The 55,164-nt window shown below is 63.2% G+C and carries 56 protein-coding genes (1 of these 56 only partly in view); 23 read left to right on the forward strand and 33 right to left on the reverse strand.

Translation table 11 applies throughout. From position 1 onward, the window contains the following. The 9 genes from tuf to DJFAAGMI_RS16550 all read right to left on the reverse strand — a co-directional run. On the reverse strand, positions 1–1,436 hold a 1,436-nt coding region (gene tuf / locus DJFAAGMI_RS16505; RefSeq protein ID WP_249334466.1), incomplete at its 3' end, for an elongation factor Tu. A gap of 180 nt (positions 1,437–1,616) precedes the next feature. Continuing rightward, positions 1,617–3,725 carry an elongation factor G gene (fusA, locus tag DJFAAGMI_RS16515; RefSeq protein WP_211457965.1) on the reverse strand — a complete coding sequence of 703 codons (2,109 nt, stop codon included), beginning with the start codon at positions 3,723–3,725 and terminating at the stop codon, positions 1,617–1,619. Between the two features lie 145 nt (positions 3,726–3,870). Then, a complete protein-coding gene (rpsG, locus tag DJFAAGMI_RS16520; protein WP_003059438.1) occupies positions 3,871–4,344 on the reverse strand; it encodes a 30S ribosomal protein S7 in 474 nt (157 codons plus the stop codon). 168 nt (positions 4,345–4,512) lie between these two features. Continuing rightward, a complete protein-coding gene (rpsL, locus tag DJFAAGMI_RS16525; RefSeq protein WP_003059441.1) occupies positions 4,513–4,890 on the reverse strand; it encodes a 30S ribosomal protein S12 in 378 nt (125 codons plus the stop codon). A 235-nt stretch (positions 4,891–5,125) separates the two neighbouring features. After that, complete coding sequence (locus DJFAAGMI_RS16530; protein ID WP_003059442.1) at positions 5,126–6,298, reverse strand: D-alanyl-D-alanine carboxypeptidase family protein; 1,173 nt, start codon at positions 6,296–6,298, stop codon at positions 5,126–5,128. Between the two features lie 151 nt (positions 6,299–6,449). Then, complete coding sequence (locus DJFAAGMI_RS16535; RefSeq protein ID WP_211457966.1) at positions 6,450–7,088, reverse strand: alpha/beta hydrolase; 639 nt, start codon at positions 7,086–7,088, stop codon at positions 6,450–6,452. A gap of 150 nt (positions 7,089–7,238) precedes the next feature. Further along, positions 7,239–7,595: a (2Fe-2S) ferredoxin domain-containing protein gene (locus DJFAAGMI_RS16540; RefSeq protein ID WP_211457967.1), complete on the reverse strand. Its 357-nt coding sequence runs from the start codon at positions 7,593–7,595 to the stop codon at positions 7,239–7,241. Positions 7,596–7,606: 11 nt separating this feature from the next. Then, on the reverse strand, positions 7,607–8,704 hold the full coding sequence (locus DJFAAGMI_RS16545) for a VanZ family protein (protein WP_211458373.1): 1,098 nt from the start codon (positions 8,702–8,704) through the stop codon (positions 7,607–7,609). Positions 8,705–8,761: 57 nt separating this feature from the next. Further along, on the reverse strand, positions 8,762–9,178 hold the full coding sequence (locus DJFAAGMI_RS16550; RefSeq protein ID WP_211457968.1) for a CopD family protein: 417 nt from the start codon (positions 9,176–9,178) through the stop codon (positions 8,762–8,764). A 132-nt stretch (positions 9,179–9,310) separates the two neighbouring features. On the opposite strand from DJFAAGMI_RS16550, the gene hemB reads away from it, so the two are divergent. Further along, positions 9,311–10,321: a porphobilinogen synthase gene (gene hemB / locus DJFAAGMI_RS16555; protein WP_211457969.1), complete on the forward strand. Its 1,011-nt coding sequence runs from the start codon at positions 9,311–9,313 to the stop codon at positions 10,319–10,321. A 132-nt stretch (positions 10,322–10,453) separates the two neighbouring features. Beyond that, positions 10,454–11,647: a magnesium transporter CorA family protein gene (locus tag DJFAAGMI_RS16560; protein WP_211457970.1), complete on the forward strand. Its 1,194-nt coding sequence runs from the start codon at positions 10,454–10,456 to the stop codon at positions 11,645–11,647. Positions 11,648–11,804: 157 nt separating this feature from the next. On the opposite strand, the gene DJFAAGMI_RS16565 is transcribed toward DJFAAGMI_RS16560, so the two are convergent. Next, complete coding sequence (locus DJFAAGMI_RS16565; RefSeq protein WP_211457971.1) at positions 11,805–12,497, reverse strand: dienelactone hydrolase family protein; 693 nt, start codon at positions 12,495–12,497, stop codon at positions 11,805–11,807. Positions 12,498–12,679: 182 nt separating this feature from the next. Here DJFAAGMI_RS16565 and DJFAAGMI_RS16570 point away from each other — a divergent pair, with 182 nt between their 5' ends. After that, positions 12,680–13,327, forward strand: coding sequence for a MarC family protein (locus tag DJFAAGMI_RS16570; protein ID WP_003059455.1), 648 nt, complete (start codon positions 12,680–12,682; stop codon positions 13,325–13,327). A gap of 109 nt (positions 13,328–13,436) precedes the next feature. On the opposite strand, the gene DJFAAGMI_RS16575 is transcribed toward DJFAAGMI_RS16570, so the two are convergent. The 5 genes from DJFAAGMI_RS16575 to DJFAAGMI_RS16595 all read right to left on the reverse strand — a co-directional run bounded on the left by DJFAAGMI_RS16575 (position 13,437) and on the right by DJFAAGMI_RS16595 (position 17,958). Next, positions 13,437–13,934, reverse strand: coding sequence for a hemerythrin domain-containing protein (locus tag DJFAAGMI_RS16575; RefSeq protein WP_211457972.1), 498 nt, complete (start codon positions 13,932–13,934; stop codon positions 13,437–13,439). 172 nt (positions 13,935–14,106) lie between these two features. Further along, positions 14,107–14,790, reverse strand: a complete 684-nt coding sequence (locus tag DJFAAGMI_RS16580) for an ABC-type transport auxiliary lipoprotein family protein (RefSeq protein ID WP_211457973.1) — start codon at positions 14,788–14,790, stop codon at positions 14,107–14,109. Between the two features lie 106 nt (positions 14,791–14,896). Continuing rightward, complete coding sequence (locus DJFAAGMI_RS16585) at positions 14,897–15,844, reverse strand: MlaD family protein (RefSeq protein WP_003059461.1); 948 nt, start codon at positions 15,842–15,844, stop codon at positions 14,897–14,899. After that, positions 15,844–16,704: an ABC transporter ATP-binding protein gene (locus tag DJFAAGMI_RS16590; protein ID WP_407714868.1), complete on the reverse strand. Its 861-nt coding sequence runs from the start codon at positions 16,702–16,704 to the stop codon at positions 15,844–15,846. The genes DJFAAGMI_RS16585 and DJFAAGMI_RS16590 overlap by 1 nt, the downstream gene beginning before the upstream one ends. Before the next feature lie 126 nt (positions 16,705–16,830). Next, complete coding sequence (locus DJFAAGMI_RS16595; protein ID WP_211457975.1) at positions 16,831–17,958, reverse strand: MlaE family ABC transporter permease; 1,128 nt, start codon at positions 17,956–17,958, stop codon at positions 16,831–16,833. Between the two features lie 102 nt (positions 17,959–18,060). Here DJFAAGMI_RS16595 and DJFAAGMI_RS16600 point away from each other — a divergent pair, with 102 nt between their 5' ends. The 3 genes from DJFAAGMI_RS16600 to DJFAAGMI_RS16610 all read left to right on the forward strand — a co-directional run bounded on the left by DJFAAGMI_RS16600 (position 18,061) and on the right by DJFAAGMI_RS16610 (position 21,273). Continuing rightward, a complete protein-coding gene (locus tag DJFAAGMI_RS16600) occupies positions 18,061–18,264 on the forward strand; it encodes a hypothetical protein (RefSeq protein WP_211457976.1) in 204 nt (67 codons plus the stop codon). Positions 18,265–18,271: 7 nt separating this feature from the next. Beyond that, a complete protein-coding gene (locus DJFAAGMI_RS16605; RefSeq protein WP_211457977.1) occupies positions 18,272–19,939 on the forward strand; it encodes a GMC family oxidoreductase in 1,668 nt (555 codons plus the stop codon). Positions 19,940–20,514: 575 nt separating this feature from the next. Further along, positions 20,515–21,273, forward strand: a complete 759-nt coding sequence (locus DJFAAGMI_RS16610) for a sulfite exporter TauE/SafE family protein (RefSeq protein WP_043007422.1) — start codon at positions 20,515–20,517, stop codon at positions 21,271–21,273. Between the two features lie 36 nt (positions 21,274–21,309). On the opposite strand, the gene mrdA is transcribed toward DJFAAGMI_RS16610, so the two are convergent. From mrdA to DJFAAGMI_RS16630, 4 genes are all read right to left on the reverse strand, one after another. Next, entirely contained in the window at positions 21,310–23,262 is a 1,953-nt protein-coding gene (gene mrdA, locus DJFAAGMI_RS16615) for a penicillin-binding protein 2 (RefSeq protein ID WP_211457978.1), read from the reverse strand. A gap of 159 nt (positions 23,263–23,421) precedes the next feature. Then, complete coding sequence (gene mreD, locus DJFAAGMI_RS16620) at positions 23,422–23,940, reverse strand: rod shape-determining protein MreD (protein WP_043007418.1); 519 nt, start codon at positions 23,938–23,940, stop codon at positions 23,422–23,424. Then, positions 23,937–24,962 carry a rod shape-determining protein MreC gene (mreC, locus tag DJFAAGMI_RS16625; RefSeq protein ID WP_211457979.1) on the reverse strand — a complete coding sequence of 342 codons (1,026 nt, stop codon included), beginning with the start codon at positions 24,960–24,962 and terminating at the stop codon, positions 23,937–23,939. Before mreC ends, mreD begins: the two co-directional genes overlap by 4 nt. Before the next feature lie 165 nt (positions 24,963–25,127). Beyond that, a complete protein-coding gene (locus DJFAAGMI_RS16630; RefSeq protein ID WP_003059473.1) occupies positions 25,128–26,171 on the reverse strand; it encodes a rod shape-determining protein in 1,044 nt (347 codons plus the stop codon). Between the two features lie 212 nt (positions 26,172–26,383). Here DJFAAGMI_RS16630 and gatC point away from each other — a divergent pair, with 212 nt between their 5' ends. The 4 genes from gatC (at position 26,384) to DJFAAGMI_RS16650 (ending at position 31,383) form a co-directional block, all read left to right on the forward strand. After that, positions 26,384–26,683, forward strand: coding sequence for an Asp-tRNA(Asn)/Glu-tRNA(Gln) amidotransferase subunit GatC (gene gatC / locus DJFAAGMI_RS16635; protein ID WP_003070403.1), 300 nt, complete (start codon positions 26,384–26,386; stop codon positions 26,681–26,683). A gap of 21 nt (positions 26,684–26,704) precedes the next feature. Continuing rightward, on the forward strand, positions 26,705–28,195 hold the full coding sequence (gene gatA / locus DJFAAGMI_RS16640; protein WP_211457980.1) for an Asp-tRNA(Asn)/Glu-tRNA(Gln) amidotransferase subunit GatA: 1,491 nt from the start codon (positions 26,705–26,707) through the stop codon (positions 28,193–28,195). Positions 28,196–28,309: 114 nt separating this feature from the next. After that, positions 28,310–29,767 carry an Asp-tRNA(Asn)/Glu-tRNA(Gln) amidotransferase subunit GatB gene (gatB, locus tag DJFAAGMI_RS16645; protein WP_211457981.1) on the forward strand — a complete coding sequence of 486 codons (1,458 nt, stop codon included), beginning with the start codon at positions 28,310–28,312 and terminating at the stop codon, positions 29,765–29,767. Positions 29,768–30,570: 803 nt separating this feature from the next. After that, positions 30,571–31,383 (forward strand): alpha/beta hydrolase, encoded by an 813-nt coding sequence (locus tag DJFAAGMI_RS16650; protein ID WP_211457982.1) that lies wholly within the window; start codon positions 30,571–30,573, stop codon positions 31,381–31,383. Between the two features lie 66 nt (positions 31,384–31,449). On the opposite strand, the gene DJFAAGMI_RS16655 is transcribed toward DJFAAGMI_RS16650, so the two are convergent. From DJFAAGMI_RS16655 to serA, 4 genes are all read right to left on the reverse strand, one after another. Continuing rightward, on the reverse strand, positions 31,450–31,788 hold the full coding sequence (locus DJFAAGMI_RS16655) for a YegP family protein (RefSeq protein ID WP_043005642.1): 339 nt from the start codon (positions 31,786–31,788) through the stop codon (positions 31,450–31,452). Between the two features lie 123 nt (positions 31,789–31,911). After that, positions 31,912–32,733 carry a hypothetical protein gene (locus tag DJFAAGMI_RS16660; RefSeq protein ID WP_211457983.1) on the reverse strand — a complete coding sequence of 274 codons (822 nt, stop codon included), beginning with the start codon at positions 32,731–32,733 and terminating at the stop codon, positions 31,912–31,914. Then, on the reverse strand, positions 32,730–34,730 hold the full coding sequence (locus DJFAAGMI_RS16665) for an OPT family oligopeptide transporter (RefSeq protein WP_211457984.1): 2,001 nt from the start codon (positions 34,728–34,730) through the stop codon (positions 32,730–32,732). Before DJFAAGMI_RS16665 ends, DJFAAGMI_RS16660 begins: the two co-directional genes overlap by 4 nt. A gap of 163 nt (positions 34,731–34,893) precedes the next feature. Beyond that, a complete protein-coding gene (gene serA / locus DJFAAGMI_RS16670) occupies positions 34,894–36,123 on the reverse strand; it encodes a phosphoglycerate dehydrogenase (protein ID WP_003074609.1) in 1,230 nt (409 codons plus the stop codon). Positions 36,124–36,357: 234 nt separating this feature from the next. Between serA and DJFAAGMI_RS16675 the strand changes: the two genes are divergently transcribed. The 5 genes from DJFAAGMI_RS16675 to DJFAAGMI_RS16695 all read left to right on the forward strand — a co-directional run bounded on the left by DJFAAGMI_RS16675 (position 36,358) and on the right by DJFAAGMI_RS16695 (position 40,056). Next, positions 36,358–37,395, forward strand: a complete 1,038-nt coding sequence (locus DJFAAGMI_RS16675) for a hypothetical protein (RefSeq protein ID WP_211457985.1) — start codon at positions 36,358–36,360, stop codon at positions 37,393–37,395. A 93-nt stretch (positions 37,396–37,488) separates the two neighbouring features. Next, positions 37,489–38,052, forward strand: a complete 564-nt coding sequence (locus DJFAAGMI_RS16680; RefSeq protein WP_249334469.1) for a nitroreductase family protein — start codon at positions 37,489–37,491, stop codon at positions 38,050–38,052. A 134-nt stretch (positions 38,053–38,186) separates the two neighbouring features. Beyond that, the gene (locus tag DJFAAGMI_RS16685) at positions 38,187–39,308 is read left to right on the forward strand and encodes an HPP family protein (protein ID WP_249334471.1); all 1,122 of its coding nucleotides are present in this window, start codon (positions 38,187–38,189) and stop codon (positions 39,306–39,308) included. Positions 39,309–39,397: 89 nt separating this feature from the next. Beyond that, entirely contained in the window at positions 39,398–39,616 is a 219-nt protein-coding gene (locus DJFAAGMI_RS16690) for a hypothetical protein (RefSeq protein ID WP_043005637.1), read from the forward strand. Between the two features lie 86 nt (positions 39,617–39,702). Then, positions 39,703–40,056, forward strand: a complete 354-nt coding sequence (locus DJFAAGMI_RS16695; RefSeq protein ID WP_211457986.1) for a hypothetical protein — start codon at positions 39,703–39,705, stop codon at positions 40,054–40,056. A 15-nt stretch (positions 40,057–40,071) separates the two neighbouring features. On the opposite strand, the gene DJFAAGMI_RS16700 is transcribed toward DJFAAGMI_RS16695, so the two are convergent. Together DJFAAGMI_RS16700 and pyrE are read right to left on the reverse strand one after the other, a co-directional pair. Continuing rightward, positions 40,072–40,737, reverse strand: a complete 666-nt coding sequence (locus DJFAAGMI_RS16700; RefSeq protein ID WP_211457987.1) for a DUF4124 domain-containing protein — start codon at positions 40,735–40,737, stop codon at positions 40,072–40,074. An 8-nt stretch (positions 40,738–40,745) separates the two neighbouring features. Continuing rightward, entirely contained in the window at positions 40,746–41,447 is a 702-nt protein-coding gene (gene pyrE, locus DJFAAGMI_RS16705) for an orotate phosphoribosyltransferase (protein WP_211457988.1), read from the reverse strand. Positions 41,448–41,457: 10 nt separating this feature from the next. On the opposite strand from pyrE, the gene DJFAAGMI_RS16710 reads away from it, so the two are divergent. Together DJFAAGMI_RS16710 and azu are read left to right on the forward strand one after the other, a co-directional pair. Then, a complete protein-coding gene (locus DJFAAGMI_RS16710; RefSeq protein ID WP_043005632.1) occupies positions 41,458–42,261 on the forward strand; it encodes an exodeoxyribonuclease III in 804 nt (267 codons plus the stop codon). Positions 42,262–42,453: 192 nt separating this feature from the next. After that, positions 42,454–42,909, forward strand: coding sequence for an azurin (azu, locus tag DJFAAGMI_RS16715; protein WP_211457989.1), 456 nt, complete (start codon positions 42,454–42,456; stop codon positions 42,907–42,909). Between the two features lie 166 nt (positions 42,910–43,075). On the opposite strand, the gene DJFAAGMI_RS16720 is transcribed toward azu, so the two are convergent. Continuing rightward, complete coding sequence (locus tag DJFAAGMI_RS16720; protein ID WP_211457990.1) at positions 43,076–43,531, reverse strand: Lrp/AsnC family transcriptional regulator; 456 nt, start codon at positions 43,529–43,531, stop codon at positions 43,076–43,078. Positions 43,532–43,636: 105 nt separating this feature from the next. Between DJFAAGMI_RS16720 and DJFAAGMI_RS16725 the strand changes: the two genes are divergently transcribed. Then, complete coding sequence (locus DJFAAGMI_RS16725; RefSeq protein ID WP_211457991.1) at positions 43,637–44,263, forward strand: LysE family translocator; 627 nt, start codon at positions 43,637–43,639, stop codon at positions 44,261–44,263. A gap of 114 nt (positions 44,264–44,377) precedes the next feature. Here DJFAAGMI_RS16725 and pntB read toward each other — a convergent pair whose 3' ends face one another. Both pntB and DJFAAGMI_RS16735 read right to left on the reverse strand, forming a co-directional pair. After that, positions 44,378–45,793 (reverse strand): Re/Si-specific NAD(P)(+) transhydrogenase subunit beta, encoded by a 1,416-nt coding sequence (gene pntB, locus DJFAAGMI_RS16730; protein WP_211457992.1) that lies wholly within the window; start codon positions 45,791–45,793, stop codon positions 44,378–44,380. 27 nt (positions 45,794–45,820) lie between these two features. After that, the gene (locus DJFAAGMI_RS16735; protein WP_249334486.1) at positions 45,821–47,470 is read right to left on the reverse strand and encodes a Re/Si-specific NAD(P)(+) transhydrogenase subunit alpha; all 1,650 of its coding nucleotides are present in this window, start codon (positions 47,468–47,470) and stop codon (positions 45,821–45,823) included. 342 nt (positions 47,471–47,812) lie between these two features. Between DJFAAGMI_RS16735 and DJFAAGMI_RS16740 the strand changes: the two genes are divergently transcribed. From DJFAAGMI_RS16740 to DJFAAGMI_RS16750, 3 genes are all read left to right on the forward strand, one after another. Next, complete coding sequence (locus DJFAAGMI_RS16740) at positions 47,813–48,451, forward strand: MBL fold metallo-hydrolase (protein ID WP_087085397.1); 639 nt, start codon at positions 47,813–47,815, stop codon at positions 48,449–48,451. Positions 48,452–48,543: 92 nt separating this feature from the next. Beyond that, entirely contained in the window at positions 48,544–49,026 is a 483-nt protein-coding gene (locus DJFAAGMI_RS16745; RefSeq protein ID WP_240154448.1) for a hypothetical protein, read from the forward strand. A gap of 124 nt (positions 49,027–49,150) precedes the next feature. Then, positions 49,151–50,236 carry a hypothetical protein gene (locus DJFAAGMI_RS16750; protein WP_211457993.1) on the forward strand — a complete coding sequence of 362 codons (1,086 nt, stop codon included), beginning with the start codon at positions 49,151–49,153 and terminating at the stop codon, positions 50,234–50,236. Positions 50,237–50,251: 15 nt separating this feature from the next. On the opposite strand, the gene DJFAAGMI_RS16755 is transcribed toward DJFAAGMI_RS16750, so the two are convergent. Beyond that, entirely contained in the window at positions 50,252–50,914 is a 663-nt protein-coding gene (locus DJFAAGMI_RS16755; protein WP_211457994.1) for a pseudouridine synthase, read from the reverse strand. 49 nt (positions 50,915–50,963) lie between these two features. Continuing rightward, on the reverse strand, positions 50,964–51,878 hold the full coding sequence (locus DJFAAGMI_RS16760; protein WP_211457995.1) for a LysR family transcriptional regulator: 915 nt from the start codon (positions 51,876–51,878) through the stop codon (positions 50,964–50,966). A 77-nt stretch (positions 51,879–51,955) separates the two neighbouring features. Here DJFAAGMI_RS16760 and DJFAAGMI_RS16765 point away from each other — a divergent pair, with 77 nt between their 5' ends. Continuing rightward, entirely contained in the window at positions 51,956–52,423 is a 468-nt protein-coding gene (locus tag DJFAAGMI_RS16765; RefSeq protein ID WP_211457996.1) for a CidA/LrgA family protein, read from the forward strand. A 3-nt stretch (positions 52,424–52,426) separates the two neighbouring features. Next, positions 52,427–53,122 (forward strand): LrgB family protein, encoded by a 696-nt coding sequence (locus DJFAAGMI_RS16770; protein WP_059441595.1) that lies wholly within the window; start codon positions 52,427–52,429, stop codon positions 53,120–53,122. A gap of 36 nt (positions 53,123–53,158) precedes the next feature. Here the strand turns inward: DJFAAGMI_RS16770 and DJFAAGMI_RS16775 are convergent, their stop codons facing one another. The 3 genes from DJFAAGMI_RS16775 to DJFAAGMI_RS16785 all read right to left on the reverse strand — a co-directional run. Then, a complete protein-coding gene (locus DJFAAGMI_RS16775; protein ID WP_211457997.1) occupies positions 53,159–54,187 on the reverse strand; it encodes a cyclase family protein in 1,029 nt (342 codons plus the stop codon). Positions 54,188–54,247: 60 nt separating this feature from the next. Further along, positions 54,248–54,958 carry a DsbA family oxidoreductase gene (locus DJFAAGMI_RS16780; RefSeq protein WP_211457998.1) on the reverse strand — a complete coding sequence of 237 codons (711 nt, stop codon included), beginning with the start codon at positions 54,956–54,958 and terminating at the stop codon, positions 54,248–54,250. A 92-nt stretch (positions 54,959–55,050) separates the two neighbouring features. Beyond that, positions 55,051–55,164, reverse strand: the end of a protein-coding gene (locus DJFAAGMI_RS16785; RefSeq protein WP_211457999.1) for a LysR family transcriptional regulator. 768 nt of this gene lie beyond the right edge of the window; the window shows 114 of its 882 coding nt (coding positions 769–882); its start codon lies off the right edge, out of view — the gene reads right to left on this strand; its stop codon occupies positions 55,051–55,053.

The following is a 55,164-nucleotide window of genomic DNA, read 5'->3' on the forward strand; positions in this document are numbered from 1 at the left end:
ATAGCGAAACGCAGACCTTCTTCCATGGCGATGGGGGCGATCAGCTTCACGGTGATCGACACGTTGTCGCCAGGCATCACCATTTCCTTGCCTTCGGGCAGTTCGATGGAGCCGGTCACGTCAGTTGTACGGAAGTAGAACTGGGGACGGTAGTTGTTGAAGAAGGGAGTGTGGCGACCGCCTTCGTCCTTCGACAGCACGTAAACTTCAGCAGTGAAGTTGGTGTGGGGCTTGATGGAGCCGGGCTTGCACAGCACTTGGCCGCGTTCCACGTCTTCACGCTTGGTGCCGCGCAGCAGCAGACCCACGTTGTCGCCAGCTTGACCTTGGTCCAGCAGCTTGCGGAACATTTCCACGCCAGTGACGGTGGTCTTGACGGTGTCCTTGATACCGACGATTTCGATTTCTTCGCCGACCTTGACAATACCGCGCTCGATACGGCCAGTCACCACGGTACCGCGACCGGAGATGGAGAACACGTCTTCCACGGGCATCACGAAGGCGCCGTCAACAGCACGCTCGGGAGTGGGGATGTAGGTGTCCAGAGCTTCAGCCAGACGCAGGATAGCGGGTTCACCCTTGTCGGATTGGTCGCCTTCCAGAGCCAGCTTGGCAGAGCCGCGGATGATGGGGGTATCGTCGCCGGGGAAGTCGTACTTGGACAGCAGCTCGCGCACTTCCATTTCGACCAGTTCCAGCAGTTCTTCGTCGTCCACCATGTCGGCCTTGTTCAGGAACACGATGATGTAGGGAACGCCCACCTGACGCGACAGCAGGATGTGCTCGCGAGTCTGGGGCATGGGGCCGTCAGCAGCGGAGCAAACCAGGATAGCGCCGTCCATCTGAGCGGCACCAGTGATCATGTTCTTCACATAGTCAGCGTGGCCGGGGCAGTCCACGTGAGCGTAGTGGCGGTTGGCAGTTTCGTATTCAACGTGNTCGCCGGGGAAGTCGTACTTGGACAGCAGCTCGCGCACTTCCATTTCGACCAGTTCCAGCAGTTCTTCGTCGTCCACCATGTCGGCCTTGTTCAGGAACACGATGATGTAGGGAACGCCCACCTGACGCGACAGCAGGATGTGCTCGCGAGTCTGGGGCATGGGGCCGTCAGCAGCGGAGCAAACCAGGATAGCGCCGTCCATCTGAGCGGCACCAGTGATCATGTTCTTCACATAGTCAGCGTGGCCGGGGCAGTCCACGTGAGCGTAGTGGCGGTTGGCAGTTTCGTATTCAACGTGGGAAGTGTTGATCGTGATGCCACGAGCCTTTTCTTCGGGAGCGTTGTCGATCTGCGAGTAGTCCTTGGCTTCACCGCCGAAGTGCTTGGACAGCACGGTAGCGATAGCAGCAGTCAGGGTGGTCTTGCCGTGGTCAACGTGACCGATGGTGCCCACGTTCACGTGGGGCTTGGTACGTTCGAACTTTTCTTTTGCCATGATTTCTCCGAAAGAGCAAAAACCTGTGTGATGTTTAAGGTCTGCACCTCATTGCTGATTCGCCCCGCACAGGAAACAGGACGGCATGGGATCGCAGACCGGCAAAAATCGCGGCAATCCTCAAGGGACTGCCGCGATTGGAAGCCTTAGATTATGACGGATTCGTCAAACCTGCGTCAATTACTTGGCGCGGGCAGCAACGATGGCTTCGGCCACGTTACGAGGAGCTTCAGCGTAGTGCTTGAATTCCATGGTGTAGCTGGCGCGACCTTGAGTCATGGAACGCAGCGAAGTGGCGTAGCCGAACATTTCGGACAGAGGCACTTCAGCCTTGATGGCCTTGCCGCCACCAACCATGTCATCCATGCCCTGCACCATGCCGCGGCGGGAAGACAGGTCACCCATCACGGTACCGGCGTAGTCTTCAGGTGTTTCCACTTCCACAGCCATCATGGGTTCCAGGATGACGGGGTTGGCCTTGCGAGCAGCTTCCTTGAAACCGAAGATAGCGGCCATCTTGAACGCCATTTCGTTCGAGTCCACATCGTGGTACGAACCGAAAGTCAGGCGCACCTTGACGTCCACCACAGGGTAGCCAGCCAGAACACCGGAAGTCAGCGCTTCGATCACGCCCTTTTCCACCGCAGGGATGTATTCGCGAGGAACCACACCGCCCTTGATTTCGTCGACGAACTCGAAGCCCTTGCCGGCTTCCTGGGGTTCCAGAGTCAGAACCACGTGGCCATACTGACCCTTACCGCCGGATTGACGAACGAACTTGCCGTCCACGTCCTTGACAGTGCTGCGAATGGTTTCGCGGTAGGCAACCTGGGGCTTGCCCACGTTGGCTTCCACGTTGAATTCGCGCTTCATACGGTCAACGATGATTTCCAGGTGCAGCTCGCCCATACCGGCGATGATGGTCTGACCGGATTCTTCGTCGGTACGTACGCGGAAGGAAGGATCTTCTGCAGCCAGACGCGACAGAGCGATACCCATCTTTTCCTGGTCGGTCTTGGACTTTGGTTCCACAGCCTGTGCAATCACGGGCTCGGGGAACACCATGCGCTCCAGCACGATAGGTGCAGCGATGTCGCACAGGGTTTCACCGGTGGTCACATCCTTCAGACCCACGCAGGCAGCGATGTCGCCAGCACGGATTTCTTCGACTTCCACACGGTCGTTGGCCATCATCTGCACGATACGGCCGATACGTTCCTTCTTGCCCTTGACGGCATTCAGAACGGTCTCGCCCTTGGTCAGAACGCCGGAGTACACGCGCACGAAGGTCAGCTGGCCCACGAAGGGGTCGGTCATCAGCTTGAAGGCCAGAGCCGAGAACTTCTCGGCGTCGTCGGCCTTGCGGCTCAGCTTCTTCTCTTCGTCATCGGGGTCGGTACCGGTAACGTCAGGGATGTCCACAGGAGCGGGCAGATAGTCGATCACGGCGTCCAGCATGCGCTGCACACCCTTGTTCTTGAACGCGGTGCCGCACAGCATGGGCTGAATTTCGGTGGCCAGGGTACGAGTACGCACGCCGAGCTTCACTTCTTCTTCAGTCAGAGTACCTTCTTCCAGGTACTTGTTCATCAGCTCTTCCGAAGCTTCGGCAGCGGCCTCCACCAGGTTTTCACGCCACTTGTTGGCAGTCTCCACCAGCTCGGCGGGGATGTCCTGGTATTCGAACTTCATGCCCTGGGAAGCTTCGTCCCAGATGATGGCCTTCATCTTGACCAGATCGACCACACCCTTGAAGTTGTCTTCGGCACCGATTGGGATCACCACGGGCACGGGGTTGGCCTTCAGGCGCAGCTTCATCTGGTCGTAGACCTTGAAGAAGTTGGCACCGGTACGGTCCATCTTGTTCACAAAGGCCAGACGAGGCACCTTGTACTTGTTAGCCTGACGCCACACGGTTTCGGACTGGGGCTGCACGCCACCCACAGCGCAATACACCATGCAAGCACCGTCCAGCACGCGCATGGAACGCTCCACTTCAATCGTGAAGTCCACGTGACCGGGGGTGTCGATGATGTTGAAGCGGTGCTCGGGATAGGACAGGTCCATACCCTTCCAGAAGCAGGTCACTGCAGCGGAAGTGATGGTGATACCACGCTCTTGCTCTTGCTCCATCCAGTCGGTGGTGGCAGCGCCGTCGTGCACTTCGCCCAGCTTGTGGGTCACACCGGTATAGAACAGGATACGTTCTGTAGTAGTTGTCTTACCTGCGTCAATGTGAGCGGAAATACCGATGTTGCGATAGCGCTCAATGGGGGTCTTGCGAGCCATGATGGATCCTTGCTTGATCGTATGGGAGTACTGCCGGCCCCGCATTGTGCGCAGGAGGCAGCAGCTCTATATGGGGGCGCTCAGAATCGACACAAGGCCGCAGCAAGTTTTTGCATGCGGCCCTGTATCTCGAGCGAGATTCCGATTAGAAGCGGAAGTGGCTGAAGGCCTTGTTGGCTTCGGCCATACGGTGCACTTCGTCACGACGCTTCATAGCGCCGCCACGGCCTTCCGTAGCTTCCAGCAGCTCGTTGGCCAGGCGTTGAGCCATGGACTTCTCGCCACGCTTGCGGGAGGCTTCCTTGATCCAGCGCATGGCCAGAGCCAGACGACGGACGGGACGCACTTCCACGGGCACCTGGTAGTTGGCACCGCCAACACGGCGGGACTTCACTTCGACCATGGGCTTGACGTTGTTGATGGCAACAACGAAAGCTTCCAGAGGGTCCTTGCCAGGATGCTTCTTCTCGATCAGGTCCAGAGCGCCATAAATGATGCGCTCAGCAACCGCCTTCTTGCCGCCTTCCATGATCACGTTCATGAATTTGGACAGCTCTACATTGCCGAACTTGGGATCCGGCAGGATTTCACGTTTGGGGACTTCGCGACGACGTGGCATTTTTTACCTCTATCTTTGCTTCAGTTGGCATCTTTTCAGATACCGCGAGAGCTATTCAAAACTCTCACTTACTCGACCCGCACAAAACATTCGTGCTCAGGGCCACTACGTTTGACCGCGCCAGTCAGGCGAATCAAACACCGTTTGTTTTCAAAAAACCAGGGCTGATTACTTAGCCTTAGGCTTCTTGGCACCGTACTTGGAGCGAGCTTGCTTACGGTCCTTGACGCCTTGCAGGTCCAGGGAACCGCGCACGATGTGGTAACGCACACCGGGCAAGTCCTTCACACGGCCGCCACGCACCAGCACAACGCTGTGCTCTTGCAGGTTGTGGCCTTCACCGCCGATGTACGAAATCACTTCGAAACCGTTGGTCAGACGAACCTTGGCCACCTTACGCAGAGCCGAGTTAGGCTTCTTGGGAGTGGTGGTGTACACACGGGTGCACACGCCACGGCGTTGGGGGCAGTTTTCCATAGCAGGGCTCTTGGATTTAACAACTTCTACCGTGCGGCCCTGACGCACGAGTTGGTTAATGGTTGGCATTAATTAAACGTCCCTAAACGTGAATTTGCTTCGTGAAAGCAAAAGGTTTATCCGCAGCAACAGATGCTGATGCGGAAACGTGAATCCCTTCGGAAATTCCGAAAAGCCCTCGAATGTACCAGCTTGCGCAAATCAGCACAAGCACCTGCGGGCAATAGCCCCCAGGCAGCAAGATGCTTTGCATGACCGATCAAGGGCTGTCACCGGCAGGAGCGCCTCCTGCCGGCCAGGGAACTTACTTGATCCAGAGCCGGATGGTGTCCCACAGACGGCCGAAGAAGCCAGCCTGCTCTACGGCCTCAAGCGCCACCAGCGGCACCTCGGCCACCACATCCGCGCCCGACTTGACCTTGAGCACGCCCATGGACTGGCCCTTGGCGATAGGAGCGATCAGCGGATCCTGGCGCACCACTTCGGTGGTCAGCTTGCCACCGGTACCCGAGGGCACCGTCACCACCACAGCGCCGTCGGCCTTGCCAATCTTGACGGCATTGGCAGCACCCTTCCAGACTGCCGGAGTGGCGACGGGCTGATCGGCATCGAACAGCTTGACGGCATCGAAAGCGGTGTAACCCCAGTTCAGCAGCTTCTGGCTTTCGTTGGCACGCGCTTTTTCGCTGGCCGTACCCAGCACGATGGACAGCAGACGGCGCTGACCCACATTGGGCAGATCGCGCTTGGCCGTGGCCACCAGGCAGTAGCCGGCGGCATTGGTATGACCGGTCTTCAGGCCGTCCACGGTGGGATCGCGGAACAGCAAGGCATTGCGGTTGCTGCCGTTGGACGCGGGCGTGCCGGGATAGCTGTACTGCTTGGTGGAGTAGTAGTGCATGTACTCGGGGAAGTCATGCATCAGGCGCTGGGCCAGTATGGACAGATCACGCGCCGTCGTCAGGTGGCCGGGCTCGGTCAGACCTTCGGGGTTCTTGTAGCTGGTGTTTTTCATGCCCAGGGCCTTGGCCTGGTCATTCATCATCTTGACGAAGTTCTCGGCCGTGCCCCCCACGGCCTCGGCCAGTGCCATGGTGGCATCGTTGCCGGACTGGATGATCATGCCGCTGAGCAGGTCATTGACGGGAACCTGCATCTTGGGGTCGATGAACATGCGCGAGCCGGGCATCTTCCAGGCACGCTCGCTCACGGGCATGCGTTGCTCCAGCGTGATTTTCTTGGCACGCAGGGCGTCGAACACCACATAGGCCGACATCAGCTTGGTCAGCGATGCCTGCTCGACGGGAGCGTCGATATCCTTGGCCCCCAGCACCTGGCCGGCAGTGACGTCCACCAGCAGATAGTTGCGGGCAGCGATTTCGGGAGGGACAGGGGCCGCCACCTGTGCCATGGCAAACACGGGCGCCACTGCGGCCGCAACGGCCAGAACACGCAGTGTGGAGTAGATGGGCTTCATGAAGAGGGTTCTCGCTAAAGCAAAGGTAAGCGCGGTTATTTACCGTCGAAAACGGCCAAAACCAAGGATATACCTTGGCTTGGCGCTATGAAAAGAGGGGTTACCGAGACGGGGCAGCAATTCACGTGCGTCAGGGTGTGGGGACTGGCTCTTATTCGGACTTCAGGTGGCGCACCACCAGATTCTTGAGCAGAGGCAATTGTCCGTGAAAGAAATGACCGACCTGCGGAATCACGGTAACAGGCAGTATCTGCGGGCGTGCCCAGTCCATCACGGCAGACAGCGCCACCGTGTCGTCCGCCTCGCCGTGAACCACCAGCGTCTGGTCATGGGCACCGGCAGGCACGGGAGCCACCTCGAAGCGGCTGGCGGCCGTACCGACCAGCACGGCCTTCTGCACCCGCCCCTGCTCCCAGAGCTGCGCCAACGCATGGCTGGTGACAAAGGCGCCAAAGGAAAAGCCGGCCAGGGCAATCGGGCCTTCGGGAGCCACCTGCTGCACCACGGCCAGCAAATCCTGCAGCTCTGCCTTGCCGGCGTCATATTCGCCGGCACTGGCGCCCACGCCGCGAAAATTGAAACGCACGGCCGTATAGCCGCACTGCACAAAGGCACGCGCCAGCGTCTGGACCACCTTGTTGTCCATGGTGCCGCCAAACAGCGGATGCGGATGGGCGATGATGGCCACACCCCTGGGGCTCTGCCCTTCGGCCAGTTGCGGCGCATCGCGCAGGGTTTCGATCGCACCGGCAGCGCCGGTCAACATCAGTCGTTCAGTCTGAGAATTCACTACGCTATCCTAGTTATAGCTATCAGCGCTTGCTGTTATTAGGCTGACGCTTAAAAACGCTTAAAGTTCCTGAACGAGCACGCTGCACTGCGCACCGAAGGTGTCATCCCTGCGGCGCCACCCAGGCAAGGCACCCGGGGGAAGCCCCGTTTATCGGCCTACGCTGTCAGGCAGCACCAAGCGCTCGACCACCTTGCCGTTCCTCAGATGGGATTCGACGATTTCATCGATATCACTGTCGTCGATAAAGGTGTACCAGACGGCCTCGGGATAGACCACGGCCACGGGGCCGCCCGCGCAGCGATCCAGGCAGCCGGCCTTGTTCACTCGCACCTGACCCTTGCCAGCCAGCCCCTCTTCCTTGACTTTGCGCTTGCAGTGGTCAAAGCCTGCCTTGGCACCGTGCAAAGCACAGCAGTCCTCGCCATTGGGACGCTCGTTCAGGCAAAAGAAGATATGACGCTGGTAGTAGCCACCGGCTTGGTCTTGATTCTGGGTGTCGCTCATAGTGGCTCATTCTAGGCAGGCTGCTGGCGACGCGAGAGTCGAATCACTACATACGCCAGTGTGACGTAAGGCCAGAGCCAGCCCAGCCACTGGCCCAGGCCGTAGAAGCGGATGAAGCGCCCCTGCTCCCAGGCCTGCAGGGTCTGGGCGAAGTAGACATTGGTGGGAGCCTGGTTGAGGATGCTCAGATGCAGCACCAGCACCAGAAGCAACAGCACGGTGCACACCCGGCGCGAGGCCGGCAGCGCAATCACGGCCAGACCAAGCCCTCCCCATACGCCCAGACGCACCGGCAGATCCACCCACTCCCAGGCATGGGCCGGCCCCCAGCTCAGGGCGGCCGACAGCGCCGTCACGCCCACACCTGCCGCAACCAGCAGCAGCCCCGCCAGCGCGCGGCGGCCCATGTGTCGCACGGCACAGTAGGCCAGCAGACAGGGTATCCACAGCCCCAGCATCACACAGAGCATCTCCGTCACCAGCGACAGCGGCGTCAGGGCGAAATCGCCCAGCGGCAGCCAGTCTTCGAACGGCGTGTTCAGCAACCAGTCCTGCAAGGTGTCGTCAATGCGTTCCAGCACCTGGCCCAGTCCGAAGGGCACGGCCGCCGGAAACAGCAGCGCAAACGGCCACAGTGCCAGCAGCACCAGCACGCCCGCACCGCCCTCGCCCAGCCACTGGTTGCGAAAAGCGCTCCAGCGCGACAGTGCCCCCAGCCTCTCCAGCAGCGCGGCCAGCAGGGCACCGATCAGGGTACCGCCGGCATTGAGCACCAGATCCAGATTGGACGGCACGCGGCGCGGCAGATAGATCTGCAGAAACTCCATGCACAGGGACAACAGCGTGCCGGCAAGAAAAGCCAGCGGCACGGCCAGCCTGGGCTGGCCCGAGCGCATCAGGGCCAGCGCCAGGAAAAATCCCAGCGGCGCGTAGCCGACGATATTGGTGTTGACATCGAACCAGGTCCAGTACGGCGGTGGAATCCTGGCAAACAGAAATACGCTGGGATCAATCCCCTGGGCGCGCCAGCCGTCGAACGGGAACAGGCTGGCAAACACGATGAGCAGGCCATAGACCAGCGCCAGCGGCCAGGCCGAGGTATGGCGCATGGAAATCACCGGCACCGCGGAATCGGACACAGTCGCCTCCTACTCTCGGCACAAGACTCAGAAGGGCTTGACCACCACCAGAATCACGGCGGCGATCAGCAGCAACACCGGCACTTCGTTATAGAAACGGAACCAGCGATGGCTTTTGTGACAGGTGTTGTCCGCCAGCTTGCGCAGCAGCACGGCACAGCTGTGGTGATAGCCGATGACCAGCAGCACCACGGCCAGCTTGGCATGCAGCCAGCCGCCCGCAAAGCCCCAGCCCAGCCACAGCCACAGGCCCAGGCCCAGCGCAGGCACGGCCAACATGGTGGTGAAGCGCAGCAGCTTGCGCGCCATCAGCACCAGGCGCTCGCGCTCTGCCACCGAGCCCGGCGTGACCATGGCGATATTGACAAAGATACGCGGCAGATAGAACAGACCAGCAAACCAGCTGGCGACAAAAATGATGTGAAAGGCTTTAACCCATAGCATGGGGCCAGTGTAAAGGCCTGCGCTGCGCCACAGCCGCTGCGCGCCGCGTCTTTACCCCGCATTGAGACAGCCGTCATGGAATAGTCACGCAGCTGCAAGCCAAGTCATGGCGGATGGGGCACAATTTTCCCCATGCATTTGTCCAGCCCTACTCCTTTTCCCCAGAATCGTCCGCGCCGTCTGCGCCGCGATGCTTTCACCCGCAATCTGGTGCGCGAGAGCGTGCTGACGCCGCACGACTTCATCTACCCCGTGTTCGTGCACGAAGGCCAGAACAAGCGCGAGGCCGTTCCCTCCATGCCTGGCGTGGACCGCCTGAGCCTCGACCTGCTGCTGCCCGTGGCCGAGGAGTGCGTGAAGCTGGAGATTCCCTATCTGGCACTGTTCCCCGCCATTGAACCCAGCCTCAAGACGCCCGATGGCAAGGAAGCCCTGAACCCCGACGGTCTGATCCCGCGCGTGGTGCGCGCGCTGAAGAAGGAATTTCCCCAGCTGGGCGTGATGACCGATGTGGCCCTGGACCCCTATACCAGCCACGGCCAGGACGGCATCCTGGACGAGAGCGGCTACATCATCAACGATGACACCGTGGAAGTGCTGGTCGGCCAGGCCCTGGCCCATGCCGAAGCCGGCGTGGACATGGTCGCTCCCAGTGACATGATGGATGGCCGCATCGGCGCCATCCGAGAGGCGCTGGAGCTGCAAGGCCATATTCACACCCGCATCATGGCCTACAGCGCCAAGTACGCCAGCGCCTTCTACGGTCCCTTCCGCGATGCCGTGGGCACGCGCGGCGCCCTGGGCAAGGCCGACAAGAATGTCTACCAGATGGACCCGGCCAACACAGACGAAGCCCTGCGCGAAGTGGCGCAGGACATCGCCGAAGGCGCGGACATGGTCATGGTCAAGCCCGGCATGCCGTATCTGGACGTGGTGCGCCGCGTCAAGGACGAGTTCAAGGTACCGACCTTCGCCTATCAGGTGTCCGGCGAATACGCCATGCTCAAGGCCGCGGCAGCCAATGGCTGGCTCGATCACGACGCCGTGATGATGGAAGCCCTGCTGGCCTTCAAGCGCGCCGGCGCCGACGGCATCCTGACCTACTTTGCCATCGACGCCGCCAAGAAGCTGCGCGGCCTGTAACAAAATTGATAGCTATCAGCGCAGGTCATGCTTGCGTTTGAGGGCATTTCAGGCATGATCTGACGGCTCGGGCTGCTGGCCCGGGCCGTTTTTGCATCTGCTTTTGCACTGACATCGAGGCTGCCAATTCCCATGCGCGTGCTGCATATCTCTCCCCTCTATGCCCAGCCTGTTGACGGACTGCCCACGCAGGCGGCGACAACGGGGTTTTACTGGGTCTCCTGCACACGCTCGGAGCTGGAGGCTCAGCTGCCGGCCATCCAGGCCATGCTGGCCAGGCTGGGTGGCTCCGCCCTCGTGGACCTGCATGTCTCCGACCTGCTGAATCCGGCCATCCCTTCCAATTACGACTACACCTCGGTGTACGACGTGCTGGTGTTTCGCCGTCTGGCCAACGCCCATCTGCCGCCGCTCAACGGCAGCCACGCCTCGCCCGCACCTGCCGTGGCAGCACCGCCGGCCCTGGCGGCCGGCACCGGCAGTGCGGCATCTAGCGCCCCGCCGCCATCCCACAGCCTGGCCCACAGCGGCCAGCGCGAAGCGCCCGTGCTGCAACGCGTGGAAACCCAGCCCGTGGGCTTTGCGCTGTATGACCAGATCCTGCTGTCCGTGCATCCCGACGGCTGCTTTGTGCTGGAAAACTTCTGGCAGCGCCTGATATCCGGCCCCGCCAAGACTGACGGTCGCCAGGTCAGCAGCAAGATGCCCGTGGAGCCTGCGGACCTGATGCTGCGCATGGTCAACGGCATGGTGGACGGCTACCTGGACCTGCGCCGCACGCTGACGCGCCAGATCGACCACTGGCAGATGGCGCTGCTCAAGCCCAACAAGCGCTTCAGCAACTGGGCCAGTGTGCTCGATGTGCGCCTGGCGCTGCACCAGCTGGATGAAATCTGCGAAGACCAGCGCGCCGCCGTGCAGGACTGGACCGAGGCACTGGAGGGCTGGCCGCCCGAGCACACCCCCGCACGCCAGCATGAGCGTGAGTTGCTGCGCGTGCGCTCGCGCGACGTGCTCGAACATATAGAGCGCGTGACCCACCATATTCACCGCATGGAGCAAAGCGCCGAGACCGCCGTGCAGATGCACTTTTCGGCACAGAGCAACCGCGCCAACGACATCATGCGCACGCTGACCACGGTGACGGCCATCTTTCTGCCGCTAAACCTGATTGCCGGCATCTTCGGCATGAACTTCGAGTTCATCCCCTTCGTGCACAAAAAGGACGGCTTCATCTGGGCCCTGGTGGCCATGGTGATCATCACCGTGGTACTGGTGGCCTATTTCTGGCGCCGCCGCTACCTGGAAAGCGAAGAGGCCGAGTAAGCGACCCGGCTGGTGCCGCAGGCACTGCCTCGCCGGAGCCCGCAGATTTGCGGCGCAGCAGCCCAAGTCTTCAGCCGTACGACAACCGAAAACTCAAGCAAAAACAGCTTCCTGCGCTTATCTAATAAGCGCAGGAAGCTGTTGTTTCAAGCGTCAATCAGCCCAGATGCTGTTGAAAGAAAGCCAGCGTGCGCTCGCCGGCCAGCTTGGCCGCCGCTTCGTTGTAGGAGCCGCGCTGGTCGCAGTTGAAGCCGTGGTCGGCGTCGTAGACATGCACTTGCGCCTGGGGCTGTGCCTTCTTGAAGGCTTCGACGGACTCCAGCGAGATGTAGTGATCCTTGCTGCCGAAGTGGGCCTGCACCGGGCACAGCGCCTGACGGCTGGCTTCCAGCTCGCCCGTCATGCCGCCGCCGTAATAGCAGACTGCGGCAGAAACACTGGCCAGATTGCAGGCCGAGCGCCAGGTCAGCAGGCCGCCCCAGCAAAAGCCCACCACACCGATCTTGCCGCCGGGCACCAGCGTCGCGGCATGGGCCACGGCCGCCTCCACATCGCGCAGCGCGCCCGGCTCGGGCAGGGCTTCCACCGCAGTCTTGAGAGCAAAGCCGGCCTTCATATCGTCTTCGGTGTAGCCCAGCTCCACATCGGGCTTGACGCGGGCAAACATGGCGGGGGCCACGGCCACATAGCCCTGGGCAGCATAGCGGTCTGCCACGGAGCGGATATGCGAGTTCACGCCGAAGATCTCCTGCAGCACCACGATGGCACCGCGTGCCTTGCCCTCGGGCATGGCCACATAAGCGGGGGTTTTTACGCCATCCACGGCTGTCAGTTCAACAAAGCTGCCCATTGCGAAGCTCCTTAACATGGTTCAAAAGGGAAATCCGCGACACGGTCGCCAGCAATGCTGTAATGGCTGGTGCCGCGTCGACGATTCGCTCATTTTTTCACAGGAGTGTTCATGCCAGCTATCCCGGCCCTACAAAAGGCAGACAGTCGCAAGAAGCCCCCCATGCCCGGAGGCGAGCTGTAATGGATATCAAGCCGCTGATCACCCTGGTTGCCATCATCAACCCGCTGGCCATTGTTCCGTTCTTCATCCACTACACGGCCGGCTTCGATGCAGAGCAGCGCTGGCAGACCATTCGCACCGCCGCCTTTGCTGCCTTCTGCGTGATCGCAGTCTGTGCGCTGCTGGGGTTGCAGATTCTGCAGTTCTTCAACATCTCGCTGCAGAGCTTTCAGGTCGGCGGCGGTCTGCTGCTGCTGATCAGTGCAATGAACATGCTCAACGCGCGCCCCGCCGAAGACCGGCCCAACAATGCCACGCTGGCGGCCGGCGTCGAAAAAGCCGCCGAAGGCAACAGCATCGCCGTCGTGCCGCTGACCATTCCGCTGCTGACCGGGCCTGCCGCCATGTCCACCGTGGTGATCTATGCCGATCAGGCGCGCACCATCTGGCAGCATGTGGCGCTGGTCGGCTATGGCGTGGTGGTGGCCGCCGCCATCATGGTGTGCTTTTCGCTGGCCCACCCGATTGCCCGCGTGCTGGGCAAGACCGGCATCAATGTGATGACCCGGCTCATGGGCCTGATTCTGGCCGCGCTGGCCATCGAGGTGATGGCGGGCGGGCTGATCAAGATCTTCCCCATCCTGGCTTCTCCGGCGATATACCCTTAACCCAAAAAATACTCCCCCTGAGCGGCTACGCCGCTTCCCCCAAGGGGGACGACAGCTTCGCTGCGCGGCGGCGCTTGCTCGCCGTCTCCCGCCTTGGCGCGTGCCAGCTTCAGGCAGTTACCACTTCCATTTTTTCAGCTTCACCACAGGCACCACCACAGCCGGTGATCGGCTCTGCAGGCAAGGCCTCGGGTACCAGCACCGCGCCGGTCACCGGGTCAAAGCCCGCGCGGCGCATGTGCAGGGCCAGGGCGGCATCCATGTTCTGCGCATGGTGGCTGAACCAGGGACCGAGCTCGGCCGCCATATGGCGGATGGTGGCCAGATCACCTTGCTCCCCCTTGACCGCCCCCTCGCGCAGGACGGCCAGCACCACCTTGTGCTGCTGGCTGTGGCAGTTGCCCGTGGCAAACCCCGTGGTCTGCATCCAGCGGTCCTCCTGATCGAAGTGGTGCTGGGTGTGGGCAATCAGCTCGCCCCAGAGCGCACACAGTTGCTCGTCGGAGGCTGCCTCCACCCGGGCCAGCAGGGTGACGAACTCCTCATGCACCGCGTCCATGACGGGAAAATCCAGGATGAGAGCGGCATTCCATTCGAGGCTGGCCATGGCAGTTCCTTGCGCGAAATTGAGGAACTGGCAGCTTAAGAACAAGACCTGGCGCGGCCATTGACCCATATCATCAAAGCGGCGGCCCGCAGGAACCCGGGGCTTGTCCAGAATCAACAAAGCCCTGCATGGCAGGGCTTTCCGAAAGGCGCTACTTAGGGCAGGACAGTACCTAGCGTCCGTAGCCCTGCAGCCAGCGGCTGAGCTGGGCCGCCGCCTCGTCCACGGCGCGCGCCATGGCCTGGGCGCCACCGGCCGCATCGGCTGAGCTGGATGGCACTTCGACCGTGAACACCTTCTGGCCCAGCAACTGGTTGCCTGCACTCTCGCCGGCACCGATCAGGCTGGCGCTCAGACGCAGCAGCGCACGGCTGTTGCTGGCGTTGTCGAAGACCTGGTTGAACTCGTCCACCGTCACGCGCAGTTGCGCAATCGAGCGCTTGTCGGCCAGCAGGGGGCGGACGTTGTCCTTGCCCGAGAGCACGGGTCGCTCCAGTCCCAGACGCATGCGCAGGCGCTGCTCCACCATCTGGGCCGGAGGCAGGCTCCAGCGCGCATTCTGGTAGGCACGCAGCTGCTGGCTGTCGCTGTAGTTCAGGCGGTAGAACATGGCCGTCAGGCCCTCGGGCAGACCCGGAGCCTGGACTTCGGCCAGCACCAGCGGCACCGGGGCCACCGAAGAGGCGGCTGCATTCGCGGCGGGCGCGGCCAGGTCGGCCACGCCCAGGTCATAGCGCACCGGCTGCGTGGGTGCCGTGGGCAGGCCCGAGCAGGCGGCTAGCGCCAGCACCAGTGAAGAAGCGCCCAGCAATCGCCATGCTCCGCGGCCGGTGAATGAAATCTTTGTGTCTGCCATATTGATTCCTTTGGGACTTAGGCCAGCCAGGATGGGCAGCAGGCATTTCCATCGAGAAACCGCCTGCCTGTTCCGAATTTGCGCAAGTCGTGTCCTTGTTGCCGCTTCACTTGGCCGGAGCCACGAAGCCGGGCTCGCCGGGGCCCGGCTGGCCCAGGCCCTGGCCGTAGATGACGGACTGCGGGTTGTCATTGAAGCGGCCTGCCGCCGCGCCCATGGTGCGCGCAGCGCGCGAGACATCGTCGGCCGCACCGTTCATGCGCGGCAAGGTGCTGCGCCCCAGCGATTCGGCCGCCTGCGACAGGGCTTGCGTGCCTTCGGCAATCTGCTGCAGCGGGCCGTCGGGCGCATTGACCTTGCGCACGGTCTGCTGCAGATCGGTCGCCACGCCCGTGGCGGCATTGCCGGCCTTGGTCAGGGACTGCAGGGTCTGGTGCGCATCCGCCGTGAGCTGAGGAAAGTCCTTGGCCGTCTTGTTCATGGTCTCGGCCAGATCCTTGATCCCTCCGGATGCGGCCGCGATATTGTCCAGCGCCGCGCTCACGCGTTTCTGGTTGTCCTCGCCCAGCATGGCATTGAGGCGGCGTGAAATTTCGTCAACCCGCTCCAGCAGCACCGGGCCCTGGTCGGCCAGCATGTTCAAGGGCGAGGACTTCATGGGCAGGCGCGGCAGGCCGCTGGGCCCTGGCTTGAGCGGCTGCGAAGCCCGGCTGTCATCGTCGAGCTGGATATGGGCCAGCCCCGTCACCCCCTGATAGCCGAGCTGTGCATAAGTGGCCGGCGTGACCGGCGTGTCCTCACCCACGGCAATGCGAATCAGCACATTGCCGGGAATCTGCGGGTCAAAACCGATGCGCACCACCTTGCCCACGGGCACGCCCTTGTAGCGCACCGTGGCCTGGGGCTGCAGACCGCTGACACCATCCTTGGTGGACATTTCGTAGAGCTGGTATTCGCGGTTGTCGCGCGTCAGCCAGACGGCCAGCCCTGCCAGCAGGGCCGCAACCACCAGCACGAAGATGCCGGCAGCCATGGCATGGGACTTGTTTTCCATCAGCTTTCCTCTGCGGCCACGCCGCCTTGCACCGGGGCCATGGCACGGCGGCCACGCTCTCCCTGGAAGAAATGTTCGATAAACGGGTGCTTGATCTGGGCCACATCGCGCGGGGCCCCGGTAAACAGCACTTTTTTCTCGGCCAGTACGGCCACACGCGTGGACAGCGCGAACAGCGTATCCAGGTCGTGGGTGACCATGATCACGGTCAGACCCAGCTCGGCATGGATATCGCGCAGCAGCTCGCAGAACTCGTCTGAGCCCTTGGGGTCCAGCCCGGCTGTGGGTTCGTCCAGCAGCAGCAGCGGCGGATCCATCATCAGCGCACGCGCCAGCGCCACACGCTTGATCATGCCGCCCGACAGGTCTGCGGGCATGCGCGAGGCATGTTCCGGCTTGAGACCCACCATCTGCAGCTTGACCATGGCCGCATCGCGCACCACGGCATCGGGCAAAGTGCCCTGCTCGCGCAATGCAAACGCGATGTTGTCCAGCACATTGAAGGCCGAATACAACGCCCCCTGCTGGAACAGCATGCCCACCTGACTCGCCGCCAGCTCGCCGCTGATGACCTCGCGCGAGGGCCGGCCATCCACGGTCACCGTGCCGCGCGAAGGCGAAAGCAGGCCCAGGATCTGGCGCAGCAGCACGGTCTTGCCCGTGCCGGAGCCGCCAACCAAAGCCAGAATCTCGCCCGGGTAGACATCGAAATTCAAGTCCTGGTGCACGGCAAAGCGCGACTCGCCCTCGCCAAACTCGGTCCACAGGTCAACCGCCTGCACCAGGGGCTTCACATCCTGCGGCGGCGCGTAGTCGCCCACGGCCCCTTCGATACGACGGTTCTGCATCACCTCTGTCATTTGCGTGCCCCCCACTCCACGAGGCTGACGTGACCCAAGCCAGGAACGCCGAGCAAGGGCCGCCCCGCAGCGAAGGTGTCGTCCCCTTGGGGGAAAGCGGCGAAGCCGCACAGTGGGTAGTTCATCCTAAAAGCCCACGTTTCTGAAGAGGATGGCAAAGATGGCATCCACGATGATGACCATGGTGATGGAGGACACCACCGCCGCCGTGGTGCCGCGACCCAGACTCTGTGTATTGGGCGCCACCTGCAGACCCCAGTGGCAGCCGATCAAGGCAATCAGCACGCCAAACACCACGGACTTGCCCATGGCCAGCACCAGATTGCCGATCTTCACGGCCGCCGGCAGGCTTTGGACGAAATAGGACGGCGTGATGTCCATGGTCAGGTCGGCCGCGACCATGCCGCCGGCCAGTGCCGCCAGAATGGTCCACAGTGCCACCAGCGGCATGGACACGGCCAGCGCCAGCGCACGCGGCAGCACCAGCCGGTAGCCCTGGGAGATGCCCATGACCTGCATGGCATCGAGCTCTTCGGTCACGCGCATCACGCCGATCTGTGCCGTGATGGCCGAGCCGCTGCGCCCCGCCACCAGAATGGCCGCCAGCAGCGGTCCCAGCTCGCGGATCAGCGAAATGCCCAGAATATTGACGATAAAGGATTCGGCCCCGAACTGGCGCAGCTGCAGCGCCATCAGATAGGCCAGCACCACGCCGATCAGAAAGCCCACCAGGGCCGTGATCGGCAAAGCCGTCGCGCCGGTCGCATAGAGATGGCCCGAAATATCGCGCCAGGGGCCACGCAAGGGATTGCGCAGCAATCGCAGGCAATCCAGCAGCAACTGCCCCACCAGCCGGATCAGATTGGCAAAGTGCCCGCAGGCATCGATCACCATCTGGCCCAACCGATTGATCTCGCACATCCACCCCGAGGGCTCGGGCTTGGGCTCGGGCACTTCGCTGAATCTGGCCACTCGCTCCAGCATGGAACGCTGATTCTTGGTCGTCAGCAGCCGGGCCGGCCAGGCCCTGCCCCATTGCTCCCACAGCAGCTGCGCGCCGATATGGTCCAACCAGACCATTTGCTGCAAATCCCAGGCCACGCCCTTGGGAACCGCCCTGATCTGTGGCGCCAGCCGACGCCAGATATGGCGATCGCCCAGCTCGGCAGCACTCCAGCGGCCCACAGGCACGGCCCATTGCTGACCATCGCGGGACTGCAGCGGGCATTGAGGTAGTTGGTCTGAGCTGGGCAAAGAAAAGCTTCCTAGGACATGAGGGAGACGGGCTAGCCGCAGGGGCCAGCATAACGCGCCAAGCGAGGAGCATGCCAAACGCAGCACGTAGGTCACTGCCGCATGCCACGCAATCATAGCGTTGCAATTTTTATCAAAAACTCGCCAAAGCCAAAACCAGCCTTGCGTCGGCAGCTTCCAAAACAGGAGTATGCGAGCGATTTCCCTATCGACACCGGCAAGGTCATCGCACCTAATGAATTGGCCTTTTTGCCCATGACTGCCTCAAGGTTTGGCCTGCCCGCCAAGCCGTATCCGGCCTTTTGATCTGCCCATGAGTGACACCCAGTTCGACTACATCGTCATCGGCGGCGGCACAGCAGGCTCGCTGCTGTGCAACCGTCTCACCCGCAACAAGAATCACCGGGTTCTGCTGATCGAAGCCGGCGGCAAGGATGATTACCACTGGATCCATATCCCGGTCGGCTATCTCTATTGCATAGGCAACCCGCGCACCGACTGGCTCTATCAGACCGAACCCGACCCCGGCCTCAACGGCCGCAGCCTGCGCTACCCGCGCGGCAAGACCCTGGGCGGCTGCTCCAGCATCAACGGCATGATCTATATGCGCGGCCAGGCCCGCGACTACGAGCAATGGGCGCAGCTGACCGGCGACGACACCTGGCGCTGGGAACAGGTGCTGCCGGCCTTCCGACAGCACGAGGACCATTGGCGTCTCGACGCCGGAGGCAGCGCCAGCGAGGAGTTCAAACGCCTGCATGGCAGCAGGAGCACCGGCGGCAGCGGCGAATGGCGGGTGGAGAAGCAGCGCTTGCGCTGGGACATACTCGACGCCTTCGCCCAGGCCGCGCAGCAGGCCGGCATCCCGGCCACCGACGATTTCAACCGCGGCTGCAACGAAGGCGTGGGCTACTTCGAGGTCAACCAGAAATCAGGCCTGCGCTGGAATACGGCCAAGGCCTTTCTGCGCCCTACCTGCTATGGCCGCCCCAACTTCGAGATGTGGACCCGTGCCCAGGTGCGACGCCTGATTCTGGAAGATCTGCCGGACGGCAGCCAGCGCTGCACCGGCGCCGAAGTCTGGACCGGCGATGAGATGGTGACCGTGCAGGCCGGGCGCGAGGTGCTGCTTTGTGCGGGCGCGGTGAACTCCCCGCATATCCTGCAGCTGTCGGGCATAGGCCCCAGCGAGCTGCTGCAGCGCCATGGCGTGGCCGTGCGTCGCAACCTGCCCGGCGTGGGCGCCAATCTGCAGGACCACCTGCAAATTCGCTCGGTCTACAAGGTACACAACGCCAAGACGCTCAACACCATGGCCGGCAGTCTCTGGGGCAAGGCGGCCATCGCCCTGGAATACGCACTGCGGCGCAGCGGCCCCATGAGCATGGCTCCCTCACAGCTCGGTGCCTTCACGCGCAGCGACCCGGCACAGGCCCACCCCAACCTCGAATATCACGTGCAGCCGCTGTCGCTGGACGCCTTCGGAGAGCCGCTGCATGACTTCGCCGCCTTCACCGCCAGCGTCTGCAATCTCAACCCGAGCAGCCGCGGCACGGTGCAGTTGCAGGGCGCAGACTTCCGCCAGGCTCCGGCCATCGCGCCCAACTACCTCTCCACGGCCGAAGACCGGCAGGTAGCGGCCGACAGTCTGCGCGTCACGCGCCGCATCGTCAGCCAGCCCGCGCTTGCACCCTTTCAGCCCGAGGAGTTCAAGCCCGGGCTGCAATACCAGAGCGACGAGGACCTGGCACGCCTGGCCGGCGATATCGCCACCACCATCTTCCATCCCGTGGGCACGACCAAGATGGGGCATGCCGACGACCCGATGGCGGTGCTGGACAGCCGCTTCAGGGTGCGAGGCGTGCAGGGCCTGCGCGTGGTCGATGCTGGTGCCATGCCCACCATCACCAGCGGCAACACCAACAGCCCGACGCTGATGATGGCCGAGAAGGCTGCGGAGTGGATTCGCACTGCCGCCTGACAAACGGCCGCTCAGAAACCTAGCAATTCACTCCGAAAAGCCCGTCCGGGCCTGAAAGCAGTCGCGGCGGCCCAAAGTCCGTCCGCGCGGGAGATTTCCGTCCGACTTCCTGCCCCAAGCACCTAAGCCTGCTGAGATCTTTTGCTTATAAGCATATGACGCTATTGTTTTTGAAAAATCTCAAAACTTATAAGGATGTCACAAAACTTTCTGATTCATTTGTCAGACGTTTTTGATATAACCCAAGGGAATTCCCCAATGCACCACACAGGTGCAGCCCTTACATTCTCGTCACTCTCGCTGCTCCACGAAGCAGCATGGAGGGCCGAGGAGACAACTCGACACAACCAGACCAATACACATAAAAAGCATCAAAGATGCGTTCAAAAGCGCCCCTCAGTGGGCGCTTTTTTTATGCCTGCGCACAAGCTTGAGGCGGCGGTGCGACAATGCCGGCGCCATCTTCGGGCATTCACGCCCGCTCTCCCCTGGCTTCTTCATCCCGCCTTCTGCAGCGCCGCCCCAGCGGCAACGCGCGCTGCTCACGGCATGCACCAATTGCAGGCATTTGCTCCATGGAATGGATTCTTGTTTCCCTCGCCTCGGCCCTGGCCGGGTTTGTTGACGCCATCGTGGGAGGCGGCGGACTGATTCTGGTGCCAGCCATGTTTGCGGCCTTCCCCACCACCACGCCCGCCACGCTGTTTGGCACCAACAAGAGTGCCGCCGTCTGGGGCACGGCCATTTCCGCCTGGCAGTTCAGCAAGCGCGTGCATATCACCTGGGCCACGCTGCTGCCCGCCATCGGCACGACGCTGGTCGGCGCTTTTCTCGGCGCCTGGGCCGTCACGCTGATCTCTCCCGATTTTCTGCGCAAGCTGCTGCCCTTCATCCTGCTGGGCGTGCTGGGCTACACCCTGGCCAAAAAAGAGCTGGGCCGTGACCACGAGCCGCGTCTGGCGGGCCGTACCGAGATGCTGACCGCCTGCGCCATCGGCCTGCTGATCGGTTTCTACGACGGCTTCTTCGGCCCCGGCACGGGCAGCTTCTTCGTGTTCCTGTTCGTGCGCCTGCTGGGCTATGACTTCCTCAACGCTTCGGCCAACGCCAAGCTGCTGAATCTGGCCTCCAACGCTGCGGCACTGCTGCTGTTCACACTCAAGGGCCATGTCTGGTGGCACTTTGCCATCCCGCTGGCCGTGGCCAATGTGCTGGGCAGCATGCTGGGCACCTGGATGGCCTTGCGCCACGGCACGGGCTTTGTGCGCACGATTTTCATCGGCGTGGTCAGCCTGCTGATTCTGAAAACAGGTTATGACGCTTTTCTACGTTAAACCATTACACAGCAAGCGTTAACAGCTATCAATTTATCAGGGTGCGGTTTCATCGTCGGACAGCACCGAGATATCTTCCACACGGCGCGGCGTGCCAATCGGTGCGCCCGCCTTGCCCTGGCGCACGGCAGCGATATCGGCCTCGCTGGGGTAGTTGCCCACCAGCCAGTAGTCCAGGATGCGGCGCGCGATAGGCGCGGCAGCCGCCGCACCGAAGCCGGCGTTCTCCACGATCACGGCCACGGCAATCCTGGGCGCTTCCGCAGGACCGTAGGCGATATAGAGCGAGTGGTCGCGCTGGTACTCGGCCAGACGCGCGGCGTTGTACTTTTCCTTCTGGCCCACGCTCACGGCCTGGGCCGTGCCGGTCTTGCCGCCCGACAGATAGCTGGCACTGCCGAAGACGCCGCGCCCCGTGCCGCCGGTCACCACCCCCACCATGCCGCGCTTTACGGCATCGACATTGCTCTGCTTGAAGCCCAGATTGACGGGCGCCGGCTGGACAATGGCCGTGCGCGTGCCGGTGACCGAGTCGATCAGCTCCTTGCCCACATGGGGCGTGAAGCTCATGCCGTTGTTGACCAGGGTGGCCAGCGCATGCGAGAGCTGGAGGATGGTGAAGTTGTTGTAGCCCTGGCCGATGCCCAGGGAAATCGTCTCGCCCGCAAACCATTGCTGCTGCGCGGCGCGCTTGTAGGTCTTGCGCTTCCACTCCTTGCTGGGCAGCACGCCGCGCACCTCGCCGGGCAGGTCGATGCCGGTGATCTGGCCAAAGCCCAGCGGCTTCATGAAGTCGTGAATCGCATCCACGCCCATCTCGTTGGCCAGCGTGTAGAAATAGACATTGCTGGAATGCTGGATGGCGCGCGCCAGATCCACCGGCCCCAGCGCGTGGCCGGAGCGGAAGGTGTGACCGCCAAAAGTCCAGGAGCCGCCGTCCTGAATCACCGTGCCCGGCGTGCGCTTGCCGGTTTCTATGCCCGCCAGGCCCATGAAGGGCTTGTAGGTCGAGCCCACGGGATAGGTGCCGCGCATGGAGCGGTTGAGCAAGGGACGATCCAGCGATTCGTTGAGCGCCTTCCAGCTCTCCTGATCGATACCGTCGACAAACAAGTTCGGGTCGTAGGTCGGCTTGCTGACCATGGCCAGCACCTCGCCATTGCGCGGGTCCATGGCGATAGCCACGCCGCGACGGCTGCCGTAGAGGTCTTCCACCATCTTCTGCAGCTTGATGTCCACCGACAGCTGCAGGCTGTGTCCCGGCGTGGCGGGGCGGCTGCCCAGGCGGCGCACGGCATGACCTCCGGCCGAGGTTTCCATTTCCTCCCAGCCGGTCTGGCCGTGCAGCTGCAGCTCATAGCTCTTCTCGGCACCCAGCTTGCCCATGACCTCGGTGCCCCGGTAGTTGGCGGCATCGTCGGAGTCGTCGATCTCTTCCTTTTCCCTTTGATTGATACGACCGATGTATCCGATCAAATGGCTGCCGGTTTCCTTGAGCGGGTAGGTGCGAAACAGCCGCGCCTTGATGTCCACGCCCGGAAAGCGATAGCGCTGGGCCGCGAACTTGGCGACTTCCTCGTCAGTCAGGCGCGAGCGGATCGGAATGGACTCGAAGCTCTTGGAGTCATCCATGAGCCGCTTGAACTTGCGCCGGTCGCGCGGCGTGATCTCCATGACCTCGGACAGCCCGTCGATGGTCTCGTCCAGATCCTCGACCTTGGAGCGCGTGATCTCCAGCGTGTAGGCCGAGTAATTGGTGGCCAGCACCACGCCGTTGCGGTCCAGGATCTGGCCGCGATTGGGCACGATGGGCACCACCGCCGTGCGGTTGCTCTCGGCGCGCTCGGCAAACTCCTCATGGCGCTCGACCTGCAGCACCAGCAGGCGCCAGACCAGCAGACAGAACGCCAGGAACACCACGCAGCCCATGACGACTGCGCGCATGCGAAAGCGCTGCAGCTCGACTTCGGTGTTACGAATCTCCATCATGCGACGACACCCGCAAACAAAGCCGCCCCGCATGAGCTGCGCCACCGGCGTGCCTCACCCCAAGGACAGCGAGCAAGGGCCGTCCCGCAGCGAGGCTGTCGTCCTTCCCCGCGAAGCGAGAGGAAGGAAGGCGCAAAGCGGCTCAGGAGGGAATGCATCTCACAGAGGGCGGTTTTCATCGCTGTCGGGCGCGCGGCGCTGCGGCGCCAGCAGCAGCACGCTGACCACCGGCCACAGCAAGGTCTCGATCACCGGAGCGATCAGAAACTCCAGACCGGGAAAAATGCCGCCCGTCGCAATGCGCAGCAGCACCTGGATACCGTGCGCGGCGGCAAACACCGGCAGCAGGTGCAGAGCCTGCACGGGACTCGAGAACCATAGCAGGCGACGACTCATCCAGCCCGTCACGAAGACCAGCAAGGTGTAGGCCAGTGCATGCTGGCCCAGCAGCGAGGCCCGGTCCACATCCATGACCAGACCCAGCGCAAAGGCAATGCCCAGACCCACGCGCTGCGGCTGATTCAGACTCCAGAAGGCCAGCAGCAACATGAGCATGTCCGGCAGCCAGACGATGCGGCCCAGTGGCAGCATATTGATGGCCAGTCCGATCACCAGGGTGACGACGATGAACAGAGGGTTGACCGGCAGCAACAGCTGCTGGCCGCGCGGCATGATCATGCGGGATCCTTTGCGGGCTTCGCGGCCTTGGTACCCGCCTTCTCAGCGGCTGCCTTCTCCTTTTCGGCGGCGGCGGCTTCCTTCTTGCCGCGCGCCTTGGCTGCGCGGTCGGCCTTCTCGGCATCGGCCTTGGCCTGCATATTGGCGGCCTCGGGATGCTCGGTGCGCCCCTGAGGCTTGAGCACCATCACATGGCGCACGCCCTGCACGCGGCCCACGGGCTCGCAATAGATGCGGGTGAAGGCGGAGTCGGCACGACGGTCAACCGTCACCACCTTGGCCACGGGCAGGCCCAAGGGGTACAGCCCGTCGATACCGCTGGTGGTCAGCAGATCGCCCACCTGCACATCGGCATTGCTGGGCATGAAGCGCAGCTCCAGACCGCCGGCGCGTGTTGAAGACGCATCGCCATAGGCTACGCTGCGCGCACCGGTGCGCGGGTTGAAAACGGGAATGGCCTGATCGCGGTCGATGAGCAGCGTGACCTCGGCGCGCGTCGGGTAGACACGCGTGACCTGACCGATCACGCCTTTTTCATCCAGTACGGGAGAGCCCGGCTCGACCCCGTCGGCCTGCCCTTTGTCGATCACCACGCGGCGCGTATAGGGGTCGGGGCTGTCATAGACTACCTCGGCCACCTGGCCCGGCGTCAACGAGCGCTCGCGCAACTCCAGCATGGAGCGCAGATGCTCGTTTTCCTTGATCAGCTCGTCGGCCAGTTCGGCACGCTGAGCCATGACGACCAGCTCCTTGCGCGCGGCATCCTCGCGAGCCACGGCCTGCTGCTGCACTTCGGCATAGCGGCTGGCGTTCTGATAGGCCAGCACCGGCTGGGCCACGACCCATTGCACGGGCGACAGCGCCGCCGACAAGGCGGAGCGCACGGGGGTGGTGATCTTGAAACGCGCGTCGGCTACCATCAAAAACAGCGCCAAGGCGCTGTAGAGGGCAAGCTGGGAAGTGCGCGAGGCCTGTTGCTTGAACAGCGATGGAGCGCGGTGGTCCAGAGTGTCCAGGCTCATGTGCGCTCCCTGGGCATGGCCGTGTGCGCACGGCCTTCCCATTCAGAAGGAATGCAAAAAGAGAGCGCGGTATGCAGGCGTATCACGGACTCAGGCCCTGTTCATGGAAGTGGCTGCGGTACGCGCACTATGCCGCGTGCCGCAAAACACCACATTGCACAGCGATTAATCGCTGGTGAAGATGCTGCCCTGGCGATCCATGGTCTCCAGCGCCATGCCGCAGCCGCGCACCACGCAGGTCAGCGGCTCTTCGGCCACCAGCACGGGCAGACCGGTTTCTTCGGCCAGCAGACGGTCCAGGTCGCGCAGCAGCGCGCCGCCGCCAGTCAGCATCATGCCTCGTTCGGCGATGTCGGCACCCAGCTCGGGAGGCGTCTGCTCCAGCGCGTTCTTCACGGCGGAAACGATCTGGTTGAGCGGATCGGTCAGCGCTTCCAGCACTTCGTTGGAAGAGATGGTGAAGCTGCGCGGCACGCCTTCGGACAGGTTGCGACCCTTGACTTCCAGTTCCTTGACTTCGGAGCCGGGGAAGGCCGAGCCGATCTGCTTCTTGATCAGTTCTGCCGTGGGCTCGCCGATCAGCATGCCGTAGTTGCGGCGGATGTAGCTGATGATGGACTCGTCGAACTTGTCGCCACCGACGCGCACCGAGCCCTTGTAGACCATGCCGCCCAGCGAGATCACGCCCACTTCGGTCGTGCCGCCGCCGATGTCCACCACCATGGAGCCCGAAGCTTCGGACACGGGCAGGCCCGCGCCGATGCCGGCTGCCATGGGTTCTTCGATCAGGTACACGGCCGTGGCGCCTGCAGCTTCGGCAGCGTCCTTGATGGCGCGGCGCTCGACCTGGGTGGAGCCGCAGGGAACGCAGATGATGATGCGGGGGCTGGGCGTCAGCACCGAGCGTGGATGCACCATCTTGATGAACTGCTTGATCATCTGCTCGGTGATCACGAAGTCGGCGATCACGCCGTCCTTCATCGGACGGATGGCTTCGATATTGCCGGGCACCTTGCCCAGCATGGCCTTGGCTTCGCGGCCGACAGCCTGGATCACCTTCTTGCCGTGGGGGCCGCCTTCGTGACGGATCGCAACCACCGAAGGTTCGTCCAGAACAATGCCCTTGTCTCGGGCGAAAATCAGGGTGTTAGCTGTGCCAAGGTCAATGGCAAGGTCGGTGGAGAAGTACCGACGGAAAGCTCCGAACATTCAGGGTCCTCTCAGGCACGGCTTGCGCATCGGCTAGCCGTCGCCGGGATGTAAGGTAATGGAGTCTGGGTAGTGGGCATTTTTTGCACAATGACCAGCCGAACGGAGGTATTGCGGCAAAGCCGAGATAATACCGTATCCCCTGTGAATAACTTCTACTGTCAGGGTTAGAAACACTGCTTTACACGCGGCGGCCCTGTTAAATAATTTCTATGGCATTGAACGATCAAGACATTGCGCGCATCGCCAACTTGGCCCGCCTTGAGCTGTCGCAAGACGAAAGTAAGCGCATGCTCGCGCAACTAAACAACTTTTTCGGCATCGTCGAAAAAATGCAGGCTGTGGATACTTCGGGCGTCAGCCCTCTGTCACATCCGGTGGCAGCCATTCAGGACGTTGCCTTACGGCTACGTGACGATTTGGTAAGTGAGGGCAATAACCGCGACGCCAACATGCAGAACGCCCCTGCAGCCGAGAAGGGTTACTTCCTCGTGCCCAAGGTCATCGAATAAACGCGCGGGACACACAAGAACATGAGCCAAACCGAACTCCACCAATTGAGCGTGGCCGAGCTGGCCGCGCAACTGCGCGCCAAGCAGGTCTCGGCCACCGAAGCCGCCCAGCATTTCCTGGCCCGCGCCAAGCAGCACCAGAACCTGGGCGCTTTTGTCGCCATCAATGAAGACGCCACCCTGGCCCAGGCCAAGGCGGCAGACGCCCTGATTGCCGAAGGCAAGGGCGGCAAGCTGGCCGGCGTGCCCATCGCGCACAAGGACATCTTCGTCACCAAGGACTTCCCCACCACCGCCGCCAGCAAGATGCTGGAAGGCTACCAATCGCCGTTTGACGCCACCGTGGTGAAGAAGCTGGCCGATGCCGGCGTGGTCACCCTGGGCAAGCTCAACTGCGACGAGTTCGCCATGGGCGGCGCCAACGAGAACTCGGCCGTGGCCCCCGTGGGCTTTGATGCGGCCCAGCCCGTGCGCAACCCCTGGAACGCCGAGCGCGTGCCCGGCGGCTCGTCCGGCGGCTCGGCCGCTGCCGTGGCCGCGCGTCTGGCCCCGGCCGTGACCGGCACCGACACCGGCGGCTCGATCCGACAGCCCGCCTCGTTCTGCGGCATCACCGGCATCAAGCCCACCTACGGCCGCGCCAGCCGCTACGGCATGATCGCCTTTGCCTCCAGCCTGGACCAGGCCGGCCCCATGGGCCGCAGCGCCGAAGATTGCGCGCTGCTGCTCTCCGAGATGTGCGGCCCCGATCTGGACCGTGACTCCACCAGCCTGGACTACCCGGCCGAGGACTTCACAGCCAAGCTGAACGATTCGATCGAAGGCCTGCGCATCGGCGTGCCCGCCGAGTTCTTTGGTGAAGGCCTGTCCGACGATGTCCGCACAGCCGTCGACGCCGCGCTCAAGGAATACGAAAAGCTGGGCGCCAAGCTGGTGCCCGTGAGCCTGCCGCGCACCGAGCTGTCCGTGCCGGTGTACTACATCCTGGCTCCGGCCGAGGCTTCGTCCAATCTGTCGCGCTTTGACGGCGTGAAGTTCGGCCACCGCGCCGCCAAGTACGAAGACCTCAACGACATGTACAAAAAGACCCGCGCCGAAGGTTTTGGCGACGAGGTCAAGCGCCGCATCATGATCGGCGCCTATGTGCTGTCCGAAGGCTATTACGACGCCTACTACCTGCAGGCGCAGAAGATCCGCCGCATGATCGCCGACGACTTCCAGGCCGCCTTCAAGGACTGCGACGTCATCGCCGGCGCGGCCGCGCCGACGACGGCCTGGGCCATTGGCGGCAAGGCCGATCCCGTGAGCAACTATCTGGCCGACATCTTCACCCTGCCCGCTTCGCTGGCCGGCCTGCCCGGTCTCAGCCTGCCCGCAGGCTTCGGCGACGGCGGCATGCCCGTGGGTCTGCAGCTGATCGGCAACTACTTCGGCGAAGCCAAGCTGCTGAACACAGCCCACCGCTTCCAGCAAGCGACAGACTTCCACCTGAAGAGCCTCGTTGGCATTTAAAAAATAATAGCTTCTTGCGCTTGTACTGACTGACTTTCAGCACAAAAACAACCTGAAATCCAATCAGAACAAGCGCAAGCCGCTTCTCTTTTAGCAGTTAGGACACACAGAGCAATGACTGTGAAACTGATCAATGGCTACGAAGTCGTCATCGGCTTCGAAACCCACACCCAGCTGGCGACCAACAGCAAGATCTTCAGCCGTGCCAGCACCGCCTTCGGCGCCGAGCCCAACACCCAGGCCAGCGCCGTGGACCTGGCACTGCCCGGCACGCTGCCGGTGATGAACAAAAAGGCCGTGGAATGCGCCATCAAGCTCGGCCTGTCGCTGGGCTCGACGATTGCGCCGCGTTCCATCTTCGCGCGCAAGAACTACTTCTACCCCGACCTGCCCAAGGGCTACCAGATCTCCCAGTTCGAGATCCCCGTGGTGCAAGGCGGTGAAGTCAGCTTCTACCTGGAAGAAGGCAAGAACAACGTCCTCAAGACCGTGCGCCTGGTGCGCGCCCACCTGGAGGAAGACGCCGGCAAGTCCGTGCACGACGAGTTCATCGGCCAGTCCGGCATCGATTTGAACCGCGCCGGTACACCGCTGCTGGAAATCGTGACCGAGCCCGATATCCGCAGCACCGCCGAAGCCGTGGCCTATGCCAAGGAACTGCACAAGATCGTCACCTGGATCGGCATCTGCGACGGCAATATGCAGGAAGGCTCGTTCCGCTGCGACGCCAACGTGTCCGTGCGCAAGCCCGGCCAGCCGCTGGGCACCCGCCGCGAGATCAAGAACCTGAACTCGTTCAGGAATATGCAGATCGCCATCGACTACGAAATCCTCTGGCAGATCGAGCAGATCGAGGACGGCCACAAGATCCAGCAGGCCACCGTGCTGTTCAACCCCGACACGGGCGAGACCCGCGCCATGCGCACCAAGGAAGACGCGGCCGACTACCGCTACTTCCCCGACCCCGACCTGCCCCCGCTGGTCGTGGCCCCCGAATGGGTGGAGCAGGTCAAGGCCGAGATGCCCGAGCTGCCCCGCACCATGGCCGCCCGCTTTGTCGAGCAATACAGCCTGCCCGAGTACGACGCCACCACGCTGACGCAAAGCCAGGCCATGGCCGCCTACTTTGAAGCCGCCGCCAAGACCGGCGGCCAGCCCAAGCTGGCCTCCAACTGGATCATGGGCGAGATCTCGCGCCGCCTGAACATGGAAGAGATCGGCATGGACCAGGTCAAGGTCAGCGCCGAACAACTGGGCACCCTGATCGCCCGCATCCACGGCAATGTCATCAGCAACAACTCGGCCAAGCAGGTGTTTGAAGCCCTGTGGACCGGCGAAGGCTCCGATGTGGACGCCATCATCGAAGCCAAGGACCTCAAGCAGTCCAACGACACCGGCGCACTGGAAGCCATCATCGACGAGGTGATCGCCGCCAACCCCGCCAACGTCGAGCAATACCGCGCCGGCAAGGACAAGGCCTTTAACGCCCTGGTCGGTCAGGTCATGAAGGCCTCCAAGGGCAAGGCCAACCCCGGCCAGGTCAACGAGCTGCTCAAGGCCAAGCTGGCCTAAGCTCTCGACTCGGGCACCCGCCACTTCAAGGCCGCAGGCAGCATATGCCTGCGGCCTTGTTGCTTGTAATTGTTCGCCAGCGACAGAAGACGGGTATCGGCCCGTCAGCCGAGGTGCTTTCTCTTGCTTCGCCACCGGATCGCCGGCCGAAAGCAGGCACCCAAAGAAAAGGCGACCCGGCTGCCCACGGGAGCGGACAACCTGCAAGGTTGGTGGCGAAATCAACCGCGAACGCTTATCAGAATTGCGGTAGCAGCTATTAATTTCTCGAAGAAGCTATCCCGCACCCGGCATTCGCCCCTTGTGCCCACGCCTGTGACGCCAACCTCTTGTGGCGCGCGACTGCACCGTAGAGTGCAGACGCTTCGTGAACTGACTTGCGGCCGTTTGTCTGAACGAAGTGCCGTAGGCACGCAGTGAGTTGGGCCGCACAGCCACAAGAGGTTGATGACACAGGTTGCCCCGCAGCGCAGCGAAGGGGTCGTGGGCAGCAGGGGCCGGCTCTTTGCCTACTTTCTGGTAGTCCGGCATACCGGCACAAGAAAGTAGGTCGGCATGGCGGGCCGAGACCTGCCGGGGGCGCCCTGCCCTCTGCCTAAAAATCAGGCATGCAGACAGCTCCGTCATCCAGAAGAAGGGCTGAAGCTGAAGTACGAGCCAAACAAGCCCCAAGCACAGACGACACCAGCGCTACCCGCTATCAATTCCTCAAACCGCCGCTTACATAAAGCCGAGGTAAAGCGCACACCAAACCCACACAAATCTGCGCACAATCCGGCGCAAACCCCATATCTTTGCGCTCCATGTTCTCCAAGCTGCTCAAGCCCCTGCTCTGGCTGCTGGCCCTGTGCCTGACGGTCTATATCTGTATCTGCAGCTATATGTTTGCGCAGCAGCGCCAGATGATTTTTCCGGGCGGCAGCACGCAGGTGGCGGCCGAGAGCACCGATTTCTCGCTGCAGCGCGCCGATGTGCTGCTGCGGGGCTGGCAGCTGCACCCGGCGGATGGCAAGGCGCGCAATGCGGTGATCTACTTTGGCGGCAATGCCGAGAACATTGCCCACCGGCGCCAGCAGCTGGCGCGCAGCCTGCCGCACAGCGATATCTATATGCTGGCCTATCGCGGCTACGGTGCCAGCGAGGGCGAGCCCACGCAGGAGCTGATGGAGCTCGATGCAGCCGCCCTGTTCGACGAGGTCAGGCGCCTGCACCCCGAGCTGCCCATCACCGTGATCGGTCGCAGCCTGGGCACGGGCGTGGCGGCTGCCGTGGCCGACCTGCGCCAGCCGGACCAGCTGGTGCTGGTCACTCCTTTCGACAGCGTTCTCAACACCGTGCGCGGCATGTATGGCTGGCTGCCCGTGGAGCTGCTGCTGCGAGACCCGTTCGACTCTGCCGCGCATCTGCGCAACTACCAGGGGCCGATTCTCGTGCTGCGCGCGGGACGCGACCAGGTGGTGCTGCCCGAGCGCACCGATGCGCTGCTGCACAGCCTCAAGGGCAAGGCTGTGCAGGTGCTGGCGTTTGCCCAGGCCAACCACTCGAGCATCTTTCGCGCCAACGGCTTCTGGAGCGCCATCGAGCAGTTTGTGGACGCGCGCCCCAAGGCGGCCTGAAAGACCTCCGGTGCGGCGCGCGGCAAGGCGGTGCACGGCCGACCGCGGCGCGGCCGGCCCTGAATCTCAAGCGCCGACCAGATCCTTGATGCTCGTGGTCGCGCCGTTCTTCCTCACGGACTCGATGCCCGCATCGCGCGAGGCCGCCGAGGCATAGAGCTGGCTGCTGCCTATGACCTGGTGGTTGGCAGCCTTGAGGTTGAAATGCTCCTTGCCGTTGCTGGCGGTCTTTTTCTCGTAGCGCTCGGCCAACGGGCTGTTGGTCTGTACCGAGGCAATGCCGTTCTCGGCCGCCGCCCGGGTCTTGTACAGCTCGCTGGTGAGAATGATCTCGCCGTTGCCGGCCTTGAGCACAAACCGGAACTGCCCATCGCTGCTCTTGCTCAACTCGAAATGACCTGCCATCGGTTTCTCCTTGGTTGCAAAAAAAGCGGCCTGCGCCGCGGGGGTAGCCGGCACACTATAAAACCAGTGCCACCGAAACCGTGCATTTCAGGGCCGGCTGCGAGGCTGCTGCATCACACCCTGTCAGCTTTCCACCGCACTTGCACAAGGCGGCTCCAGCCCCAGCCCCTCGGCCAGGCTCTCGGCATAGCCCAGCATCAACGTGCGCCGCGATAGCAGCGCAGACGCCAGCTGCGACCAGCCCTGATGCCCGCACAGCTCGGGCCGCCCCTGGCCATAGAGGCTGCGCAAATCCTGTATCAGCCGCTCGACCAGCGCCGCATCGGGCAAGCTGGCGCGCACAAATCCCATCCACGCAGCTCCCATGCCGAAGAAGCGGTAGCCGTATTGGGCTGCCAGATGGCGGATGACGGCATGGTTCTGAAAACTGTCCCAGTCCGCGCTGAAGTAGCCATTGGGCTGGCCTGCAATCATGAGCTCGTCGCTGGGCACGGGCAGACGCTGGACATAGACCACCTCGTCGAGCAGCACCTCGGGACTGCGGTTGGCCAGCAGCAGGGCATCTACATCCTCGCCCGCCAGCAGCAGCGTGCCGCAGACCTGCGCCCAGTCCTGCACCAGCTCGGGCTGCTGCAGCTGCGCCACGCGGTGCTGCAGTGAAGCCAGCGTCAGGGCCTGCTCCTGCGCCGGGTCCTCCCAGTCCATGTCCTCGGGGTCATCCAGATACAGGCGCTCATCCTGGCTCGCATGGCCGCTGGTGTAGCTGCACTGACTCACATCGTCCAGCGTGCAGAGGTAGCGATGTGCAGGGTCGGCGGCACGCAGCGCGTCCAGCCGCTGCAGCACCTCGTCCAGCGTCCTGAACTCCTGCAGCCACTCATGCGCGAAGCCGAAGTTGCCCCGGCGGTATTCGGCCTGTTCCCCGTCGAATTTTCCTGTCTTCATTTGCTCAGCACCCGGCGATAAAAGAACACACACAGGCCCACGAAATAGGCCAGGCCCAGCCACATGGCGGGCGCAAAGCCCTCGCCGACCAGGGCCAGCGGCGCATCCTTGCCGCTGAAGCCTATCAGTGCCGCAATCAGCAGGCCCATCAGGCTTTCGCCCACGATCAGGCCCGAGGCCAGCAGCAGGCCGCGCTCCTCGGCCGCCGCCGTCCAGTCCTTGCCGCCGCGCTGCGCATAGGCCTTGATGGCTCTGCCAATGCACCAGCCCAGCACCGCGCCTATGGTCAGCGTCAGGCCTATGGTGGGCGGCAGATAGATGCCCAGACCCACTGCCAGCGGCGGCAGTGCGCCCTTGCCGCTCTTGCGCAGGGCCAGATCGATCAGGATGACGGCAATGCCCACGGCCACGCCCAGACCCAGCATGCTCCAGTCCAGCGAGCCCTTGAAGATGCCGCTGGCAATCTGCATCATCAGCGTGGCCTGCGGCGCGGCCAGTGCCTGGTTCGGGTCCATGCCGGCACGCGGCATGCTGCCTGCAAACCCGTATGCGTTGTAGAGCAGATCCAGCACGGGCGGTATGACCAGCGCCCCCACCAGACAGCCGATGACGAGCACGATCTGCTGACGCCAGGGCGTAGCGCCCACCAGGTAGCCGGTCTTGAGATCCTGCAGGTTGTCGTTGGAGATGGCTGCCATGGCCAGAACCGCCGAGACCATGAACAGCACCAGCGCAATGCCCATCTGTCCGGAGACGGCACTGGCATAGGCGGGCACCAGGGCATGCAGCGCCAGCAGGGCCACGCCCATGAGCAGGGTGGCGATGATGCCGATGCCCGAGATGGGGCTGGCCGAAGAGCCGACCAGACCGGCCATATAGCCGCAGGCCGCCGCCACCAGAAAACCGAACAGGGCCGCGAACAGCACGCACAGGGCTGCCAGTCCGTAGCGCGCGCCAGCGGCCAGATCGGGCATATGCCCGGAGATGAAGTCATTGACCACCAGGAACAGCACGCCCAGGGCGGCGGCTCCTATCATCAGCATCCAGCTGCGCGGCATGTCCTTGTCGGTTTCATCGCCACCGGCCCCCTCGGCAACGCTGCGCGCAGGCTGGTTGCGAATCGCCTGGACAATGGGCTTGGCCAACGTGGCCACGGTCCACAGCGCCGAGATGCCGATGACGCCCGCCCCGAGAAAGCGGGCTTTGCTGCCCCAGAGCTGGGTGGACAGCTCGGAGAGCGCCTGACCGGCCGCTGGAGAAGCCTGGGCCGTCAGCCAGGGCACGACCACACCCCAGCACAACGCCAGCCCCACAAGCACCGCAATGCCCGCAGCCGCGCCCATCAGATAGCCGGCAGCCAGCAGGGCAGGCGAAAAGCCCGCCGCCACGCGAAAGGCCACGCTGCCTGCGGGAATCCAGAAATTGAAGGCATCGCCGAGCAGACGCAGACCGCCGCTGAGAAAACCGAACAGCGCGGCCAGCCCCGTGCCCCAGCCCAGCTCGCGCAAGCCCGAACTGCGTGGCTTGCCCTGGTTCTGCGGATCGTGGAGATGGCGCTGCTCGTCGCCTACGCGCAGCACCTCGGCAGCGGCCACGCCCTCGGGATAGGGCAGCTCGGACTGCACCACCAGCACGCGACGCAGGGGCACGGTATAGAGCACGCCCAGCGTACCGCCTGCCGCACAGATCAGTGCCGTCTGCCAGAACGGGAAGCCCGTCCACAGCCCCAGCATGAGCAGGGCCGGCAGCACAAAGATGACCGAGGACAAGGTGCCGGCCGCCGAGGCCTGGGTCTGCACCAGATTGTTTTCAAGAATGTTGGAATCCTTGAAGCGATAGAGCAAGGCCATGGAGATCACGGCGGCGGGAATCGCCGAGGCAAAGGTCAGCCCGACCTTGAGCCCCAGATAGACGTTGGCGGCGGTGAACGCCAGGGTGATGAGCGCGCCCAACAGCACGCCACGGAAGGTGAACTCTCTCTTGGATGGTGTAGTCATTGTGCAAGCGGGAGGGTCTGTGACGGCACAAGCCTAGCATCAGCGACGCAAAACACCATGTCTTCCTGCGCAGCGTGCCCCCCGGCCCCAGACTGGCAGCGCCGATGAGCGAGCCATGAAAAAGGGAGACCGAAGTCTCCCTTGTCGTTCAGCGGCCCAGGCCTCAGAACAGCACGCGGCAGCGGATGGTGCCCGCAATCTGCGCGAGCTTCTCCAGCGCCAGCGCCGAGGACTTGGCGTCGATATCGATCACCACATAGCCTACCTTCTCATCGGTGCGCAGATACTGGCCCGCGATATTGATGCCGTTGTCGGCAAACACCTGGTTGATGGCCGAGAGAATGCCGGGGCGGTTCTCGTGCACATGCAGGATGCGGTTGTTGCCCGGATGCTCGGGCAGCGCCACTTCGGGGAAGTTGACGGCCGAGGTGGTGGTGCCGTTGTCGCTGTACTTGACCAGCTTTTCCGCCACTTCCAGACCGATATTGGCCTGCGCTTCCATGGTGGAGCCGCCGATGTGCGGCGTGAGGATGACGTTGTCCATGCCACGCAGCGGCGACAGAAATTCGTCCTTGTTGCTCTTGGGCTCCTTGGGGAAGACGTCGATGGCGGCGCCCAGCAGCTTGCCGCTCTTGAGCGACTCGGCCAGGGCCTCGATATCGACCACCGTGCCGCGCGAGGCATTGATGAGAATGCTGCCGGGCTTCATGGCGGCAATCTGGGCCGCGCCCATCATGCCGTTCGTGGAGGCCAGCTCGGGCACATGCAGGGTGACGATGTCGGACTGGGCCAGCAGCTCGTTGAGACCGCTGCTCTGCTGGGCATTGCCCAGCGGCAGCTTGGTCACCACGTCGTGGAAGATGACCTTCATGCCCAGGCCTTCGGCCAGCACCGACAGCTGGGTGCCGATGGAGCCATAGCCGACGATGCCCAGCGTCTTGCCGCGAATCTCGAAGGAGTTCTCTGCGCTCTTCTTCCAGCCGCCGCGATGGGAGACGGCATTCTTTTCGGGGATGCCGCGCAGCAGCAGGATGGCTTCGCCCAGCACCAGCTCGGCCACCGAACGGGTGTTGGAGTAAGGCGCGTTGAAGACCACCACACCGCGCTCGCGCGCCGCATTGAGGTCGACCTGGTTGGTGCCTATGCAAAAGCAGCCCACGGCGACCAGCTTCTGCGCGGCCGCGAACACATCGGCCGTGAGCTGGGTGCGCGAGCGGATGCCGACAAAGTGCACGTCTGCGATCTTGCGCTTGAGCTCCTCACCGTCCAGCGCGCCGGTCAGCGCCTCCACATTGGTATAGCCCGCGTCATGCAGCACCTTGAGCGCGGAGGGATGTATGCCCTCGAGCAGCAAAAACTTGATCTTCGATTTATCCAGCGACGTCTTACCCATGATCCAGCCTCGATCCATCAAAACTCCATTACAGCGGTTTCGTAATTCCGTTACAGCATCTGGGTGCATCGCCCCAGGCCCGCAGGCTTCGGAAAGCCGGGACAGGCCCACCGCGCTGGCTGTAACAAATTACGACTTTCCGATTCGTTTCCTACAATCGCGATCATTGATGCGCTTCCAATTTCATAGTTGAAAGTGCAGACCACTCAAGCTTTTTCCAAGGATTTGCTGCCTATGCTGACCCTCTTGCGCCGCGCAGAAGATTTGCTGATTCAGGTTCTGCGTCTTGTCTTGCTGGCTTTCTCCATCTTTGTGCTGTTTGGCATGGGCCACTGGATCTGGGACCACTACAAGCCCAAGAAGACCGAAGGCGTCGCGGCCGGCGCGACGGCGCTGAACTGGAAAGATGCGCCCTACGACCTCAAGTACATGGAAGAGGAGACCGGCCGCGACCTGAGCGGCCTCGGCAATGCCGTGCCCATGGAAAAACGCCTGGCCGACCCGGCACTGCGTCCCGACTTCCGCAAGGCCGACGGCCTGCTGCGCGGTTTCATCTACAGGGACACGGCAGCGCGCAAGCGCGTGGAAGCCGAAAACAGCAGCCAGGGCCTGGATCCCATCCACCCACTGCTCAAGGGCGATGCCCTGCCCTCGGCCGACGATGTCAACCGCCAGATCAAGATGCGCGAAGCGCGTGAGAGCTCCTGCTGCGACAAGGATGCCGCCGACGCAGCCGCTGCCGAAGTCGACGCGGCCTGGACGGCTCGCCGCATCTCGCTGACCCGCGAGGACCGCATGGCCCGCGCCGCCGCAGATGCGGCAGCCGATGCAGCGATGGCGGCCGCCGCCGAGGCTTCGGGTGAAGACGCAATGCTGATGGACCCGGTGAACCTGGCCTCCGAGATCAACGATCGTGCCCAGGCGGCCGAGATGGAGCATGGCGAAGGCTCTTATGCGGCCTATCTCAAGGGTCTGCCCGCTGCGCTGGAGAAGGTGCTGGGCAACGAGAGCCTGGCCAAGAAGCTGCAGCAGCAGTCCGCCCCGCAGATCGTCAATACCTTGCTGACCAACTACACGCTGTCCTTCGACCGCACGGCCGCCAAGCTGCGTGGCGACAACCCCGATGAGGAAAAGTGGGAGTTTCTGGGCATGGACACGGCGTTTGCCACGCTGCTGATTTCCTGCCTGGTGATGGTGATGATGGCGCTGGTGATGTTCCGCATGGAACGCCATCTGCGCGGCATCGGCATGCAACCGGATCAAAAGTCCTGATCTCCTGGCTCCTGCACAGGAGCCGAAGCTTGCGCTATCGTTTCGGGCCCGGCTCTGCAACGCAGACGGGCCCGTTTCTTTTGAGAGATCACCATGAGCACCACCCGTACCAGCACCGTCCCCGTTCACACGCAATTCATGGAGCGCATGTCGCCGCGTGCCTTTGTGCCCGAAGCACTGAGCGCCGCCCAGATCGAGCAACTGGTGGAAGCCGCCCGCTGGGCGCCTTCGGCCAGCAACAAGCAACCCTGGCACTTTGCCTATGCCCTGCGTGACGACGCGAACTGGCAGGCGTTCTCGCAGATCCCCAACGAAGCCAACCGCCGCTGGTGCCTGAATGGCGGCGCGCTGATCGTGCTGCTGTCGGACAAGCAGGCCTCGGCCGCCAAGCACAGCTTCGATGCGGGCTGCGCCTGGGGCTATCTGGCGCTGCAGGCCCATGCCATGGGTCTGGCCACGCATGCCATGGGCGGCTTCTCGGCGGACGAAGCTCGCAAGGTGCTGAAGCTGCCCGAGCATCTGGTGCCCGAATGCGTGATTGCCGTGGGCCGCCGCGCCGATGCCGCCACCCTGCCCGACGACCTGCGCGAACGCGAGCTGCCGTCCGGCCGCAAACCGCTGGTCGAAGTGCTGAGCGCCGGTGCCGTGCCGGCCTGACGCGCCAGCCTTGCTGCCAAAGCTCCACAGCCCACCCTGTGGAGCTTTTTTTGACAGAATTGCCGCATTAGCAAATACAACATTGCGGGTGCAGCTATCAATTTTGCGCCCCGTAGCCTAAGCCTATGTCCGTCATGCAAACAATGTGGCAGCGCCTGGGGCCGGTGGCCTCGCGCCCTTCGTGGAAGGAGCTGGTACGCGCCAGCATCGGTGCCGGCCTGGGTCTGGCACTGGCCGGCATTCTGGTGGGACTGGTCGAGCATTTCTTTCCCAACACCCTGTTCCTGTTCGCACCACTGGGCGCCACGGCCGTGCTGGTGTTCGCCGTGCCCAGCAGCCCGCTGGCCCAGCCCTGGAACTGTGTCGTCGGCAACACCGTGCCCGCGCTCTACACCCTGCTGCTGCTGTGGGCGTTCCCCATGCTGTCCCAGACCTCGCTGGCCGCTCTGGCGGTGGCGGGTGCCATCGCCCTGATGCTGCTGCTGCGCGCCCTGCACCCGCCGGGAGGCGCCGTGGCCTTGCTGACGGTACTGGCTGCTTCCCAGATGGCGCCGCTGGGCTGGCATCTGCTGGTACCCATGGCGGTGCTCTCGGGCGTTCTTGCCGCCGTCGGCGTGCTCTACCATCGCGCCTGCGGCCGCCCCTATCTGCACCAGCCGCCCCTGGCGGCCAAAACCCGGCGCCCCACCACGCGTCTGGCGCTGAGCGAGCAGGATCTGGAGCAGCTGCTGCAACGCTTTGAACAAAGCTACAACCTGACCCCCGAGGACCTGGGCGAGCTGCTGGCCGCCGCCGAGGAAGAGGCCATCAAACGCCGTCTGTCCAGCGTGAACTGCGGCACCGTCATGTCAGCCAAGCTGCTGACCGTGGGCCCGCAGACTCCGCTTGAGGAGGTGGCCGAGCTGTTTCACCGTCATCTGGTCAAAAGCCTGCCCGTGGTCGATACCCAGGGCGAGCTGATCGGCCGTGTGCTGCGTGCCGACCTGTTCGACTGGCTCTGGCAGGACCATCGCTCACGCCAGCAGCAAAATCTCTGGCAACGCCTGCGCAGCCGGCCATCCAAGGTGCAATCCGTGGCCCAGGAACTGATGCGCGCGCCCGAGATGAGCGTGCAGGAAGACACGCCCATGGGCGATCTGCTGCACGAGCTGGCATCGCACAGCGTGCAGTTCATTGCCGTGCTGCGAGGCAAGACCCTGGTCGGCGTCATCACGCGCTCCGACGTGATCCGCACCCTGCTCTCCATCAATCAATAACCCTGGGGGCAAAGCCCTCTTGCCTGACCTGGCCTGCTGGATAAACTATGGGCAGTACTGGTTTGATTGCCCGAAAAGGAGTTGCTGCCATGGACGCCGTGTTCACCCCCAACCTCGACAAGCTGCGCAACATCGTGCAAAGCTTTGGCGCCAATTCCTTTACCGCGACACAGGTGGCCACGGAGTACGAGGGCAGCACCGCCAGCAGCGAGGTCACCAAGACCTTCGAGGAGCTGCTCGCCCATCACGCCATCGTGCTGGGCATACAGCCCGTGCCGGGCCATCACGTGGTCTGGCGCGCGAGTTGAGCCACTGACCGAGCGCTTCAACCATGCCCACCTCGGTGGGTATTTTCTTTTCCAGCTCAGGGCCCGCTGGGCTAAAGTGCGGCGCCATGTCGCTGATTCCTCTTTCCCTCTGGTTGCCGCTGTCCGTTGCGGCCTGCGTGCTGCTGGTGCTGGCTGCCATGGGCTGGCTCTGGCGCTCGGCCCTGCGCATTCCGGCGGGCAGTCGTGACGGCCGCAATATGCGCAACATGGCCACCATTGCCAGTGCTGGCCTGCTGCTATGGCTGGCCTACGGCTTATTCAAGGGTTATGGGGCACTGTGGCAGGCCGATGCCCTGCTGCTCATGGCCCAGGCATCGCTGCTGGTACAGATGCCGTTGATCATCGCCGCAGTGGCCTGGATTGCGGCCCTGCTGCTGGGCCGCGTCATGGCCATGCACAAGAACAGTCACGAAGACTGAAGACGCGACACGCTCTCAGGGCGCGCGTGGTGCGGTCGGTGTCTGGTCCGCCCATAGCTTGCGCAGCTGCTGCAGCTCGGCATCGAAGCGCTGGTTGATGCGCTGCTTTTCCTCTTCCTGCTGCTTGATGAAGCGCTGCTGCTCGGCCTGGGAGTCCGTGTTGTCGTCGAGCTGGCGGCGCAGATTGGCCGGAGCCTTCTTCGGATCGTTCTGGTAGAACTCCAGCTCGGTATTGAGCTTGCGGCGGCGCTCCTTGAGATCGACCTGGCGCTGCTGGGCCACGCCGATCACATCGTTGACCTGGGAAATCGCCTCGGATCTGGCGGCGTCATGCACACCCTGATTGGGAAAGCGCGCCAGCATGGCGCGGTCCCGCGAGCGTTCTTCACGCAGGCGCTGCTGCTCGGCCTGATCCTGGCGGCGCTTGGCTTCCAGCGCGCTGCGCTCCTGGTCGGTCAGTGTCGGGCCCACGCGGCGCAGTTCGACCCCCGTGTTGCCGAGCACACGCTGCTCGCGATCGACGCAGGAGGCAATCGGCCTGTCGGCCGTGATGCGCCTCCCGTTGGCATCCGTGCAGGCGTAGATACCGCCGCTATTGACCTGGGCCTGAGCCGGCATGGCCCCTGCCCAGACGGTAGCTACCACATACAAACTCAGTTTTGCATGCCAGGCCTGCTTCATTTGCGTGTTTATTCCTTGTCTTCGACACCATAACGCTGGCGGTAGGCCAGCACGCGTTCATGATGCTCGGGGCCGGCCTCGCCGCCTTGCTGCTCGAGATAAAGCAACAAATCGGCCAGCTTGGCAATCGCACACACCTGCATGCCCAGCTGGTTGCGCACATATTGCACAGCGCTGTGCGACACGTCCTTACCATTCTCTGTCGCCATTTCCTGACGATCCAGAGCGATGGCCACGGCATGCGGCTCGGCACCGGCAGCCTTGATGATAGCAATCGACTCGCGCGCAGCCGTGCCGGCCGACATCACGTCGTCGATGATGAGCACGCGGCCCTTGAGGGGAGCGCCCACCAGGGTGCCGCCTTCGCCATGATCCTTCGCTTCCTTGCGGTTATAGGCAAAGGGCACGTTCTTGCCCTTGCGCGCCAGCTCCACCGCCACCGTCGCAGCCAGAGGAATGCCCTTGTAGGCAGGGCCGAAGACCATGTCAAACTCCATGCCGCTGGCCAGAATGGCTTTTGCATAGAATTCAGACAGACGGGCCATCTTGGCCCCATCGTCGAACAGGCCGGCATTGAAGAAGTACGGGCTCATGCGCCCGGCCTTGGTCTTGAATTCGCCAAAACGCAGCACGCCCGCTTCGACGGCAAACTGCACGAAATCCTGCGCCAGACGGTCTGCACCGCCCATTGGCTTCTCACTCACCACCATGGATTCATCCTTGTTCAAATTAACCAGCCTCAACCTCAACGGTATCCGCTCTGCCACGACCAAAGGCGCCGAAGCCTGGATCGAAGCCACTGCGCCGGATTGTATTTGTGTCCAGGAAATCAAGGCCCAGGCTTCGGATATGGCCGGGCGCTTCGAAGTGTTGGCCGGCATGAAGGGCTACTTCCACTTTGCCGAGAAGAAGGGCTACTCGGGCGTGGGCGTCTACTCCCGCCATGAACCCAGCGATGTGGTCGTGGGCTTCGACATCGACGAGTTCGACGCCGAAGGCCGCTATGTCGAAACCCGCTTCGACACGCCCGCCCGCAAGCTCTCCATCATCAGCGCCTACTTTCCCAGCGGCAGCTCGGGCGAGCTGCGCCAGGAAGCCAAGTTCCGCTTTCTGGCCAAGATGCACAGCCACTTGATGCACCTCAAGGCCGAGCGTGACTTCGTGCTCTGTGGCGACATCAACATCGCGCACCAGCAGGCCGACCTGAAGAACTGGCGCGGCAACCAGAAGAACAGCGGCTTCCTGCCCGAAGAGCGCGACTGGATGACGAAGTTGTTGCACAAGACCGAGATCAGCGGCGGTCTGGTGGACGTCTACCGCCTGCTCCAGCCCGACACCACGGATGCCTGCTACACATGGTGGAGCAACCGGGGCCAGGCCTATGCCAACAACGTGGGATGGCGACTGGACTACCACCTGGCCACGCCGGCGGTCGCGGCCCTGGCACGCACCGAGTCCATCTACAAGGGCGAGAAGTTCTCGGACCACGCGCCCATCACGATTGGCTACGACCTGACGCTCTGAGGCGTGCAAGCAACGTCGGCAGCGCAGACATGCTCGGCGAATTGAGTTAGCGCAAGGTGCAACAGTACAACCCATGCGAGCATGAGTTGTACTGAGCCGGCTGGGCAGGTTTCCGAAAGAATGAACGGCGGAACCTGGAGGGCGACAAGGCCACAGCGGTTCCCGTTTCGCTTTTAGGAAAAGGAATAGCCAATGAAGAAGATTCTGATGACCCTGGCCCTGTGTGCAGCCGGTGCCCTGAGCGCACCCGCCATGGCGGCAGGCTGCGAAACCGTCGTCGAGAGCAACGACGCCATGCAGTTCAATGTCAAAAGCATCGATGTGCCCAAGTCCTGCAAGAAGTTCAGCGTGACTCTCAAGCATGTGGGCAAGATGCCCAAGACGGCCATGGGCCATAACATCGTGGTCAGCACCGCAGCCGATATGCAGCCCGTGATCACCGACGGCATGGCCGCCGGTGCTGGCGCCGACTATGTGAAGGCCGGCGATGCACGCGTGCTGGCTCACTCCAAGGTGATCGGTGGCGGCGAGACCACCAAGTTCGATATCGACGTGGCCAAGCTCAAGGCTGGCACGGACTACGCCTTCTTCTGCAGCTTCCCCGGCCACTCGGCCCTCATGAAGGGTTCGCTCAAGCTGGGTTCCTAATCCGGAAATCCTATTTTTTAGTAGCTGCTAGCGCTTCTCCTCAAAGGTTTTCAGACATATAAATACCTGAAAACCTTTATATTCAAGCGTAATTAGCTTCTGAATCAATAGCAAATCTGGTTGACCCAAAGCGCCTGTGACGAAAGTCACCGGCGCTTTTTCATGGCTACTCCATCGCGGAGGTCAGCGGTCTGTTGGTCACCACATGCTTCATGACCAGCGTGGAAGTCATGCGCAGCACGCCGGGCAGCCGGGTCAGGTGCTCGTCATAGAGCCGCTGATAGGCCGGCAGATCGCGCACCACGACCTGCAGCAGATAGTCCGGGTCGCCGAACAGGCGCTGGGCCTGTACCACATTGTCGAGCCGGGCCACGGCGTCCTCGAACGCGGGCACGGACTTGCTGTCCTTGAGCGTGACAAAGACCAGCGACGAAAAATCCAGCCCCAGCGCCGCTGGGTCCAGCTCGGCGCGGTAGCCGCGAATCACGCCCGACTCCTCCAGCGCACGCACACGCCGATGGCAGGGCGACAGGCTCAGGCCCACCTGCTCGGCCAGCTCGGTCACCGTGAGGCGGCCATTGTTTTCGAGCGCAGCAAGAATTTTTCGATCCAGCGAGTTCACGGGGCAGTTTCTTCCAATTCCAAGCCGGTCATCGGCGAATATTGAGAGCACATTCTCGCTCCTCTTCCATATTCTCTCGGCATCAACGCTTTTCGAGGGAATTTCGTGTCCTACGCCGCCTTGACCGCCTTCTGGGCCGTCTCCTTTCTTCTGGTGCTCACGCCCGGGGCCGACTGGGCCTATGTGATCTCGGCCGGTCTGCGCGGCAGGCGACTGGTGCTGCCTGCCACGCTGGGCCTGGCCTGCGGCGCGCTGCTGGCCACGCTGGCAGTGGCTGCGGGCGTAGGCGCCCTGGTCGCACGCAACCCGGCCCTGCTGACCGCCTTGACGGCCACCGGCGCCCTGTACCTTGCCTGGATGGGCGTGGGCCTGTGGCGCAGCCCGGCCGCCATCAGCCGTGCCGCAGATGCCGAGACCGGCACGCGCTGGCACTGGACGGTCAAGGGAGCCAGCGTCAGCGGCCTCAACCCCAAACAGCTGTTGCTGCTGCTGGCCTTGCTGCCGCAGTTTGTGCGGCCCGCCGAGGGCTGGCCGGTGTTTGCGCAGATCATGGTGCTGGGCGCCGTCCATGCGGCCAGCTGTGCCGTGGTCTACTTCGGCGTGGGCTGGGGCTCGCAAAGCGTGCTGCGCTCGCGCCCCGCGGCCGCACTGGCCGTCTCGCGCCTGTCGGGGACGCTGATGCTGGTGATTGCCGCCGTGCTGCTGGGCGAGATCGCCGTCCAGCATCTCTGAAAGACAAAATGCCTGCGGCCGAACACCGCAGGCATTTCAGGAACAGACCCAGGCAGCGGGGACGCTCGGCCAGGGTAAGGCGCAGAGCGCCTCAGGGGCAGTTGCCCCATTTCATCAGCTCTTCAGAGCGCCCAGCACCTCGTCGAGCATCTTCTTGGCATCGCCGAACAGCATGCGGTTGTTGTCCTTGTAGAACAGCGGATTGTCCACGCCCGCATAGCCGGAGGCCATGGAGCGCTTCATCACGATGGAGGTCTTGGCCTTCCACACTTCCAGCACCGGCATGCCGGCAATGGGGCTCTCGGGGTCGTCCTGCGCCGCGGGGTTCACGATGTCGTTCGCGCCGATGACGATGGCCACATCGGTCTCGGGGAAGTCTTCGTTGATCTCGTCCATCTCCATCACGATGTCGTAGGGCACCTTGGCCTCGGCCAGCAGCACGTTCATGTGACCGGGCATGCGGCCTGCCACCGGATGGATGGCAAAGCGCACGGCGACGCCTTTTTCGCGCAGGGTCCTGGTGATTTCGTTGACCGTGTGCTGGGCCTGGGCCACGGCCATGCCGTAGCCGGGCACGATGATGGCGCTCTTGGCTTCGCGCAGCAGCTCTGCGGTCTCGGCTGCGCTGACGGGCGCCACTTCGCCCTGGGGCTCGGCAGCCGCAGCGGCACCGCCCTTCTTGGCCGGCGCGCCGGAGCCGAAGCCGCCCGCAATCACGCTGATGAAGTTGCGATTCATGGCCTGACACATGATGTAGCTCAGGATGGCACCCGAAGAGCCCACCAGCGCGCCCGTGACGATCAGCAGGTCATTGCCCAGCATGAAGCCGGTGGCCGCCGCCGCCCAGCCCGAGTAGCTGTTGAGCATGGACACCACCACGGGCATGTCGGCGCCACCGATGGCCATGACCATGTGCACGCCGAACAGCAGGGCGATGGCGGTCATCACGACCAGCGGCAACATGCCGTCGGCCACGGTTTCGGCATGCAAAAACTCGCGGCCGAACCAGATCACCACCAGCAGCGCAACCAGGTTGAGCCAGTGGCGTGCAGGCAGCAGCAGCGGCTTGCCGCCTATCCTGCCGTTGAGCTTGCCGAAGGCAATCAGCGAGCCCGAGAAGGTGACCGCGCCGATCAGGATGCCCACGTAGATCTCCACCTCGTGAATGGCTTTTTCTGCGCCAGCGAGCTGGATGGAGGTATCGACATAGCTGGCAAAGCCCACCAGACATGCCGCCAGACCGACCAGGCTGTGCATGAGGGCGACCAGCTCGGGCATCTGGGTCATCTTGACGACCTTGGCCGCATACAGGCCGATACCGCCGCCGACCACCAGCGCGCCGACGATCCAGGCGATGCCGCCGGCATCGACACGCGGGCCGAACACGGTGGCCAGCACGGCCAGCGCCATGCCGACCATGCCGAACAGATTGCCGCGGCGCGAGGTTTCGGGGTTAGACAGGCCGCCGAGGCTGAGGATGAACAAAATGGCAGCCCCCAGATAGGCCACCGTTGCGAGACTTTGGGACATGGTGTTTCTCTCTTGTGCTCGTTCTTCTTATTTGCGGAACATGGCCAGCATGCGACGTGTCACGGCAAAGCCGCCAAACATATTGACTGCAGTCAACACAAGCGCGGCAAAGGCCAGCCAGCGAATCAGCTCATCCGGACGGCCCGTGCCTGCCGTGCCCGGCGGAGCAATCTGCACCAGCGCGCCAATGGCGATGATGCTGGAGATGGCGTTGGTCACGCTCATCAGCGGCGTGTGCAGTGCAGGCGTCACATTCCACACCACCATGTAGCCGATGAAACAGGCCAGCACGAACACCGTGAAGTGCCCGAGGAAGGCCGCTGGCGCATAGGCGCCGATGAACCAGAAGGCCACGGCGGCAATCGCAAAAATAATGGCCAAGGTCTTGGCCGGCAGCGGTCCGGCAGCGCCGTGCCCATGGCCGCCTTTCTTCTGCTCCACCACAGCCGCAGCGGGCTTGGGGGCTGGCTTGGGTGCCTGGGCAATGGGCGGAGCAGGCCAGGTGATTTCGCCGTCCTTGACCACGGTCAGGCCGCGAATCGCATCGTCCTCCATATTCACCACGGCCACGCCATCCTTGGCCTTGCACAGCTCTTCCGTCAGGCGCAGCAGATTGGTCGCATACAGCGTTGACGACTGCTTGGCCAGGCGCGATGCGAGGTCGGTGTAGCCGATGATGGTCACGCCGTGGCGCACCACGGCCTCATTGGGCACGGTCAGCTCGCAGTTGCCGCCCTGCTCGGCCGCCATGTCGACGATCACGCTGCCGGGTTTCATGCTCTGCACCATCTCGGCCGTGATCAGCTTGGGCGCCGGTTTGCCGGGAATCAGCGCGGTGGTGATGATGATGTCGGCCTCCCTGGCCTGCTGGGCATACATCTGGCGCTGCGCGGCCTGGAAACCCTCGCTCATCACCTTGGCATAGCCACCGCCGCCGGCACCGTCTTCTTCGTAATCGACCTTGACGAACTCGCCGCCCAGCGAAGTGACCTGATCGGCCACCTCGGCACGCGTGTCGTTGGCGCGCACGATGGCGCCCAGGTTGGCGGCCGTGCCGATGGCCGACAGACCGGCCACGCCAGCGCCAGCAATGAAGACCTTGGCCGGTGGTACCTTGCCTGCCGCCGTGATCTGGCCGTTGAAATAGCGACCAAAGGCATTGGCGGCCTCGATCACGGCGCGATAGCCCGAGACGCCGGCCATCGAAGTCAGCGCATCCATCTTCTGCGCGCGGCTCAATGTCCGGGGCAGCGAGTCGATCGCCAGCACTGTCACCTTTTTGGCGGCCAGTTGCTGCATCAGATCGGGATTCTGCGCAGGCCAGATGAAGTCGATCAGGATCTGGCCTTCGCGCATCAGCGCGACTTCTTGTGGGGTGGGCGGGCGCACCTTGAAGATGATGTCGGCAGCAGCCCAGACCGCAGCAGCGTTGGGCAGCACCTCGGCACCCACTGCGCGATAAGCGTCATCGCTGAAGTTGGCGGCATCGCCGGCGCCCGATTCGATGGCGACCGAAAAACCCAGTTTGACGAGTTTTTCGACCACATCGGGCACGGTGGCCACACGCTTTTCCAACGGGAATGTTTCCCGCGGAATGCCGATGCGTTGGGCGCCAGAGCGCTGGGCGTCACCAAGCTGGGCGTCAGCGCCGCTCGGCTGGTTGGAAGAGGTAGACATGCAGAGTCTCCTGGAGTTTGAAAACGGTTTTCCTCCAGACCGACCCGTCCCCTGCCATTCCTGTCCGTGGGAGGAACTTGTATTGCATGGGCATTGGCACGGCCTGAACGATCTTGAAACTGTGTCGGGCCGCTTCCCATGAAGCGACTGCCCGCTGCCTTGCAGCACAAATACGTTTTAGCAGCCCGCACCAAAATGGGGCACTCGCATCCATGCTAGCTCAAATGAGGGATGACGCCAGAATCTGAGCGGGCATTTTTGATGCGCGTGTCATGCCGTGTCATGCTTGCGGGGTTCGCTGACCGCGAGACTACGCAAACGCCCGAAAAATACAAGTCACCCATGTTGCAATATCACACCGTCCCCGTCACCGCCTTTCAACAGAACTGCTCTCTCGTCTGGTGCGACCAGACCATGGATGCGGCCGTCATCGACCCCGGCGGAGATATCGAGCAGATCGAGTGGGAGGTGGAGCGCCTGGGCCTGAATCTCAAGGCCATCTGGATCACCCACGCCCATATCGACCATGCCGGCGGCACCAGCGAGCTGGCGGCCAAGCACGCGCTGCCCATCATCGGCCCGCATGAGGGCGATCAATTCTGGATCGACGGCCTGCCCCAGCAGGGCGCCATGTTCGGCTTTCCCCACTCCGACCCCTTTGTGCCCACGCGCTGGCTGCATGACGGCGACACCGTGACCATCGGCCAGGAAACGCTGAACGTGCGCCACTGCCCCGGCCACACACCCGGCCATGTGGTCTTCCACTCGCCACAGATCGACCGTGCCTTTGTCGGCGATGTGCTGTTTGCCGGCAGCATAGGCCGCACGGACTTCCCTCAGGGCAACCATCAGCAGCTGATCGACTCCATCGTGCAGCGCCTGTGGCCCATGGGCGATCAGACGATCTTCATCCCCGGGCATGGCCCCGAAAGCAGCTTTGGCCGCGAGCGCAAGCTCAACCCCTATGTCAGCGGGACCTGAAGCCTGACGGCCGAGGCTTGCGAAATCAGGTCTTCCGTAGCAGCATGCCCCTGTCACGCCTTGTGACATCACATCTGTTGGAGGGAGTTCGTATGCGCAATTTATGGAAAATTTGCCTGGTTTCAGCCCTGGTCAGCAGCTCATTGCCCGGCCTGGCACAGGCTCCGGCAGCGGCGCCTGCCGCACCTGCTGCCAAAACAGCCCCCATGCCCGCCAAGCCGGCGGCAGAACCGGCAGCCAAGGCTGCACCGGCCCCTGCCGCCGCCAAAGCGGACATGCAGACCTTTGTCTGCAAGGACGGCTCCACCATGAGCGCGGCATCCTCCAAAGGAGCTTGCTCGGGCCGCAAGGGCATTGATCAGGAGGCCACTGCCAAGGCTGCTGCAGGCGCCAAGCCGGCCGCGACCGCCGCACCTGGCGGCGGTGCAGGCAAGGTCTGGGCCAATGAGGACAGCAAGATCTATCACTGCCCCGGCACCCGTTTCTACGGCACGACCAAGAACGGCAAGTACATGAGCGAAGCCGATGCCAAGGCCGCCGGCATGCACGGCGCCAACAACAAGACCTGCAGCTGATCCGCAGCCTGCAAGCATCGCGCTGACCTGCGTTTGCAGGCAGCGCTTTTTTTCATGTAAAACACACTAGAACGCTTACCTATCAAGCGCAGACAGCTATCAATTCAAAAGGAAAATCGCGGGCATGAACTGGTTGGTCGGACTGGGTATCTTGTTGGTGGCAGCCTTGCTGCTATGGGCTTTTTCGGCGCTGTTCATCAGCATGCTCGCCGGCCTGGCGGTCAGCGCCCTGCTCTGGCAGCCGCTGCGCTGGTGGCGCAGCAGACAGTTGCTGAGCGAGCTGGAGCAGAACCCGGCCCTCGATATCCTGCAGCAGGCACACCCGCACCCGGCCCTGTTCCGCGTGCTGTCTGCCGCCGTGGTGCTGTCGGGCTGCCTGGTCATGCTGGTCACCCTGGTCCAACTGCCTGAGGATCTTTACTCGCCGCAGATACTGTCCCTGGGCAGCGGGCTGGCCTTTCTGGTTGCCGCCAGCACGCTGATCAAGCTCATGGGTCATCTCGTCAGCGAGGGCGAAGACGCGGCGGCCGGCTGGTCGCTGGCCGCCGGCATCGTGCCCATGCTGTCGCTGGTGGCGCTGATGTTCGTCGCGCCCAATACCGCAGGCTGGATCGCCTGGCGCGACCAGTGGCGCGGCTATGCCAGCACCCAGCTGCGCGTGCCGCTCAAGGCTGACGACGCAGAGCACCGCCAGGCTCTGCTGCAACTGGTGCAGCCCTTGCTGCAGCAAGGCAGCCGCATCATCAGCCACCGCGAGCGCTCGCGCAACGGCAGCAGCTACACCCTGCTGTCTGCGGTACCGGCTTTCTATCGCTTTCACGAAGGCGCGCTGGAGCTGCAACTCGCGGGACTGATGCCCGATCAGCAGCTGCAAAGACACCAGACGGTGCTGAATCTGGTGGCCAACGGCGACGTACCCAGTGCGAGCTTGCTGGCCTATGCGCAATGCCAGCCTTCGCTCGAAAAAATGGCGCGCAGTCGTCTGCTGAGCCAGGGGCGGGATCTGATGCAGCAGATGCGGACCTGCCTGCGAAGCAAGGAGGCATCGCTGCGCTCCACCATGCAGCTGCTGCAAGGGCAGCTGGAGCCTGCACAGGTTCAAGCCACCAGGTTCAACCCCAAGCGCAGCAACTGGCTGCAATGGGCAGGCTGGAAAGCCGCAGAGCTGCCCCAGGAAGAGGAGTTGCAGGAGCTGGACATGCTGCGCTGAACCCCGGCTGCGCCACTAGAGCGGCAGCACATCCAGCCACTGGCCGGGCTCCAGCCCTTCGATCGAGTAAGGCCCCACGGCCATGCGCACCAGGCGCAGCGTGGGATGGCCGACGGCAGCGGTCATGCGGCGCACCTGGCGGTTCTTTCCCTCGCGGATGATGAGCTCGATCCAGCAATCGGGAATGTTCTGGCGCACGCGAATCGGCGGGTTGCGCGGCCACATGCCGGGCTGGGGTTCTATCAGGCGGGCCCTCGCAGGCAGGGTCTTGCCGTCGCTCAATTCGACGCCATCGCGCAAGCGCTGCAGCGCGGCTTCGTCTGGCACGCCTTCGACCTGCACCCAGTAGGTCTTCTCCATCTTGTGGCGCGGGTCGGCAATGCGGGCCTGCAACTGGCCGTCATTGGTCAGCAGCAGCAGACCTTCGCTGTCGGCATCGAGCCGGCCCGCCACATAGACGCCGGGCACATCGATCCAGTCCTTGAGGCCCTGCCATTTGCCCTCGGGCGTGAACTGGCTGAGCACTCCATAGGGCTTGTGAAAACACAGCAGGCGCGTGTGCTCGGGCCGGGACGCGGGCTGGCGCACCGCAGTGCTGCGGCGCAAGTTACTGGAGCGATTGGAAGAGAACGGGCGAGGCATGGCTGCCAGCTTAGCAACAAAGGCCGGGACTGACATCAAGCATCAAAAAGCCTTGTATCGCTTACTGGACATGCGAATACAGCTATCAGTTTTGAAAATCCGGAAAAGCCGCCCCCAGCAGCGGCTGCGGATACACCTCACGCACGCAGTCCAGCCAGGCCTGGGCCGCGCGCGACAGATAGCCGGGCCGCCACATCAGCGCCACATCCCAGGGGATCTCGGGCTCCACCAGGGGTCGGCTGGCCACACGCTGCGGGTCATAGCGCGCGATGACATGCTCGAACATCACGGCCACACCCACCTGGGCCGCGACCAGATGGCCGATGAAGTCCCAGTAGCGTGTCTGCAGCTTGACCTGGGGCGTGAAGCCCGCCGCCTCGCATTGCTGCAGCACATGCTCGTGCAGTGCAAAGTCCGAGGTATAGAGCACAAACGGCAGGTCGCGCAGATCGCTCCAGCGTATGGGCTGCCCGGGGTCAGCCACCTGCTGGGCAGGCAGCACCACGCGCGTCTTCTGGCGCGCCACCGTGTAGCGCTCCAGCGCTGGGTCAGGGGCCGCGAACAGGCCCAGCGCCATGTCCAGCTTGCCTTCCTGGATCAGCTGGTACTGGGCGCGCGCGCCCTGCTCGTTGACCTGCAGATTCACGCCCGGATAGCGCTGCTGGAACAGTGCGATCACCGGCGCCATGTAGTGCCCCGTGGTGGGCATGATGCCCAGGGACAGCTCGCCGCGCGTGATGTGGTCCACCTCGGCCACCTGACGCCGCAGTAGCTGGGCCTGCTCCAGAATCTCCAGCCCGCGGTCATAGACCACCTGACCTGCGTCGGTCAGCTGCACGCCCCGGCCTTCGCGCAGCAGCAGGCGGCCACCGAATTCGTCCTCCAGCGCCTTGACCATCTTGCTGATGGTTGGCTGGGTCACGTGCAAGGCGTCGGCCGCGCGGGTAAAGCCGTTCTGGCGCACGACCTCGATGAAGTAACGCAAGGCACGCAGATCCATGACAATTCCTTTTACGCATGGAAAAAATGAGAATAAGTCATTTTATGAATATAGGTGAAAACCCTAGAATCAAATCCATGTCACAGATTCCGGAAGCTGCCACCCCTCGCGCCCAGGGCGGCAGCCATTCTTTTGCCCAGACTCTCTTGCAACTGCTCAAGGCCGTGCTGCAAGTGTGCCTGCTCAGCGCCATCTGGATTGCCATGGATGTGCTGCGCCAGCATTTCGGCTGGAGCATGCCGGCCGGCCTGATCGGTTTCGGCCTGCTTGCGGTGGGGCTGTTCTCGGGCCTGGTCAAGGCGCGCTGGCTGCAAAGCGGCACCAACTGGCTGCTGGCCGAGATGCTGCTGTTCTTTGTGCCCGCCATGCTGGTGGTCACTGAATACCCCGATCTGATCCGCCATCAAGGCCTGCGCATCCTGGCCGTCATCGTGGCCAGCACGGCCTGTGTGATGGGAGTGACCGCACTGGCGGTCGATCGCGTCTACCGCTTCGAGCTGTGGCTGGCAAGGCGCAGGTCCGGCCGCGAAGCCGGCAAGGAGTAAGCCATGCTGTCGAACGAAGTCATCGGTCTGCTCTCGCTGCTGACCACCGTGGCCTGTTACTGGGTCAACAAACGCCTGTACCGCAAGCATCCCCACCCGCTGCTGATGCCCATCGTTGCCACGCCCATGGTGCTGATCGGCCTGTCGCTGCTGACCCATGTCAGCTACCCCCAGTACATTGCCCAGACGCACTGGCTGGTCTGGCTTCTGGGTCCCACCACCGTGGCCTTTGCGCTGCCGCTGTACGAGAACCGCAAGCTGCTGCGCAAGCACTGGATGTCGATTGCCACCGGCGTGGTCGTGGCCAGCCTGGTGTCCATCTCCACCACCATCGCGTTTGCCGATATGTTCGGCCTGTCCGAGGCGCTGCAAAAAGGCCTGGCCGTGCGCAGCATCACGACACCGTTTGCGATCGAGGCCGAGAAAGTGCTGGGCGGTCCCACCGATCTGGCGGCCCTGTTCGTGCTGCTGACCGGTGTCAGCGCCATGCTGCTGGGCGAGACCGTGCTGCGTGTGCTGCCCCGCATCCGCAGCAAGCTGGCCACGGGTGCCAGCTGGGGCGGAGCCGCCCATGGCAGCGGCGTGGCCCGCGCGCGCCAGGCCGGCGAAGTGCAGGCCGTGATGGCATCGCTGGTGATGATGATTGCCGGTGCCGTCAACGTGCTGGCCGCCCCCTGGGTGCGCACATTGTTTTTCTGAGCGGCGCACGGGGACTGGCTCCGGCAAGCGCCGCTCTCAGCGCACCGGAATGGCGATCGGGCGCAGCGGCGCGGCGTCGCCGCCGCGGATCTTGAGCGGCCCTCCGATGAAGGCGAACTCATAGACCTTGTCGCGCGAGAGTGCGTCCAGGGCCACCAGCTCCATGATGGGTATGCCTTGCTGGGCCAGCAGATAGCTGTGCAGCGGCACATAGTCGTCGTCCACCTCGGAGGGGAAGGTCTCCAGGCTCAGATTGTCGGCGCCGACGATCATGGCACCCGCATCCTCGGCCAGAAAGCGGGCCGCATCCGGGCCCAGCCCTGGCGGCTTGGCCATATAAGCCTGGGGCTGCTCGTAGAGCTTCATGCGGCCCGTGCGAATCAGCACGATATCGCCCTTTTGCAGCGTCACGTTCTGGCGGGCCAGCGCCTCCTTGAGGTCCTGGCGCGTGATCCTGTACTGGTCGGGCAGCATGTCGACGCCCTTGGCCGCAGCCACGTCAATCAGCACGCCGCGCGCCACCAGTGGCGGGAATTTCTCTATGCCTGTGCGCTGCCAGCCGCGGTCGCCCAGATGCTCGTCGGCACTGAAGCCGTTCCAGATCCTGCCGCGTATGCCGAAGTGGTTGAGTGCGTCGATGTGCGTGCCCGTATGGCTGTACATGGAGAACGCCGTGCCCGTGTAGCTGCGCGTGGCATTCATGCTCTTGCCCACGTTCATGGGGTCGTCCACCACGGTGCCGCGTGGCGTGTGCGTCATCCAGAACTGGTAGTGCGGATCGCCGGCGTCCTGCCAGCTCGGCATGCCCACGTAGTACTCGGTGGCGAGGTCATAGACCTGGCCGCCTGTAATGCGCTGCAGGATGGCGGCGCGCGAGGCAGGCGTGATCAGATTCAGGCGGCCGATCTCGTCGCCCGGACCCCAGGGGCTGGTGCCCACATCCTGGCCGGCACCGGCCGGGAGCGTGTGGCCGCCGTGGGCATGAGCCAGGCCGGAAAACGCTGCTGCCATCGCGAGCAACAGGGAGGGCAAGCGCCGGACACGGGCGCGGAAAGCAAAGTTCATGAGTGTTTCCTAGGAAGCGGTGCACCTTGCGGCGCGAGTGAGAAAGTGAGAGGAAATGGCTTAGCCCACCAGGGCGCGCAGCCGCTCGCGCAGCAGGTCCAGGGGCTGGGTCTGCAGCGGTGGCAGCCCCTGGGCGATCAAGGTGGGAATGCTGCGCAGGCCCAGGTGCCGGGCCAGTGCGAGGTCCTGGTGAACCATGTTCAAGGCCTCGGCACTTTCCATGCAGCGTGCAAAAGCATTGCGCTCGAAGCCGGTGTGCGTGGCGATGTCCAGCAGCACCTCGGCGTCGCCTATGTTGCGATGGGCGCTCATATGGGCGTGCTGTATGGCATCGAACAGATTCCAGTGAGCCTCGTCGCCCTCGAGCATCTGGGCGGCCTGGCAGGCCAGTGCGCCGGCCAGGCCGCTGGGGTACTCGAAGCTTTCGCGGCGCATGCCTTCGATGTCGATGCGCTGGGTGTCGTCATGCTGCGCGCAGGCCTCCCAGTGCCCGAGAATGGTTTGCTTGGCCTGCTCCATGGAGCCAAACCTGGCCACCATTTCGGCGCGGGAAGCTTGCAGCACAAAGCTGCGCTGACGTACGCGCAAGCCCAGCTCGCGGGCCACCTGGCGCAGGCGCGGCGACATCACATAGCACCAGCCGCAAACCACGTCGTGGAAGAAATCGATGACGGGAGCAGCCTGCGCTGCCGCGGACAGGACCGGGTCAGGGGCTGGATGGGCTGCGACCTGCGCGGGCAGAGCGCAGGAAAAATCATGGCATTGCGTCATGCTTGTGTCCTTCATGGCTGATGGACAGCAAGCGTAGGGCGCAGGCCTCGCAGGAGTAAGAGGCCTGCGCTTGAGAGACTCTTAATCCGGCGTCAAGAATCGCCGCCCATGGCCGCAGGCAGCTCTTCTGCCAGAAAGTCCACAAAGGCGCGCACCTTGGGCAGCAGGTGGCGTTGCGTCGGGTAGACCACATAGACATGGCGTGG

The sequence above is a fragment of the Comamonas brasiliensis genome (genome assembly GCF_018292285.1).
GTDB classification, from domain to species: Bacteria; Pseudomonadota; Gammaproteobacteria; order Burkholderiales; family Burkholderiaceae_C; genus Comamonas; species Comamonas brasiliensis.

Excerpts from the sequence above, each read along its gene's own strand:
- DJFAAGMI_RS16585 (WP_003059461.1), bottom strand. The coding sequence starts at position 15,844 with ATGGAAAACAAGTCCCATGCCATGGCTGCCGGCATCTTCGTGCTGGTG.
- rpsL (WP_003059441.1), bottom strand. The coding sequence starts at position 4,890 with ATGCCAACCATTAACCAACTCGTGCGTCAGGGCCGCACGGTAGAAGTT.
- DJFAAGMI_RS16675 (WP_211457985.1), top strand. The coding sequence starts at position 36,358 with ATGCTGACCCTCTTGCGCCGCGCAGAAGATTTGCTGATTCAGGTTCTG.
- DJFAAGMI_RS16605 (WP_211457977.1), top strand. The coding sequence starts at position 18,272 with ATGAGTGACACCCAGTTCGACTACATCGTCATCGGCGGCGGCACAGCA.
- DJFAAGMI_RS16575 (WP_211457972.1), bottom strand. The coding sequence starts at position 13,934 with ATGGCCAGCCTCGAATGGAATGCCGCTCTCATCCTGGATTTTCCCGTC.
- DJFAAGMI_RS16630 (WP_003059473.1), bottom strand. The coding sequence starts at position 26,171 with ATGTTCGGAGCTTTCCGTCGGTACTTCTCCACCGACCTTGCCATTGAC.
- hemB (WP_211457969.1), top strand. The coding sequence starts at position 9,311 with ATGCATTTGTCCAGCCCTACTCCTTTTCCCCAGAATCGTCCGCGCCGT.
- DJFAAGMI_RS16680 (WP_249334469.1), top strand. The coding sequence starts at position 37,489 with ATGAGCACCACCCGTACCAGCACCGTCCCCGTTCACACGCAATTCATG.
- DJFAAGMI_RS16765 (WP_211457996.1), top strand. The coding sequence starts at position 51,956 with ATGTCACAGATTCCGGAAGCTGCCACCCCTCGCGCCCAGGGCGGCAGC.
- DJFAAGMI_RS16660 (WP_211457983.1), bottom strand. The coding sequence starts at position 32,733 with ATGAAGACAGGAAAATTCGACGGGGAACAGGCCGAATACCGCCGGGGC.
- DJFAAGMI_RS16570 (WP_003059455.1), top strand. The coding sequence starts at position 12,680 with ATGGATATCAAGCCGCTGATCACCCTGGTTGCCATCATCAACCCGCTG.
- DJFAAGMI_RS16695 (WP_211457986.1), top strand. The coding sequence starts at position 39,703 with ATGTCGCTGATTCCTCTTTCCCTCTGGTTGCCGCTGTCCGTTGCGGCC.
- DJFAAGMI_RS16550 (WP_211457968.1), bottom strand. The coding sequence starts at position 9,178 with ATGCTATGGGTTAAAGCCTTTCACATCATTTTTGTCGCCAGCTGGTTT.
- DJFAAGMI_RS16685 (WP_249334471.1), top strand. The coding sequence starts at position 38,187 with ATGCAAACAATGTGGCAGCGCCTGGGGCCGGTGGCCTCGCGCCCTTCG.
- DJFAAGMI_RS16590 (WP_407714868.1), bottom strand. The coding sequence starts at position 16,704 with ATGACAGAGGTGATGCAGAACCGTCGTATCGAAGGGGCCGTGGGCGAC.
- gatA (WP_211457980.1), top strand. The coding sequence starts at position 26,705 with ATGAGCCAAACCGAACTCCACCAATTGAGCGTGGCCGAGCTGGCCGCG.
- DJFAAGMI_RS16560 (WP_211457970.1), top strand. The coding sequence starts at position 10,454 with ATGCGCGTGCTGCATATCTCTCCCCTCTATGCCCAGCCTGTTGACGGA.
- DJFAAGMI_RS16775 (WP_211457997.1), bottom strand. The coding sequence starts at position 54,187 with ATGAACTTTGCTTTCCGCGCCCGTGTCCGGCGCTTGCCCTCCCTGTTG.
- DJFAAGMI_RS16760 (WP_211457995.1), bottom strand. The coding sequence starts at position 51,878 with ATGGATCTGCGTGCCTTGCGTTACTTCATCGAGGTCGTGCGCCAGAAC.
- fusA (WP_211457965.1), bottom strand. The coding sequence starts at position 3,725 with ATGGCTCGCAAGACCCCCATTGAGCGCTATCGCAACATCGGTATTTCC.
- mreD (WP_043007418.1), bottom strand. The coding sequence starts at position 23,940 with ATGATCATGCCGCGCGGCCAGCAGCTGTTGCTGCCGGTCAACCCTCTG.
- DJFAAGMI_RS16735 (WP_249334486.1), bottom strand. The coding sequence starts at position 47,470 with ATGTCTACCTCTTCCAACCAGCCGAGCGGCGCTGACGCCCAGCTTGGT.
- DJFAAGMI_RS16530 (WP_003059442.1), bottom strand. The coding sequence starts at position 6,298 with ATGAAGCCCATCTACTCCACACTGCGTGTTCTGGCCGTTGCGGCCGCA.
- DJFAAGMI_RS16610 (WP_043007422.1), top strand. The coding sequence starts at position 20,515 with ATGGAATGGATTCTTGTTTCCCTCGCCTCGGCCCTGGCCGGGTTTGTT.
- DJFAAGMI_RS16540 (WP_211457967.1), bottom strand. The coding sequence starts at position 7,595 with ATGAGCGACACCCAGAATCAAGACCAAGCCGGTGGCTACTACCAGCGT.
- azu (WP_211457989.1), top strand. The coding sequence starts at position 42,454 with ATGAAGAAGATTCTGATGACCCTGGCCCTGTGTGCAGCCGGTGCCCTG.
- DJFAAGMI_RS16565 (WP_211457971.1), bottom strand. The coding sequence starts at position 12,497 with ATGGGCAGCTTTGTTGAACTGACAGCCGTGGATGGCGTAAAAACCCCC.
- serA (WP_003074609.1), bottom strand. The coding sequence starts at position 36,123 with ATGGGTAAGACGTCGCTGGATAAATCGAAGATCAAGTTTTTGCTGCTC.
- pntB (WP_211457992.1), bottom strand. The coding sequence starts at position 45,793 with ATGTCCCAAAGTCTCGCAACGGTGGCCTATCTGGGGGCTGCCATTTTG.
- DJFAAGMI_RS16770 (WP_059441595.1), top strand. The coding sequence starts at position 52,427 with ATGCTGTCGAACGAAGTCATCGGTCTGCTCTCGCTGCTGACCACCGTG.
- mreC (WP_211457979.1), bottom strand. The coding sequence starts at position 24,962 with ATGAGCCTGGACACTCTGGACCACCGCGCTCCATCGCTGTTCAAGCAA.
- DJFAAGMI_RS16690 (WP_043005637.1), top strand. The coding sequence starts at position 39,398 with ATGGACGCCGTGTTCACCCCCAACCTCGACAAGCTGCGCAACATCGTG.
- DJFAAGMI_RS16750 (WP_211457993.1), top strand. The coding sequence starts at position 49,151 with ATGAACTGGTTGGTCGGACTGGGTATCTTGTTGGTGGCAGCCTTGCTG.
- gatB (WP_211457981.1), top strand. The coding sequence starts at position 28,310 with ATGACTGTGAAACTGATCAATGGCTACGAAGTCGTCATCGGCTTCGAA.
- DJFAAGMI_RS16740 (WP_087085397.1), top strand. The coding sequence starts at position 47,813 with ATGTTGCAATATCACACCGTCCCCGTCACCGCCTTTCAACAGAACTGC.
- gatC (WP_003070403.1), top strand. The coding sequence starts at position 26,384 with ATGGCATTGAACGATCAAGACATTGCGCGCATCGCCAACTTGGCCCGC.
- DJFAAGMI_RS16650 (WP_211457982.1), top strand. The coding sequence starts at position 30,571 with ATGTTCTCCAAGCTGCTCAAGCCCCTGCTCTGGCTGCTGGCCCTGTGC.
- DJFAAGMI_RS16665 (WP_211457984.1), bottom strand. The coding sequence starts at position 34,730 with ATGACTACACCATCCAAGAGAGAGTTCACCTTCCGTGGCGTGCTGTTG.
- rpsG (WP_003059438.1), bottom strand. The coding sequence starts at position 4,344 with ATGCCACGTCGTCGCGAAGTCCCCAAACGTGAAATCCTGCCGGATCCC.
- DJFAAGMI_RS16780 (WP_211457998.1), bottom strand. The coding sequence starts at position 54,958 with ATGACGCAATGCCATGATTTTTCCTGCGCTCTGCCCGCGCAGGTCGCA.
- DJFAAGMI_RS16745 (WP_240154448.1), top strand. The coding sequence starts at position 48,544 with ATGCGCAATTTATGGAAAATTTGCCTGGTTTCAGCCCTGGTCAGCAGC.
- DJFAAGMI_RS16545 (WP_211458373.1), bottom strand. The coding sequence starts at position 8,704 with ATGCGCCATACCTCGGCCTGGCCGCTGGCGCTGGTCTATGGCCTGCTC.
- DJFAAGMI_RS16700 (WP_211457987.1), bottom strand. The coding sequence starts at position 40,737 with ATGAAGCAGGCCTGGCATGCAAAACTGAGTTTGTATGTGGTAGCTACC.
- DJFAAGMI_RS16600 (WP_211457976.1), top strand. The coding sequence starts at position 18,061 with ATGCCACGCAATCATAGCGTTGCAATTTTTATCAAAAACTCGCCAAAG.
- mrdA (WP_211457978.1), bottom strand. The coding sequence starts at position 23,262 with ATGATGGAGATTCGTAACACCGAAGTCGAGCTGCAGCGCTTTCGCATG.
- DJFAAGMI_RS16755 (WP_211457994.1), bottom strand. The coding sequence starts at position 50,914 with ATGTCAGTCCCGGCCTTTGTTGCTAAGCTGGCAGCCATGCCTCGCCCG.
- pyrE (WP_211457988.1), bottom strand. The coding sequence starts at position 41,447 with ATGGTGGTGAGTGAGAAGCCAATGGGCGGTGCAGACCGTCTGGCGCAG.
- DJFAAGMI_RS16655 (WP_043005642.1), bottom strand. The coding sequence starts at position 31,788 with ATGGCAGGTCATTTCGAGTTGAGCAAGAGCAGCGATGGGCAGTTCCGG.
- DJFAAGMI_RS16580 (WP_211457973.1), bottom strand. The coding sequence starts at position 14,790 with ATGGCAGACACAAAGATTTCATTCACCGGCCGCGGAGCATGGCGATTG.